The following is a 40,419-nucleotide window of genomic DNA, read 5'->3' on the forward strand; positions in this document are numbered from 1 at the left end:
ACTGCTTTGTCAACATTCTCTGCGGATTGATTGCCTACTGCCATCAACCGAAGAAGCCAGCGATTGCCATTGACCACAACTTGCTGCCTTCGGCTTAACCCGAACTGACGTTAATTACAGGGGTTGACTCCCGAAACTCGTCTTAGAAGCCCGAAGGAGCCTTGAAGATGGCTCTCCTTCACTCTATAGGGAAGGGGCTGGAGGTTGGGTCTGTATTGGACTCAACTGCAAACCGTTATCGTTGCTCAATCTTCGTCTTTCCTGTTCATCCTCCCATTCTTAACCATCCAAACACATCCCCTACTGTTAGCCGCAGTTCTGTTAACAAGTCTGGAACAGGTAGCACGTCGAATGCTTCCTGCAACAATCCCGGTTGCTGTCCGGGAGGATAAACTAGCACGGAGCGTTCGTCTGGATCGAGTAGCCAGCCTAATTTGCTACCGTGTTTGAGGCAGTGCAGGATATTTCCGGTTACTTTGGTTTGACTTTGTTCTGGAGAGAGAACTTCAATTGTCCAATCTGGAGCAGCCTGAAATACATTGGCAATATCTCCATTTTCATCAAGAGGGATTCTATCCCAAGCAAACACCGCCACATCTGGCACGATTGACCGTCCGCCGAAGGTACACCGCAATTCCGGAAAAGCTAGGGCAATTCGCTTAGCCTCGACCACCTCATTAATAACAGTGACTAGCTTTCCCTGTAACTTGCTGTGCTTCCCTTGCGGCATTGGCTTTTGGATGCTTTGACCCTTGATGTATTCGCTGGCTGGCTTAGTTTCTGGCAGCTTCAGAAACTCCTCTAGAGTCAAGGTTTTAGGAGGTGTATGTACCATAAGCGCTCGCATAAATGCCGCTACTATTACCCTACTCGTGCAGTTTCACTCCCCGAATTGACAAATCCAACAACTCTACCGGATGCATGATGGGAATTGCCTTTTCTTGCAGTTCTAAATGCTTGCTAATTTGGATCGTACAACCGGGATTTGCCGAAGCAATTAATTCAGCACCCGTATTCAGAAGATTTTCAACTTTTTGCTTACCCAATTCTCCAGCAACTTCAGGTTGCAGCATATTGTAAACCCCAGCACTGCCACAACATAACGCTGCATCCATCGGTTCTCGAAGTTGAACGCCTGGAATTTGGCGCAATAATTGGCGCGGTTGGACGCTAATTTTTTGCCCGTGCAATAAATGACAGGCATCTTGATAAACCAAAGTCAATGGTTGATCGGAAAGTGGGGAAAGTTTCGCCGTTATTCCGGCTTCGTATAGAAACTCTTGAGCGTCTTTTACTTTAGCAGCAAATTTTACGGCTTTCTCTTGATAATCGAGGTCATCTTGTAGCAGGTGTCCGTATTCTTTTAAAGTATGACCGCAACCAGCAGCATTGATGATGATGGCATCAACGTTTGTACCTTCAAAACTATCAATCATTTGGCGCGCGATCGCTTTTGCTTGTTCTTCCTGTCCTTGGTGATGTGGCAATGCAGCACAACACCCCTGAGCCTTTGGAATCACGACTTCACAGCCATTGGCAGTTAATACCCGCACCGTTGCTTCATTGACCTTTGAAAAGAATAGACGTTGCACGCAGCCCAAAATAACGCCCACTCGATAGCGTTTCTCACCCTCAGCCGAAATCACCTCTGGTAGGGTATCTACAAAGGTTCTGGGAGTAATTTCTTGCAGATTTGATTCCATCGCTGCTAAGCGGGGAGAAAGGCGTTGGAGTAATCCAGTCGAACGAACTAATTTTTGCAAGCCTAATTTCTGATAAACCATCAGAGGCGCTAGCAAAACTCGCAGCCGATTAGGATACGGAAATAAGGAAAAAATTAGTTTTCGATACAACTTGTCTGGCAAACTGCGCGAATAATTGCGTTCAATTTGGGGACGCATGGCAGTAATTAGCTTGTCATACTGCACGCCAGAAGGACAGGTTGTGACACAGGCAAGACATCCTAAACAAGAGTCAAAATGCTGTACTGTTGCAGTATTTAGAGAAATCTCACCTTTATTGATAGCATCCATGAGATAAATTCTGCCTCTAGGAGAATCCATCTCTTTGCCAATCACCCGATAGCTGGGACAAGTAGATAGACAAAAACCGCAGTGAACGCAGCTATCAATTAACTTGGGATTGGGGGGATGATCGTTATCAAATCCGTTAATTTTAATCGGGTTTGAGTCATCTAAATTTGTTAAAGAATTCTCTGATGTTTGCATGGATGAGTGTAATCTTCCCTACTGTTTAGACGGTGTTTTCTGCGATGAAAGCGCTTTGTTCACATTCCACCGATAAACCGACTTGGACTTAAAATATTTTCTGGATCAAATTGCGTTTTGATTTTCTGCATTAAATCCAGGGCGTTGCCGGTATAACCCCAGACATCTAGTTGCTGCTTTAAGGAAATCGGCGCTTCTAGAATTGTCAAAAACCCGCCGTGAGATTCGCAGAGCGCTCGCATCTGTTGTAAAAACGCGATCGCGGTTGTTTCAACAACGTCACCATTGCACCGCAATAGTCCCAACCCACTTCCAGCATGGATCAGACACATCACCGATGGGACATGGATTTGTAGATGAGTCAAAATGGTCGCGGCGGCAGTTGGTAATACTCCTATTTTGCAAGCGATCGCTGCCTCTGTGTGGGATGCCCACATTTGTTCTTGTAACTTCTGCCATAACTCAGCCTCATCGGCATCTGAATACAAGACACCCTGTAAACCGAGATGTTGCCCCACTTCCAACCATCGAGCGCACTGTTCCTTCACGCTCGGCGATACACTTTGAAAGCGAGCGATCGCACCAATGCCCTCCCCTAACCCTAAACTAGCCACAATTTGAGTGGATAGCAGGTCAACAGCCGTGGGCGTTAAGGCTGAAGCGAGCAACGTTTTGGTGGCTGCGGCAATTTTTTCGGCTGTACCAGTCAGCACTACGGTTGCAGATGCCTCCGGCAGAGGATAAACCCGAAACGTCACTTGACTGATAATCCCTAGGGTTCCAAAAGAGCCGGTAAATAGCTTCATCATGTCGTAACCGGCAACATTTTTTACCACCCGACCCCCGGCTTTGGCAATCTGACCATCGCTGCGGACGAAAGAAAGACCCAGTAGCATATCCCTCACCCCACCATAGCGTTGCCGGAAGGAACCGCCCCCAGCAGTCGCAACAATACCACCAACTGTGGCGTCTTTTGGATAGGCTGGATCGAGGGCGAAAAATTGACCTTGTTGCGCTAGAATCTTTTGCAGTTCGGCAAATTTCATGCCTGCTTCGACCGTAACGGTTAAATCGCCAACCGCATGAGCGATTAAGCGATTCAGACGTTCGGTACTGACAACCAAATTGACTCCATCTACCAATCCACCCCAACCTAGTTTGCTAGCGCTGCCACAGGGTAAGATGCCCCACCGATGCTGGTAGGCATAAGCCATAACCTGAGCGAGTTCTTCCTCGGTGCGGGGAGAAACAATGCAATCAAAGGTCGTTCCTGGTGCAATTGCTTGAGAGATTTGTGCTTTTCGAGTGGCTTCTATCTGTTCCCACGGCACAATCCCAGAGCTGGGGAGGAGACTTTCAAGTTTTTGGGCTACGCTATTCATTGCTTAAAAAAACATCTGTGCGATCGCACTCAGGTGGACATGAACACTAGCAAAACATAAGCACGGTACGCAAGTAACACTCAGTTCTCGACGTAACATCATTTAATTATTTAGTTATAAATTTATTTCTTTATATCTCAAGATAGATGCAGCACTTCATACTGGTATTTGTGGGGTCTATTTCTCTCTTTAGACAGGTTTAATTGAATGGTTCGACGAAAGAATATACCGGCATTACAGCAAGCAAGAAGGGCAGGGACAACCCGATCTTACGATAGGGAAAGCTTGCTAAATCGAATTACAACCCGAATTCGCCAATCTTTGGAGCTACAAGAGATTTTGGCGACAACAGCGCGGGAAATTCGCTCATTTTTAGACATGGATCGGGTCAAAATTTACCGATTTCACCCAGATGCCAGTGGAGAAGTAATTGCCGAATCTATAAATGGCGATTGTTTACCCTCTATGATGGGGCTGCGGTTTCCAGCGGAGGACATTCCGCCCAATGCTCGTGAGTTGTTTGTCAAAGTCCGCCAGCGAGTCATTGTCGATGTCATTTCTAGGCAGAAAACTCAAGAACAGTTAGATTGTCTATCAACCGGCAAAAATTTAGTAACTAGAGACATCCGCTATTCCCCAGTCGATCCTTGCCACGTCGAATATCTGACGACGATGGGGGTGAGTGCTTCTCTCGCCGTGCCAATCCTACATCAAAACAGCTTGTGGGGGTTGTTGGTGTGTCACCACGCATCCCGGCGCAAATTTAGCGAACAAGAATTACAAATTGTTCAACTGCTCGTGGATCAGGTGTCGATTGCGATCGCTCAGTCCAATCTTCTTCAAACCGCACGCGAACAAGCTCAGCATGAATCAACAATCAACCAAATTAGTAGTCTACTCCACTCTCCGCTAAAAATTTCAGAAATTCGGCAGACCGTTTTAGAAGAAACCGTTAGCGCCTTACACGGTGCTGCTGGCAGATTGTACATTACAGCAGATACAACAGGTCAGCCTGCTCAACTTTATACGACTGGCGAGCAGCCACTCCAAGCTTGGATTGAAGAAACTCCTTTTTGGCAACAAATTATCTCCGGGAAACCGAACAGCGTCGGTATCCCAGACAGTCCTTCTGAAAACAAATCCAAAGATAACCATCAAGATTTCAGTCATCAGAATCTCATTAATCACGCTTCTGACTCTTGGTTTTTACAGTCGGAATTTAATCCTCAAAATCATTTCCTTGAGTCTTCGCATAACAGCTACGGAGTAGCTAGGGAAATATCAAATTTTAAAAGTCAAAATTTTCTCTACACCATCCCCGATTTATATCAAGAACCACAACTAAAATATGCAGTCCCTGCTTTTGAGACAACGCCTATTCGCTCTATTCTGATCGTGCCTCTCAGTTATCATCAGCAATGCGTGGGGTGTCTCACCATCTTCCGGCATGAGATGAATACAGAAACCCTATGGGCAGGTCGTCAGAATCCCGACGAACGGAATGTCCGCCCCCGCCAGTCATTTGAAGCATGGCGAGAAATCACCCAAGGACAGGCTAAAGAGTGGACACAAGAAGAACTCAAGCTGGCTCAATCGGTGGGAATCCACCTCTACATGGCAGTAATGCAAAGGCGAGTAGAGGATACAATCCGACATCAGGCGTCTCATGACCTCTTAACGGGTTTGCCCAACCGGCTGTTATTCAATGACCGGCTCTCTCTAGCGCTGGCAAGCACTCATCTGAATTGCGGCGATATGCTGGCAGTGGTGTTTCTCGACCTGGATGGCTTCAAAACGATTAACGACACGCTCGGTCATGCCGTAGGCGATCTACTGCTGCAATGTGCGGCTCGACGCCTCACAGATTGCCTGCGAGAAACCGACATTGTTGCCCGTTGGGGTGGGGATGAATTCACCATTATGCTCTCCCCCATCACTTGTTTGGACGATGTTACCAAGATTGCGAAAAGAATTCTGGGTGCCCTAAACGTTCCTTTTCATTTTGAAGATGTAGAGACTTATCACGATACCTCTTTACACATCAAAGCGAGTTTGGGGATTGCTTTAGCTCCTTATGATGGGGAAGACGCAGAAACGCTGTTAAAAAACGCCGATGCTGCGATGTACAGAGCCAAGCAACAAGGGCGCAATAATTATCAGCTATATACACCAGCCCTAGGGGCAAAAGCACTGGAACGGCTGAAATTAGAAAACCGACTTTACAAAGCCTTAGAACGTGAGGAATTTCTGTTGCACTACCAGCCGCAGGTAGACTTAAAAACAGGTCAAATCGTGGGCATGGAAGCACTGATTCGCTGGCAATCTCCCGAACTAGGCTTAATTCCCCCTTATCAATTTATTCCTCTGGCAGAAGAAACGGGTTTGATCTCTCCGATTGGAGAATGGGTTTTGCGGACAGCTTGCAGGCAAAATCGTCTTTGGCAATCACTTGGAGTGCCGCCAATCCGGATTGCCGTGAATCTTTCAGGTCGTCAAGTTCAGCAACCCACTTTAGTAAAAGTTGTTGAGCAAATTCTAGCTGAAACTGAGTTGGAACCTCGTTATCTGGAACTCGAAATTACTGAGAGCATTGCAATGCAAGATGTGGAATGGACAATTTCTGTGTTGCAGAAGTTGCAGGAACTGGAAATTCACATTTCAATGGATGATTTTGGGACTGGTTATTCTTCACTGAGCTATCTAAAACACTTTCCGCTCAATACGCTAAAAATTGACCGCTCATTTATTCGCGATCTCATGACGAATACTCATGATGCTGCGATTATTAAGGCAGTTATGGCACTGGGTCACGGACTCAATTTAAAAGTGATTGCTGAGGGTGTTGAAACAGTAGAACAATTGGATTTTTTGTACTCAGTTCAGTGTGATGGTTTGCAGGGTTATCTGTTTAGTCCCCCGGTTCCGGCGGAAGCGGCAACAGAGATCCTTAAATCTAAAAGGTTAAAAAATCAAAGTTAGAGATTCTCAGTTTGTATGATGGGGCGAGGCTCTCAATGATTCTGGTGTACTTTAACGCGAAGAGCTGCGTCTAGCAGTATCCCTTGACGCGATCGCGTCCCTCTTTTTTCGCTTGATATAGCGCTTCATCGGCTGCTGCAATCAGCGCTGCCGGTGATGACGTTAAACTGGGAACTATGCTGGCGACACCCAGACTCAGCGTGACGTAGGGGCTAACTGGAGAGTGGACGTGGACAATCTCTAAGCTTTTCACCATTGAGCGGATCGACTCGGCGATGTAACTGGCACCCGCAGACGGAGTGTTGGGCAAAATTAAGGCAAACTCCTCGCCTCCATAACGGGCAACTAAATCGGTTGAGCGCTTCAGCATCAACCGAATCGCACCAGCAACCTGTCGCAAACAGCTATCTCCAGCTTGATGACCGTAGGTATCGTTGTAAATTTTAAAACAGTCGATATCGCAGAAAATTAGCGATATTGGCGCTTGTTCTCGTCCCAGCCGCCGCCACTCTTGGGCAAGATATTCGTCAAACCTGCGCCGATTTGCCACCTGAGTTAAGCCATCCAGAGAAGCGATACACTGCAACTCCCGGTTGGCTTCCTCCAGCTGTTTAAAGAGGGAAGACTGCTGAATTGCGATCGCTAACCCGACGGACAATTGTTGCAACAACTTAATTTCATAAGGCTCCCAGTGACGAGATCCAGAGCATTGATGGACGCAGAGTATCCCCCACAAATGAATTTTGGCGGCTGGATTGGATAAAGAGGGACGGAGTGGGGCGGGACTGTTGCTATTCGATTCATTATTCGCTTCTCGGTTGCCTCCCTGTTCCCGAATCAAGATTGGTACCATCAAATTTGCCCGAATTCCTGCCCCTGCGAGTAACTTCACGTAACTCGCAGGCAGATCCGCTTGGTAAATATCATCTACAGCTGACACATACCCAGTGGTTTGAAATTTTTGGATATATTCTGCCTCAAAGCAGGGGTCATACAGCGAGACATCCAGAATGGATTCACAACCGGGTGCGACAGATTCGACGACAAAGCAGGCACCGCGAGCATCGAGCCGATAGAGAGCAACTCGTTCGGCTGGCAGAAAGTTTCGCACCTCTGCAACCGCTGTGTTAAGGATTTCGTTTAAATGCAACGATTGGCGGATGCGCCCTTGTATTCTTCCCAGCAAGCGCTCTCGCTCAATAGAAGAGCGTAATGCCTCCTCAGTTCGCGTCCGTTCTGTAATGTCAAGAAAACTCCAAACCCTGCCAATGATTTGTTCGCCGAGTCGGTACGGTGTGGAGTAGCGCTCAAAGATTTTCCCGTTTTTTAATTCCAGAATGTCGTATGCCTTAGCTTCTGGTTGCCTGGAAAGTTCCCAAACCAGCTTTAGAAAAGCTTCTGGCTCTTTCAACTGGTCTTTAAGAAAGACGATTTGTTCGTTAGCGCGAGGCGAGCCGATTAGGTCTTCGGGAACCTCCCACATCTGAAGAAACTTCTGATTGTAGCTGACAATATCTCCTTCTAGGCTCACTGCAACGATGCCGTCAGCAGTTGATTCAAGCGTAGCGCGCAGCAGAGAAAGCGATTTCTCAACTTTTTCCTCGGCGGTTTTACGCTCTGTAATCTCAATGTAAGCGATCGCAACGCCATAATCTTTGAGAGGAATGGGAATCGCAGTGACGTTAAGCCAGGTGATTTCATCCTGGTCATTTACAATCCCGATTTCTCGATTTTCAATCACTTGATTTTCTTTTAACGCCCGAACGCTAGCAAATTCTTCCGGTGGCATCGAGCTGCCATCCGGTCGAGCGATTCGCCATTCTTTGCTGTCGCACCTTCTATTTTTATGGTTTTCAATAGATAACTTTAGAATTCTTTCTGAAGCTTGGTTGGCTTCAACAATATTGCCGTTATTATCGGTAATGGAAATGCCAATTGGGAAGCATTGAAAAAGAATTTTATATTTTTCTTGACTTTCTCTTAACTCAGCTTCTGCTTGCTGGCGTTGGCTAATATCGCACGAAACAGCGATAATTTCTTGCACTGCTCCTGTATCCGGATGGCGGATAGTTCGGAGCGTAGTTTTAAACCAAATGTAATAACCTTGCCGATGACGAATTCGGTAGCTAATTGTGTTGATTTCTTGAAAATTTAGTTGAGTTGGATGTTCTCTTAAAGCAACCGGATCATTCTGAGCAAATTGCTCTATCAGGACTAAATCTTGCGGATGGCAAAATTCAAGCACCGAGCGTCCCAGAAGTTCATCCGGCTTATATCCCAGTAAAATACTGCATACAGGTGAAACGTAGAGGTAAACACCTTCCGGAGTATGAGTGGAAATCATGTCGGTGCAGTCTGATGCCAGCAATCGGTCACGAGTTTCCCGCTTAGACAATTCTAAGTTTGAATAGCCGAACAAGTTTTCCGGTTTTGGGTTATGGCGATCGCTAACGACTGGCATCAGACTGGTTGGCGTCATGATTCCGACCAGTTGACCGGATTCATCCTCTACAATCAACAGATGGCGAATCTGATGGTGGTAAAATAGTCGGCTGATGGTTTGAATATCTTGTACTTGGGATTCGTTCAGGGTAATCAGCGGCTGGTTCATTAGTGCAGCGATCGCTACACCTTTAATGTCTCTACCTAAAGCCGTGACTCGAACCAAATCCCGTTCTGTAAAAATTCCGATGGGGGTTGGTTTCGCTAGTTGTGTTGGTTTTTCCGCTGTTACCTGCTCTTCTACCACGATGACACAGCTAGCCTGCGCCTGACTCATCAATGCGATCGCTTCTGTGGCTAGCGTGTCAGGAGTTACCGTCAGAGGGTTGCGATCAATTGCTTGATGGAGCGGTAAAGCGTAAGGGTGGAGCATAGAGAACACATCATTAGTTTCTTTAATAGAATTAACCATTCTTATTAATTATTTTAAATTTTAATTGAACGAAGCGGAACCGTTTGCTGGGTAATGTGGTAGGCAGTAAGCATAGATGTGGCGATTGAATCGCATCTGAGTAAACGACTATGGCTTTACAGATAGCTTTTTAAGCAATGAAACAATTGTATTTTGTAATAAAAAAACCAGCTAGCTAAAAATTCTCACCAAATAAAGGGCTGAAGGCATTAACATTCTTTATCAACTTTCCTGCCAAACCCGGACAAGACAGCAATTAACTTATAAAAAAAATCTGAAATCTGCTGCCAAGGGTGCCTTAAAACAGAATGGTATTTCCTCAAAGGTTAACCCGATCCGTCGCATTGCCAACGCTAGTTGTCAAAAATCTTCGCTCTATCACTGAAAAGCTAGCTATGTTCGTGCCTACGAACCCCTTTGGCTCATGTCTCTTAGAGAATGAATTCCAGCAGCCAGCACAAAAAATCAACCGATCTAGAACAATCCTATTTGAGTTGTGAGATGCTAGCGGTTCAAATCCCCAGCTTCTCCCTCAAACTCAGAAATCTCGCCTTTCTCGAATCCTTGAGGACTGCTTTAATTAAGTTTAGATATTTCTTTCTTGAAACAGGTCGAAAAGTATTCGCTGGCTTTTATCCTCAACAATCAAAAATTTTATCAAATCTCCCTTTTAACCTTATTTTTTTCGCCTTAGCATAATTTTCAAAAAACTTTGTATTTATTGGAACAAAATACTTGTAAGGCTAAACGTATACAACCTTTCACGAAGTAAACTATAAAAAGTTTTAATTAATAAAATTATTTTTTTAGTTTACTAAACTTATTAATATATTGTGGTTGTTGTCTTGTTTGAAAAAACGATCTAGTTTAAACAGAGGTACTCAGCCCTGGGCTTGGCAAATTAAACGAAGGCGCATTGCTGAATGCCAACAGCTAAACACATATCCAAATCTAGAAAATTTAAAAATCCTAAAATGTTTGACTTTCTTAATCCAATCCTAGGGCGTCATCCAGAACGTAACAAAGCCAACGTTGAAATCTATACTTGGCAAACTTGCCCCTTTTGCATCAGAGCCAAGATGTTGCTCTGGTGGAAGGGTGTCAACTTTACTGAGTATAAAATTGATGGTGATGAGGCAGCCAGAGCAAAGATGGCTGAACGTGCCAACGGGCGTCGAAGCGTGCCGCAGATTTTTATCAATGAGCAGCACATTGGTGGGAGCGATGACCTCTATCAACTGAATACAGGCGGACAATTAGACCCCTTACTGGCTCAACCCGCCGTTCCAGGCTAGAATCAGCCAACACAGGTGAATCTCGTTTGTATAGTCGGTACGGGCACAAGCGCATGGCTATTGAGATTCCGCCACCGGAAATTGAGGACTCTGCTTACCTAGTTCACCGACAATGGATGATTCGAGCGTTAGAACTTGCCGAGAAGGCGGGTGATGCTGGGGAAGTGCCAGTGGGAGCAGTAATTGTTAGTGCAGATGGTAACTTGATTGCAGAGGGTGAAAATCGCAAAGAACGTGACAAAGACCCGACTGCCCACGCCGAAATTTTAGCTCTCAGAGCTGCTGGGCAAGCAATGCAGAACTGGCACCTTAACGAATGCACGCTCTACGTCACCCTAGAACCTTGCCCCATGTGCGCTGGTGCGATCGCGCTAGCACGTCTGCGACTTCTCGTTTACAGTGTGGACGATCCAAAAACTGGCGCGATTCGTACCGTTGCCAATATTCCAGATAGCGCTTGCTCTAACCACCGCTTGCCGGTCATAAGTGGTATCTTAGAGTCTGCCTGCCGCCAACATCTGCAATCTTGGTTTGCCCAACGGCGCTTAAAAAGTCAAAAGTAAAAAGGCAAAAGGCAAAACAAAAAAATTGCTCTTATTTATGTTTACTTTTACTCTGCTAATGACAGCATGAGAACTGTCCTTCTACTACAAGACAGATGCCGTAATCATACATAAGCTGGAATTATGGATGCTGTGAGAAGTTTTATTCGTGATGACTCAGCCCGACCCCTCTGAACAAACGATAGAGACACCAAAACCTGTCAAGGTAGTTCCTATTACTTCCCGTGTTTTACCTTGGCTAGCTTCCTTAGGCTATAAGGTGACAAAATATCTTGTCATTCCCTTTTACTTTGGTAAAGCCGAAGTCACCGGACAAGAAAATATCCCCGCTACCGGGCCGGTAATCCTAGCTCCTACCCATCGCTCTCGCTGGGATGCGTTTGTCGTGCCTCATGCGGCTGGACAACCTGTGACGGGTCGTGACCTGCGGTTTATGGTGTCAGCGGATGAAATGAAAGGGTGGCAAGGCTGGTTTATCAGCCGCATGGGAGGGTTCCCAGTAGATACCCGAAATCCGGGAGTTGGCACTTTTCGTCATGGCGTCGAAGTTCTCCGCCAGGGAGAAGTGCTGGTCATCTTCCCGGAAGGCGGCATCTACCAGGATACGCAAGTTCACCCCCTCAAGACGGGTTTGGCGCGCATTGCCTTGCAAGTGGAATCCAGCCAACCAGAATTGGATGTCAAAATTGTGCCGATTAGCGTCCGTTACGGCAGCCCGGTGCCGCATTGGGGATGCGGTATCAAAGTTAACATTGGTGAGCCGATCTCAGTCGCGAATTATTGCAGCAATACGCCAAAACAAAGTGCGAAAAAACTAACCGCCGATTTAGAAGCGGCGCTTAAACAGATAGATGGATGCGAAGTAGAAGAGGCGGATACGCTCTCTACTGCTCCCCCTTTAAATGAAGTATCGGGCGCTCAGTCATCGTTTTAACCTTTCTATAGAAATTCTCATTCATTCGCAAACAAGAGCTTTTAGGGAATCAGTAATGGGAGACGGCTCATTACTCACGACCATTACCGCTATTTCTATCTATCCAGCAACATACTCTGATTGCCGATAAAAAACTGAGTAGGGGCACAGCAGTGCCCCTACTCAGATGCCCAAGGTTAATTCCCAGCTGTTCAAAGTTCCTGTATCCATCTGGGCATAATCCACGACCCACAACTGCCAGATGCCTGCTACGGGTTTGTTGAGAAGTTGCTGGAGTGCGGGTGTATTTTGCAGCGTGTAGGTGGCTTGCAATTGAGTTGTAGAACCCAGCGTGCGACCTTGCAACAGCACCGTAATTCCGTTAGGACTCCTCACGCTAACTTCGATATCCCCCAAAAACTGGTGTTGAATGTTGACGCTGACTTGGATATCTCGTAAAGGACTGGCGTAAGTTACGTTAATTGCGCTGGTAACGCCTTGGGAGTTGTAGTCGGGAATGGGGACGAGGTTGTCATTGCGTCCGTGCAAGGCTTGGGAGGCTTGGGAGGGTTGGACGCGCTGCTGCTGGGCAGCTTGAACAGCTTTAAAAGCGTTGACTTTGCCATAGCCGAACCACTGCGAGAAACCGTTTGCATCGTAACTGCCCAATCGAAAAGTCAATTGGGGGTCGGGGTCGGGGTCAACGACTTTGTCAGCGGTTTGTTGCAGAATTTGCCTAACTTCTGTTGCAGTTAAATCGGGATTAGCTGACAGAATGAGGGCAGCAACGCCTGCGACCACGGGACAAGCACTAGAGGTGCCGCCAAAGTCACTGGTGAAGTTGCTGCTGTCGTAGCCAGCGGCTCCGAGTCGGTCAGTGGTAAAGATGCCCAATCCAGGCAGCAATGCTCTGACTTCGGGGGCGGTACTGACATAGCCGGTTTGTTCAAACCACATTCCCGGCGGGGCATTGTTACTGGGGGCACAGACAGAGACGTTGGTTCCCCAGTTACTGTAGGCAGATTTTTTGTTGAGGCTGGTACAAGCAGAAACTGCGATCGCATCTGGATGAACGGTGAAACCACCTAGCCACTGGGTAGGACCTTTTAACAGGTTATTAGGCCATCCCTGCTCGTTAATCGTGCCACTGATGGGACGATTTGCATTCCCGGCAGCAAAGACGATGACACAGCCTTTACCGTCTCGTCCTTGGGTCGCGGCACGAGTTAGGGCGGCGCGTTGCCGCAGGGACAGGGGAAAGTAGACGGCTGCTGGCCCCCAGCTACAGGAAATGACCGCAGCACCGTTGTTGGTAGCCCAGTCAAAGAGTTGTTCGATGGTTTCGTCATCTAGATAGCCGGTGGTGCGGAGGGGCATCAGGGCACAGCCTGGGGCGACTCCTACAATGCCGGTGCCGGTTTCTTCTGCGACTGCAACCCCAGCACAGGCGGTTCCGTGGTTTTCATTGTCGTCTCCAGGTAGCGGCAAGAAGTCTTGTTCTTTGAAGTCTTTAGGAGCAACAATTTTGCCGGTTCCCTGAAAATCTGGGTGGTTGAGGTCAAAGCCATCATCTGCCACTGCGACAACGATGGAACGGATGCCTTTGGTGATATCCCAGGCTTTCTCAACCGAAATGTGAGAACCGGCTGCTATCTGAGATCCGCCAAGGTTGTTGAGATACCATTGCTTGGGATAGAGGGAATCTTTGGGCCGGTAGTGCTTTTCTTGTCGAACAACGATATTGGGTTCGGCGGTAAGTACCTCTTTTCGCCCCATTAAGCGGTTGGCAATTTTAATGGGATTTTCCCGTGCTTGCGGACTGACCTCGAAGACGAAGGTGTTGGGAATACCGCTAACGGGTCGCAGCAATTGTAAGCCAAATAAGGATGCGATCGCTCTTTGCGTTTCTTCATCCACCGATGGGGCAAATTGAATTGTCACCTGATCCGTTAGATAAACTAACGTCTGCGGATTCTCCTTAAGTTTATAGACATGACTGGCAAAGGCGACATCCTCAGATTCTCTTGCCGCCTGCATGGCTTCGTCTCGCTGGGATGGGTCAACAATGAATTCTTGTAGGGGAGGAGTCATCCCGCTTCTACCGGGGATTTCCTGGTGTGCTTGGGCGGGAATAGTTTGCGCCAACTCCTCAGATGCAGCGTCGGGGGTAGCGGGGCGGACCGTGAAGCGATCGCTCACTTTCTCCAATGCCAGTTCTTCACCCCCCCGCTGTAAAATACGACCGACGCTTTCTTCTGGCACACTACCCGCAGATTGGTCATTGCTCATTGGTAAACAGCTAAGTTTTAACTTTTTATTTTTATTCTCTATAGCAATTTTATTCTTTTTGTAACATCATAGTTTCTCTTGATTCTTCTTTTCCGTTTTATCAATATTATATTTTTAATCTCAATGGAATTTTTAGATTTCTTGACAATTATTGTAAATTACTTTACTACCTGCTAACAAGTTTTACTAAAATCAAAAAATCGGTAGCTCAACTAAAAAGCAGGTTATTTTGGATTTACTTTCCACTTTAATTGTTCCTCCTAAATAAGCTACCATCTTTTGAACCAGTGCCAGTCCTAGACCAGTTCCGCCATGCTTCCACGGGTCATTACTTGGAATGCGGTAGAACTTATCAAAAATTCGGGGAATTTCATCCGTGGGAATTTCAATCCCAGAATTAGTCACTTCGAGCTGAAGCTTTTCTGATTTAGCACGGACAGCTACCTTAATTTTTTCTCCTTGCGGAGTATATTTACAAGCATTATTCAGCAGCTCGGTGAGGATGCGTGCTAAACAGAATGGATCGGAGATTAGAATCGGCAGTTCTTCGGGAATCTCTACTTGTAAGATTTGCTTGTGTTTGTGGGTTCGCTGTTCAAAAGGTTCTACGATATGGGGAATCCAGTCTTGTAGATGAATCGCTGTTTTTTCTAAAGGATGCGCCTCTGCATTGAGTTGCTGTAAGTGAAGTAGATCGTTAATCAGATTAATCTCTCGGTCACACTCATTATTTAACAGCTCAAAATAGCAATAACCTGGGTGTCTCTCCGCACTTTTATTAGCGATTTCATCCCGCCAATTGCAGGTTTCTTCCATAATCACTTCCAACATCTGAATTGCCATTTTCATGTTGGACACGGGGGTGCGTAACTCATGAGAAACCGTACTCAAAAAATCATCTTTGAGAAAATTGAGTTTTTCTAATTCCTCAACTTGAGCCAGTGAAGCTTGGTAAAGTCGGGCTTGGCGAATTGCGATCGCGCATTGATTAGCAACCTGCTGTAATAAGCGAATCTCTAGTTCGTTAAAAATATATTCCCGATCGTTTAATAACCACAGATCGCCCAAAACCCCTTGGTCATCAAAAATCGGACAAGCTAAAACTGAAAATTCACCGGAAACCGGCTGAATTGGGTTAGGGCCTATTTTGCAAAATTGTAAATGCTTTCCTTGCAATAGTTGGGAGTAAATCGCCGGATTACTTGCCATTTGGATTTCGCTTCCCTCAGATGAAGGCATGGAAAGCGTGTACTCATAGCAAACCGTGGAAGTAGCCCCATTAATGTCATACAACGCCGTATCGCAGTATGTAACTCCCAGAACTTGTGCTAATTCTTGCACGGCTGTTTGCAAAATTTGGCTCTCATCAAGGCTGTCACGCACTTTATCGGTAATTCGTTTGAGCATCGCTTCAAATTTGAGAGCTTGCTGCAACTGGCTGGTGCGTTCCTGTACCTGGTGTTCGAGGTTTGTGTTGAGCCGCTGCACCTGTTGGTAAAGTTCAGATTGTTGAATCGCGATCGCTACCTGAATTGCCAACGAACTGAGAAAATCAATCTCCCACGGTTGCCAGTGCCGAGGTTGCGAACAGTGATGAGCAATCAACAGCCCCCACAACTGAGTGCTATCCGTGCTAGGGGCTATTTGGGAACTGAGCGAAGGTTCCTCCCGGCTCGCCGGTTCCCTTTCCTCAGCCCTGTTTTGCAAGATGGGCACTACCAAATTAGCTTTGACTTGAAACTGAGACACTAAATCGATGTAACACTGTTTCAAGCCAGCGTTGTAAATATCCTCCGTAGCTCGGATACGTCCGTGTTTGTAAGGCTTGACATAGTTTTCGGCAAAGCATGGATCTACAATGGTTTTCCCTAAGATAGGAGTCCAGCGCTCATCTACAGATTCCACCTCCACCATGCCACTCCAATCTGGATTGAAGCGATAAATTACCACTCTATCGGTCTGAAGAAATTGCCGCACCTCGCTGGCTGTAGTATTGAGAATTTCTTCTAGATTCAGAGATTGGCGGATGCGCTCCAGCACCGCTCCCATTAGCCGTTGTCGCTGATTTTGCTGCCGTAATTCTTCCGCTGCTCGACTCGCTTGGAGGAGACGACGCATCCGTTGGCGCAGCACTGCCCAGTGAACCGGCTTAGTCACGTAATCGGTAGCACCTGCCTCAAACGCCTGATTGACAGATTCTCGGTCATCAAGACTGGTAATGATTAAAACAGGTGTGCGATCGCCTTGAGGAAGTGATTTTAACTGGCGACAACAACTAAAGCCATCCAGAATCGGCATCAACGCATCTAGCAACACAATATCTGGATGTAGGCTGATGTAAGCAGCTAAGCCTTCCTCTCCATCACTTGCCTCTGCCACTGTGTAGCCTTCGTGTTCAATCATGGCGCGCAGCTGCATCCGCGTGAATTTGTCGTCGTCAACAATCAGAACAAGGTAGGAATCTGGTTCGGTGCAAGTAATATTCATTGCTGACTTGATTGTGCTTCCATCTGCAAAGCCGTTTTCACTTTTTCATACTCTGTTTCAATCTGTACAACAATTTTGGATGCACCCGCAATTTCTCCAGTCCGGCTCATCGCTTCTAGCTGTTTACACAAAGTAGCCAGTTGTACTGCCCCAAGAGCGGCACTGCTGGCTTTCAAAGTATGAGATGCTTGCCTGAGCGCGATCGCATCTTGGTTACTCGCTGCCGTCTCCATTGCTTGCAGCAGTTTGGGAGCATCTTCTAAATAGCAATGAATCAATTGAGTCAATAAATTTGAGGCTTTCCCTCCCACTGTTTTAGCAAATGCTTCCAGGATCTTCGCATCAATAGGAGTACTGAATGATAATGTTACATCGCTACCCTGTCCGCACTCAGTATTCAGTGAAGTAGTGGCTTCGCCCTCTCTTTTTTTGACTTCCCCAATCCCCGACTTCCCTGCACCTTTGTACCCCTGCACCTCAGTGCCCCTGTACCTCAGCAAAGCCTGAACTAACTCTTCCTTGCGGAGCGGCTTGCTGATATAGTCGTCCATGCCAGCTTCCAGACACGTTTCGCGATCGCCTTGCATGACATTCGCCGTCATGGCAATAATCCAAGGTTTTGCGCTCCCATCGGTTGCCAATTCTTTTTGGCAGATGTTACGACTCGTCTCTAAACCGTCCATTTCTGGCATCTGCACATCCAGCAGCAGCAGATCGTAGGGTTGACCCCGCAAAGATTCCAGCACTTCTAACCCATTGTTAACAACATCGGCTCGATACCCCAACTGTTGAAGTATGTGCAAAGCAACCTTCTGGTTCACCCGATTGTCTTCGGCGACAAGAATTCGGAGGGGAAGACTTTCGGCAAAGGGGAGCTGAAACTCAGGGAAAGTAAAGGGTGCGCGATGCACCTTGATCGGCTCTCGTACCAACAGATCGCTCAAGGTATTGTAAAGCTGAGATTGTTTAATCGGCTTATTCAGGAAGGTTGCAAATTTTACTCGATCTAACTGTTTCCCCCCCGGTTCCTTGCCATACGTTGTCAACATCACCACGGGTAATGCTTGAGCGTTCGGGAAGGAGCGAATTTCTGTCGCTAGGCTCAAGGCGTCCATCCCTAAAATTTGCCTATCGAGAATCACCATATCAAAACGCTCTCCTTGCCGAAGCCAGTTTAACGCCTGGGCACCCGATTCAGTTGCCTTCGGCATCATTCCCCAAGATTGCGTTTGCAAAATCAAAATCTGGCGGCTAGTAACGTTGGCATCCACAATTAATAGCCGTTTTCCAGCTAACTGCGGCTGGACAGCATCGAGTTCAACAAGTGGACAGCCAGGAAAATCTCGGACGACGATCGTGAAATAAAAGGTGGAGCCGCGTCCCACTTCGCTTTCAACCCACATCTGACCCGCCATCATTTCACTCAAGCGTTTGCTAATCACCAGTCCCAAGCCGGTTCCCCCATATTGACGGGCGGTAGAGGCATCAACCTGGCTAAACGACTTAAATAAACGATTGATTCGGTCTGAAGGAATCCCAATTCCGGTATCTTTGACGGAAAATTGGATTTCGTAATAGGTTTTAGGGAATGAATCAGGGGCAATGGATGATTGGTTTTCTTGCCGGTGACTAATTGCTGACTCCTGATTAACCATTACTTCTGTTGCTGTTACAGAAACCACGACTTCTCCAGCAGAAGTAAATTTAATTGCATTACTTAGCAAGTTCACCAGAATTTGGCGCAGTCTGATTTCATCTCCTAGCACGATGCTAGGTGTTCCTGTCTCAATTCGGTAAGCAAGTTCTAAGCCTTTTTCAAAAGCATGGGGAGCGAGTAAATCTAAGGCAGCTTCAATGCAATCTAACAAGTTTAAAGGTTGTTCTTCTAATTCCAGCTTGCCAGACTCGATTTTTGAAAAGTCGAGAATGTCATTAATAATTTTCAGTAAGGAATCGCCACTGCTACTGATAATCTCGACAAACTTTCGTTGCTGGAACGTTAGTTCTGTATCCAATAGCAAGCTTGCCATCCCAATGACTCCGTTCATCGGAGTGCGGATTTCATGGCTCATCATCGCCAGAAATTCGCTTTTAGATCGCGTTGCTTCCAGTGCTGCCATCCGTAGGGCAACTTCAGCTTGTACGGCTTTCTGAGCGGAGAGTCGCAGTTCCAATTCATCAATGACGATGGCGGCTAAGTCTTTGAGAGTTGCCTTTTCTGCTTCGGTCACTTGACGGGGTTGAGAGTCGATTACACAAATAGTGCCTAAGTTGAAACCATCGCGTGTCTGCAAGGGAGCCGCCGCGTAAAAGCGAAGTCCAAATTCCCCAGATACTAAGGAATTTGCTAATGTCCGGGGGTCTACTTCGGCATCCAGAACGGTGTAAACGTCTTCTTGCAAAATCGCACTGGCACACAGTCCGGGTTCGCGTCCAATTTGCTGAACTTCTAGCCCATGATGGGATTTAAACCAGATCCGGTCGTGGTCAACGATGCTAATAATGGAAATCGGGACATTAAAAAACCGGGCAGCTAGAGCTGTAATTCGGTCGAAGGCTCCATCTGGAGGTGTGTCAAGAATGTCGTAGCGACGCACGGCGGCGAGTCGGTCAGCTTCGTTATCGGGAATCATTGTTATATCAACTATCAATGGATTGTCTGGCTGACATACCTGGAGGTAGACACCACTTTCATCCTTCTCTACATTCTTGCGGTTATGTCAATTTATAATTTTTATTTTTAGAATTGCTCGGAAACTAGCAACCCAGCCCATGCTAATTCCTGTTTGAGGGCTTTGAGTTGCTGTTGATCCACAAGTAGCGCGTCTGAGCCTAGCGTTAAATTGCAGGGGGGTTGGAATGTTGCGCGAGTAGAGATCGCTTTAAAAACGACTACATTGGGACACCACAGTACAACTACTTTAGCAAGTTCCACGCTCGCTATTTTCCCCTTCTCTGCCCAGGGGAGTAAAGGATAAATAAAGTGTGTTTCCGGGTATACAACCGTCAGTAACAAAAGAGCGATCGCTCTTTACTTGTGCCAACTGAATCTGAAGCCAAGTTCGGCAATGCTTTGTTAAAGTTGGTTACAGATTGCCGAAATAGCCACTCGTTCTAAAAAACTACCCAATGACTATTAGCAAAAACTTCTACATTTCAAAAGAAGATTACCTAGAGGGAGAGCGAGTCAGCCCTATCAAACATGAGTATAGGCGAGGGCAAGTCTATGCAATGGTAGGGGCAAAGAAGCCTAATATTATTATTGCTAGCAACTTACTTACTTTGTTCAATAATCACCTTGAAGATAGCCCCTGCATTGTTCTTTCTTCAGATATCAAAGTCAGGCTTGAGTCAGCAGACTGCTATTACTATCCCGATGTTGCTATAACTTGCGATGAACGGGATACAAACTCTACAGATGACTTCATCCTCTATCCCATTTTGGTCATTGAAGTGCTATCTCCCTCAACAGCAGCTTTTGACAGAGGAGAGAAATTTGCTGACTATCAAACGTCGCCATCTTTACGAGAATATGCGTTAATTCATCAATCTCAGATGAGCGTCGAGTGTTTTCGCCTTTCCAACTCAGGCGATTGGGTTTCTCAAATCTACCGCCAAGGAGATGAAGTTTACTTTGCAAGTATCGATTTTCGCTGCGATATTGCTTCCATCTATCGAAAAGTCCCTGGACTTCAGAATGCTAATGCGTGAACATGAGAGCGATCGCTATCTTGTCCCAACCGATTTTGAAACCAAGTCGGTGGAAACAATTAAAGTAAAGACCATCGAACCTGCGCCCTCACCGACAACCTATTTAAACTCCATCTCCTAAATCGTCTAGGTCATCTACAGTTAATGGTGATTGAGCGCTATGGCGGACGTACAACACGTAAACTGTAGTCTCTCGAATAGTAAACAACACTCGATATATATTTTTGGCTTTCCCGTAAAGTAACTGTCGGACTTCTTCAGGAAAAATTTCGAGTTCAACTGCCAAAGCACAGCGCCGGGGCTTCTCTTGGAGTGTTGCGATCGCGTTCATCAACCCTCGAAACCAGCGATCGGCAAATTCGGGATTACGCTCTCGATACCATTGGTAGGCTTGCTCGATCTGAGCTTCAGCAATCGGGGTAATTTCAACCTGAAATGTCATACTTTTGCTGCATTTCTTGGATGAAATCTCCAATAGGGCGAGTTTGACCGCGCTCTAGTTCCTCAAAGCCTTGCTGAATACCTGCAATCGTTTCTAACTGATCGATTAGTTGGCGTACTTTGGTGGGATCGATTTTGCCAGGATCGAGAAAGGTAATCAGAACTTGGGTGCGATCGCTCACATCCTGTGGCAGTTCGGCGAGTTCAATTTGTCCGTTCTGATAAATGCCTTCGACAGTTTTTAGCATAAGTAGCAATAGGGTTGATAGTTCTCTCAATTGTACTGATTCTCGCCTGTGCTATCTGTTGTAATGTATGCTGGCAGGCGATCGCTCTTTGGTCGTGCCAACAGCATCGGAAAGTAAGTTCCGTAACGCTCTGATGAAGCTAGGTTACAGCTTGCCGAAATAGATGTGGGAGAAAAATGAATAAGTGGGTGATCTCATTCTTCAAAATCAAAACTCATTTTGATATCAACAGGTTCTATTTTAACTTCAGTAGGTGCATCCACTAATTCGACAAATTCAACTTCGACTTCGTTTGCATCAAGTGGATCATTTGCATCAAAGGCTATGTCTACTTTTGCTGTGACAATTCCGGTCTGCTGCTCTCCCACTTCTGTAATTGTATTTAGAAAAACCAATTCTCCGTCATCGGGATCTCGGTAACACATATCTAGATCAAGATAGCTACCGTCTGGGGTAAAAACTATTTCTGAACTTAATTCATACTTAAATTGACTATATTCATCATCAATATTATCAATTATAGATTTTTTTATAATTTTAACGGAATCTACTGTAACAGTTATCTCGTCAAAATCCACGAGTCTATCCATTTCTCGTGGGTGACGCCATCTTTCGGAAAATTCTAACTGTTCAAACTCTTCAGCCAGTCTTTCTTCTATTTCATTTAGGTTTTGTTCTAGCATTTCACCAGCTAGTTTTTGATAATATGCTTTAATTGCTAATAAGAAGGTTGCTTTTCGAGCATTTGCTTGCTCTGAAGCTGCTACCTTGTATTGTAAAAACTCTCGAATTAAGTGATGAATTTCATAGCAAGCTTCTCTTTCTTCAAGCCTCTGAATTAAATAAAGGCTATAGAGCTGCTGTTTAGCTAATTTAATATCTGTATTTGCCCAATTTAGTAATTGTGTATCACTAGAAAAAGTTACTAATTCCCAGGGAATTACGGTTGGCTTAAACAAGCTCAACAACTGTCCAACAAGCTGGCTAATTGGAGCAAGTTCTCGCCAGCTTAATTCAAATGCTGCTCTCACCCCACGAGCGGCTGTGCTAAAAGTTTGCTGCATTTGCTGTTCTGAAGGATCTAGCGCCTCATCTTGCAGTCGCTGGGCTTCCAGCCGTTCCAACATTTCTGCCAACGACAAGTCGGGGTCTTTTTTTAAATACCGCCCAACTAACTCCAAACCCAACGGTAGGCAACCCAGCCATTTACACAATTCTTCCGCTGTTTCAGGTTCCTGTTGCATCCGCCCTTCGCCCTCCAGGGTTGTCAACAGTTCAAAAGCCTCCTTCAGTGACAAAACATCTAAGGGTAGCTCAAAAACATTACTGTCCAAGTGTCGCTGCCGCGTTGTCACTAAAACGTGGAAGCGTTTAACAGTTGGCAGTATCTCTCGACAACTCCCCAAATCGGTGACATCATCCAACACGACCAATACCAGCCCTTCAGATGGTTCCCAGTGCTGCCAACACCACTCTACTTGTTTCTGAAGATTGAGTTCAGAGCGTATCTCTTTAAACTCCTTCAACACTTCCTGCTCCATGCGAAGCAGGAAAAACTGCACAATGCCATTCGCTAGATTGGATTCTCTTGCAGGTAACCAGCAAATTCCACCGGGGTAATCGGCTTCATGTTGTTGTGCATATTGAGTCGCTAGTTCAGTTTTGCCAACGCCGCCCATACCAGAAATGGAACACAACCGATTTCCTCTCCGCAACTCCCGATGCAGAGTTTCGAGTTCATCGGTTCGCCCAACAAAATTGGCGACTCCTCGGTAAGGAATGTTTTGTGGAGGATTTGACTTTACCCGTTCCCGTTCGGGCGACTTCAGTCAGAATTGGAAGGTCTGGTTCTGACTCTCGATATTGACCTTGCCTTGGTAGACGTTACCAATTTTCTCTACCTTATCCGCTATTTTTGTAATCTTCTGGATGCTTTGCGGTTGAGAATTTACAGCATCTGCTAAAGCTTGAACTGCTGCCGCAATTTCGGAGTCTGAGTTTGCCGCTGACTCCACCTTTTCCACCAAAACAGCTTCACCATAATCCTCTGGCTGCTGTTCAACTAACTCTGGATGTTGTGCTGCCACTTCTATGGCATTTGCTGTATCGGGAGACTTGCGCTTGAGCAATTGCATCAACTTGCCGCCTTGCTCCATTACCTTTTCTCCCAAGGTTTCGCCTGCCTTTTCAATGGCTTTCGTTAAAACCAAGGTTGCGATCGCGCCAGCAGTGAATGGTTCCATGTCTAGTTATATAGCTTTCTATTAAGCTACCTTAGCCTAGAGAGGTACTGAGCGTCCAAAGCGGAAGCAACACAGGAAGCGATCGCTCCTATGTTAGTTAGGGTAATTAGTCCTACAGCAATACTTAATCAACATATTCCTGCTGGTTTTATTGAGCAGTTGTTTTGATTAAGTTGAGGCTATAGTCATACAGGTATAGAAATAGTTTTGAGCATGACCACACAAACCTGTCCCATTTGTCATACTGCGGTGACTCCTTCTCTTAGATACCCGGAATACATTTGTAGTGACTGTCGCAGCAAAGCGACAGATATTAATGGCAGAAAACTACATTTTTACAATAGTTCCATGTCAGGTGGATACATTGCATATTATGCAGACAGCAACGACGAAGAAGAATACAAAAGCCACTTCTGCTATATAGATGGAATCAAATGCAGAGCTGACGAAGGAAGGGTTGGGGGTATAGTGATTGAAGTATATTCAGGCTAAGAACCTAATTACAAAAATCACTGTCTCATACCTTTTCTTTCGGTGGCGATGTGATGCCACGCTTAGTCAAATTTTCTTCGAGTTCCCTGATAAATTCAAAGTCTTCCTCCGGCAAAGGCTGACTTCCACCCCCTAAGAAACCCTCACCGATAGAAGACTTCTTCTTCAGGAAGGTGAACGCCCGCCGGAACTGATCGGGAGTTGCCTCAATCGGCGCATCAAAGTGGCAGGGAATAATTCGCTGGAAGTTCCAGCTTCCCACCTCGTCCGCCCAATCAAGGACTGCCTGAGGATCTTGGGTGAAAATGAACGATTGCAGAATTGGTGCCACGAACGGGCGACCGCTCCCTCGCAGCGCCTCAAAGGACTGCTGCCACTGAGCCTTCCATTTAAAGGGAAACCAACCGAAATACGCCTTCTTGGACCGATCCGGTGCTTTCAGGGCATCGCGCAAAGCCTGCCCCTGCTCGCTCATTTCCAAGGCACTGGGACGTAGATACAAAGCAAACAGCGTAATGCGCTGCCATCCCTTGCGACGATTCTCCTCAGTATCTTCAACCCGTTCCAAGGCGCTATCTCTGGCGTGGAACAGCAAGGGATATGGGTCAACTTGGACAATCTCTGGCGGAGACTCTGGCACCGAAAGTACCGAATCTGTCAGCAGCAGCGTGCGCGATCGCTTGTGCAATAAAGCCACTTCTTCAAAGGACCCTCGCCCCAAGTCGATGCTCAGCACTGCATAATTAAAGTCCTCAGCAAAGGGCGCATCCTTGCTATTCTCCGGAAGTACGTGAGTGCGTTTGCTAGGGAAACCAAGCCAACTCAACGGCAGATTCACCGGAAAGCTCCATTGGTTCTCAGTCACAAACACCTGTGCCAAAGGAAAGCGTCTGGCGAACGGACCCACGAAAACCTTGTGTTCTAAGCCAGAAGCGGTTGGCAGGATGATGTACTTAACATCGCCGTATTTCGCCTCCAACTCCTGAACCAGCCGGATACACTCTTTGGTCGCTGCAACTGGGGCATAGACGAGAAGACCTCCTTCTGAGAGCTTAACGACGGTCATGCGAATCGGTACGACAGTGTAGAGGATGCCCTGCATCTGGTCAAAAGTCCAGATCGTGTCCTTCACGACTTCTTTGCGGAGTGTCCGCCGCCGACTGTATGGGTAGAGTGGCACAGCCAGCCAAAAAGGCCATGACCAGTCTCCAGGTTTGATACTCAAACTATCTTGCCCCTGCCCAAACGATGCCTTCAATAGGTGTGTCTGGTGCGCTTTTTTTAGCGGTTCTATCCACTCCACGACCCCTTCCCCTTCTTCATGAATGCTGACGCCCGTGTTTGTCGAATTTCTAGCTGCTGGAGGAAAGCAAACTTTTGACTCAATAACTTATTTTTATCTAAAATCTAGACCCGCATGACAATTAGACTTTAAACAAACGCTCGTTTTCTACCCTATTAGGATCAATCCTTCCCAGATAAAGCAGACCTAACCCCCTCACAAGGGTAGGTTTTTTAGAGGATCAAGGAGTGGGAAAGTGGAGGAGTGGGAGAAAGCCGATTTTTCCGTTGATGATTCATCCCCTTGCCCCCTTTGCCCTTAAAAAAGGTTTACAGCAAATTACCCCGACTTTGCCACCGTGAGGACAACAACGCGGCTGTCTACATTGAGAACTTGGACTCCTGGGAATAACGTAGTCATCGGCACCTTCCAATGGGAGTGACCGCAAATGACTAACAACTCGTTCGCTGTGGCAAGTTCAGCGCGAATTGACTGATTTCCGATGAGTTTCGCGTCTGGATCGTTGGGACCTTCGTGCAAAATTAGGATATCTGGTAACTCCTTGAGCAGTTGGCGAATAGCTTGATGAAAATCCTTTTCTGAACGACGCCAAAGTTTAGTAGGCTTGCCGATAATCCCTGAGATGCCAGCGATGCGGAATCCATCAACCACAGCGATTTCACCATCTAAGTAGCGGATACCTCGCCCTTTTTTAAAGGTTTGAATTTCCTCTGGCGTGTTTCCCAAAATGTCATGGTTTCCTGCAACTCCAGCAACCCAACGAAAACGACGGCTGAAAGATTGCCAGACTTCGCGGACATCTCCCTCACCCCCACGCTTATCGCTTCGTGCGTAAAGATCGCCTGCCAAGATAATGCCTGTTTTCTGTGGGGATGGAATTCGTTCCAGGTTCGCTAAAGTTTCTAATTCTTCTGCGACACGATGACCGAGAAGGCGTCCATCTGTGGGATTGATACCCTGTAAATCACTAGCGATGATGATGGCGTCTAAGCCAGGTGGAAGTGAGTCAGCTTCTGCCGATAAAATCGGTAAAACTTGCTCAACCACCTGGAGATGACCTGCCGCAGCAGCGGTAATAAAGGGGATTTCATGAATGGGTTGGTCGGAAATAGAAGCAATCCGCATAGGGCTTAAGGGTAGCGTTTGCCTTGAAAAGACGTTGTCATCTTGACGCCAGTTCAACTGCGAAATTGCTGCTATTCCTGGCATTGACCGATTGGAAGCAAGATGTAGGTTTATATCAAACCTACATTATTTAAACGTTTTATAAAAGCAGGGCGTCTACTGTAATTGCTCGTGAATTTGGTTTAGGCGCGTCCGAAAAGCTAGCTTTTTGTTTTTATTGAGTGCTAAATCTTGGCAGCTTCAAAAGTAACTTCACTGCCTCATCATAAGCTTGCGCCTGGGAATTTTCTAGCGGCCGTTCGACATCTTTCCAAGCATCGGCGTCCCGTTTAGATAACGTCTCTAACGCTTTGATATGTCTCACCCCGGCTTCTTGCTTTTCCCTAATCGTTTCCTGTTTCTCTTGCTCTTCGGCCGCTTTAAATAACTGCTTGATAGTCTTTTGTGGCTGGCTTCCGAGTTGAGCCACAAGAATTAGTTCAGATAATTTATTTTTAATTTTAAGGGAAAGGTTCGCTTCTTCTTGAGCAAGCCGCAGCAAAAAGATAATAGAAGATGCGATCGCTATCGCTGCATCAACACGTTCAATATCCTGTTCGTGTACAAGATATTGAGTGAGGTGCTGGGAAATCGCTACAGATTGACGCCGATCGCGCGATCGCTCAATAACCTGCATTTAAACCAAAAATAGCGGATCGACCCTTAGCGGAACTCCTAGCGCCAGATGAACGGGGACGGTGGTTTCAACCAGCAGGGACAAGATGCAAGTTGACGGGACAAGGCTACAAATCCAATTGAAATCCTTGACTCCGCCCAAATTCGCAGTCCTTTATCAGATTAGATGGAATTGCTCTAGGGATATTTGAGCTTTTGCGCGTAAAATTTCCACCCTTATTTTTTATATTATTAAAGAATATTCGGAAACTTTTTTATAGTTTTGTCAATCTAAACAGGGCATGACTTTGGGAATTTATCAGCGGCTGGTCTTAAACTTGGTGAGTCCGACAATGTTAAGATACCCAAAGTTTGTCATCGTTCTGTTTTCAGCCCCCCAATAGGGTTATTTTATGGTATCTTCTGGAACTGCTCGACGCCTCGGTTTTACCTGCCTTGCTGGCCTACCTTTGACAGTGTCTTTGGCTCTGCTACAACCCGTGCAGGCTCAGAACCAAATGCCTGCTTTACCAGAAGACACCAGTCAAACACAACCAGACTTAACCGATCCCAACAATCTCCGCCCGATCGATCCGGACAGTGGCTTATTGAGTATGGCAGGAGGGAACCGTTTGCTGAGTGAGGCAGATAGTGCTGTATCTTCGCAAAACTATACTCTAGCCGCCAAGAAGCTCCAAGAGGCTCGTCAGGTTTTCAACCAGTTGTCCAATTTCTATCAACAACTGGGTTCTAGTTTTTCAGGAATTGATAATCGAGTTTACGAGAGCCAGCGCCGCAAGGCTGTAGAAGCTGCTCAACTTCGAGATCGGGCAACTTATCAGCTAGCGCTGGTACATCGCGCGCAAAATCAGCCGGATTTGGCAGTACCTTTGTTAATTCAGATTGTTCGCAGTCAGCAGCCGACACGGGATCTTGGCAAGAAAGCTTATCAGCAGCTGCTAGAAATTGGGTTCATCGATTCTCCTGATTCTGCACCGGCAAATTCTTCGAGCGATCGCTCCAATTCATCTTCCTCTGCACCTAAACGGTAGATTAGAATTAGCAACTTGAAGTGATACGGGAGTTTAAATGGTTAGCCCAGATCAGGTAGAGGCGATGATCAAAGCCAAAATGCCAGATGCCCAGATTCAAGTTCAGGATCTGACTGGCGGTGGCGACCATTACCAAGTGACAGTGGTTTCGTCGCAGTTTGAAGGCAAAAGGCTTGTACAACAGCACCAACTGGTTTACGGTGCAGTGCAGCAAGCGATGGCTACAGAAGCGATTCATGCTCTAGCACTGAAAACCTATACTCCCCAAGATTGGGAGGCTGCTACCAAGCGAGGTTGAACCTGAATAAAAATTGCGTTCTCGCGCACTGGCATTACACTAGAAAATAGAGGCATTCCAAGCAGAACTATGACGCCAGAACTAAAAGAGCGGATTGACAGCTTGCTCAAAGAGCATAAGATTGTGGTCTTTATGAAGGGCAATAAGCTGATGCCCCAGTGTGGTTTTTCTAACAATGTGGTACAAATTCTGAATACTTTGGGCGTACCCTACCACACGATTGATATTTTGGACGACTGGGAAATCCGGCAGGGAATTAAGGAATATTCTAATTGGCCTACCATTCCCCAAGTTTACGTTGATGGTCAGTTTGTTGGCGGCTCAGACATTCTGATTGAACTGTATCAAAAGGGCGAATTGCAGGAAATGGTTGAAGTTGCCTTAGCTTCCTAAAGCTTTGGGATACGAACTGAAAATTCCCTCCTAGTTCTTCAAATTAAGAATCTAGGAGGGAATTTTTACTGGGTTTAGGATAACTTGCGACTAAATTTAAAAGCTCATTCAAAAGCTGTGCAGCCTAAATCATCCTAAATAAAATTATTGACTGGACTAGGACGTAAACGATACTAAGGGCGATCGCTCTTTTTTCAAATTTTTCCTTATCGGCTGTATAAAAATTCCGAAGCTGCTGAACTTCAAAGATAAACAGCACCCGGAAGATCGCTGTTGTCTACCCAAACCCGATCCCTGTGGGCAATTTAACCACATTATCCACAGGCAACGATGGCAAGGCTGATGCTGATAGCCTCAGCTTGACCAAAGCAGCTAACCCGAACTAATAATAGTCCGATTTAGGTTGAGTCTGGGTCATGTCAAAGTTGGATGGATCGTAAATGTAACGGGTAACTTCTTCTTCTAAGCGGTGGATGAGAAAGGGTTCCAGAACGTTAGAATGACGCATAGCTGCGAGATAGCCATCTAAAAACAGCCGCAAATCATCGAAACGATAACCCCGATTCCACATTTCGACGAGGGCGTCGGTGAGTCTTTGGTAGTAGCGGATGGTTTGAGAGTCCTGTAGCATGGTCGGAAGTATCAGGTTTGAATTAGAAGTATAAGGGGTGAAGTCGCAAGAAGGAAACTTTCGCTCTAAGCGGTTAGCTTTGATTCTGGCAACTCATTAAGGGCGCTAGGCGCTAGGCGCTAGAAAACGCAAGCGTACTTCGGGTTTGCTTCAGTTAAGGCTAGTGTCTTAACCAGAACTACAGCGGTTTGGAGTTGCGGTGCGGAAACCGAAAACGAATGCACCCCAGTTTGGTGATGAAAGAACGCTTGGTTGTGTTCCTTGAAAATTAAGGGAATAACACCAAAACTCATCCCGCCGAGAGCAGCGAGTTGCGCGATCGCTCTCACTTTAGTTTCATCGTAGAAAACTTGATCCCCAACGTCATGCCCCTGTCGAGCGATTTGTGCCATCTTTTCCAGCAAGCACTGCCATTTAGTCGTTAGCTTGTTTAAACCGCCGGTTGACAAAGACTGTCCCTGTGGGAAGCATGATTTCAAGCTTTTGTCAATAAAATTCCGGTTTTTTAACCACATTTCCGATTACCAGGATAGATTTGCCTGTTGTCCCATGCCTGGTATATCCAAAACGCGATTTGTCTCATGCCTTGTGCCTCGCTCATGCCTTGTGCCTCGCTCAGTGGGTTTCTAGTAGGAAAGACATCCTGCTTGCTTTAGCTAGGTATACTAATTTGGTCATCGGAAGCTTTTGGCATGGCATTGTTCAGTAAACTTGACTAAACGTTACCCTTCGTTAACTTTCATTTTACTGACTGCTTGGTGAAATGGCAGCTTTGACTTCAGACTCGCCCTAAATCTGTAATATTTCTTTTAAAGTATTAAAAATATAAAACAAAAGTTTGAGTTTCAATAGATTTTTTTTAATTTCTCACTTTTAATTTTTAATTGTATAGCCTAGACCCCTCGTAGCCCTGGTTACAGAATCCTGACATAAGCTTTGTTAAGCTAAATCTCACCAGCTTGAAGGGAAGCATGCCACCGTGGGATCGATTTGCATTCAGATCATCGAGGGGAACCCGCACCTGCGATCGCTACTGGGCTGGCACTTACAGCAAGCAAGCTACTGGGTGTGTCAATCCGCTGGCGTTCATCAAGGTAGAGAAACGTTTTATACTCGCCAACCCGCACTCGTAATCCTTGATTCCGACCTGCCAGATGGCGATGGAATTGAATTTTGCCGATGGCTTCATCAACAGGGACAGGTACTCATCTTGATGCTGTCCGCCCGCAGTATGGAAGCCGATATTGTCGCTGGGTTAAAAGCGGGAGCCGACGATTATTTGACCAAGCCATTTGGGATGCAAGAATTTATGGCGCGGGTTGAGGCGCTAGTTCGCCGCGTTCGCGTCACAGCCGCACCGATATCCCTAGATTATGGCGACCTAAAAATAGACTTAGTGCAGCGCCGCGTCCGCTTCAAAGAAGAATTCATTGACCTGACGCCCCAAGAGTTCAGCCTGCTTTACGTTCTGGCACAGGCTGGAGGAGTAGCGCTGAGCCGTTCCGAACTACTGCGCCGCGCTTGGCCTGACGCTATCGATAATCCACGCACCATTGATACTCACGTCCTCTCCCTACGCAAGAAAATTGAAACCGATCCTCGACAACCCAGCATGATTCAAACTGTCCGCAACGTGGGCTATCGGTTCAATCCAGAGATTCTTAAGGGAGCAGAACCAGTTGCCTCAATAATTGAGAACGATTCCAAACCGCTCCCTGCTCATGCTACCCCTGCCATGCTAGGCGGACAGAACCGCCACCGCTAAGTATCAATTTTTAAGATAGAAGATAGATTTAAGATAAACTTTGCCACCCGCCTCAAATCCAAGGCACTTCAGTTGTCGGGTAGATTTTCGGGCGAGGTTCTGGGATTCCCTGACTCTGACGGATCGCTTCTTGACGACGAGCGATCGCCCACTGGCGCTGTCGCCACATCATAAAGCCAGTGATAAATAGAACGGTGGGGGTCAAGCCAACGAACACATACAAAATCCGCATTCCCAGCCCACCATAAATCCCAATGTGCAAAGTAAACAGCTCATTCATAATCCGGGTTCCTAAAGGTACTGTCAGCGCATTTTCCACCCGCAAGACCTTCCCGCTGTACTGGTCGAGATAGACACGGCTACGACCATCTGGGCGGATTTCCTGGGGCAATTTCTTCGTGACCCTGACGATTCCATCCGGTTTACTAGCAAGAGAAATGAAGGTGGTTTTGCCTTCTGGCAACGCCGCATCAGCTTTGGGCAAAATTTCTTTGAGTGTCAAAGGTGACTTGCCCACTTGAGGTGTGGACGTTAAGGGAGTAGGTTGTGGCGTCTGTGTTAGCCAGTAGACTGCTGGCTCTGTTTCCGCGTGAAAAATCATTGCGGCTCCTGTGGAAGCAATCAGGAGCAGAAACACAGCAGACACGATACCCCCGACCTTATGGAGGTCATAGTTGACCAGCTGCCAGGGAGCTTGCCACCTGATCTGGAAGCCGGAAAGGAGCCTTCTCCAACCAGACCATAAAATCATCCCAGAGACGCTCAGCAGCAACAGCAACAAGCCACAAATCCCAACGACTTTCTCGCCAACCTTGCCAGCGAGGAGAGAGAAGTGGATGTCATACACGAAAGTCATCAACGTGCGTCCCCACTGTTGTGTGCCGAGGATGGCTCCAGTGTAGGGGTTGACATAAGCGTAGATAAACTCATCCTTCTTTGATTCCATCCCCACCGTGTATACCGAGTCTGGCTTTCGCGGCAGATCGATATAAGACAGCGTCAAGTCTGGATAGGCTGAGCGGACGATCTGTAACGCTGAATCTGGGGATATGCGATCGCGCAGGCTCTCAGAAGCCGATTCGCCTTGCAGAGCAACCTGATGTAAATGAGAATTGAGAGCGCGCTCGATCTCTTCGTGAAAGACTAAAGCGCTTCCCGTCAATCCGATTACAAGTATCAGAAGACCGAATATTACACCCACATAGCGGTGCAGTATCAATGCAAGTTTGCGTAATTTCATCAGCAAGACTTCCTTTGAATTTTGTCTTCTGGCTTCCTCAGGGCGGGTTTAATCTAATACTTTTCAGTAAGGCTAGTTCCTCTCAAATAGAGCTGAACAAATAGAGAAACATAGTCCCCCTCAAAAAAGGGGGTTGGGAGGATCTCTGAACGATGAAACTTACTCATCGAAAAGTATTGAGCTTTAACCAGAATGGCGTTGAGGATACCAGATTAACCGCTTAGCCAGAGCCTAAAACATCAAAATTCCACCCCAAATGTCCCCAACAAAGTTAAAGGCGCTCCGGGGTAAACTAAGAAGCCCTGAGAATCGTAATATTTGATATCAAAGAGATTCTTGATATTCAGAGCAGCGCGGTAATTGTTCCGCCGATAGAAGATAGCGGCATCAGTTCTCAAATACGAAGGGATTTCGATGGTATTTGGAAGCTCCGCTTCCCGCGCACCCACGAAATATACTCCAGCTCCAAAACCTAACCCTTGCAAAGCACCTCTTTGGAATTCATAAGTCATCCACAAGCTAGCGCTATTATTTGGCGCGTTAACCAATTCGTCCCCTTCAGGAATGCTCTCATCTTTGCTAACAAAAGCATCCATGTGGGCATAAGATGCAATAACATTCCAACCGGGTCTAATTTCTCCCCTCACGTCCAATTCGATGCCTCGGCTCTTAACTTCTCCCGCTGCAATTGAGAAATCACTATCATTGGGATCTGCCGTGGCAACGTTTGTTTTCGTTATCTGGTAAGCTGCCAGCGTCGTGGACAATCTGCCATCTAAAAATTCGCCTTTAATTCCGGCTTCGTATTGGGTACCTCTTTCAGGCTCTATTAGCTGTCCGTTCGACGTAAAAGCAAAAATATTTGGTCGAAAAGAGCGGCTGTAACTGGCATAGAGTGAAATCGGTTCTATAGGCTGATAAACAATTCCAACACGGGGTGAAAAGGCTTCAAAGTAACGGCTGGATTTTTCAGCTTCGCTTCCATTCAAAGCGTCTGAAACATCTTCGATGTCAAGATCGACCGAATCAAATCGACCGCCAATCAGTAATTTCAGATTTGGCAACAATGTTATCTGGTCTTGTACATAGATACCTAACGTATTAGTGTTTTCTTCTCTGCCAAAGGCGTCACCGAAACTGTTTGGACGAGGAAACCCGTAAACTGGATTGTAAATATCAATTGAAGGGAAATTTGCTCTGCGTAATGTGTAGCCATTTCTAATTTTACTTAACTCAAGCCCAATGAGAAGTTGATGATTAATCGAGCCAGTATTAAATTTGCCTACCAAGTCTGTTTGCAGAGAATAATCTTCTCTGTTTTCATCAGAGTCATTATATCTTCGCCGTAAGGTGCGTCCATCTCCCTCTAATTGGAAGGTACGTGCTTGGACATTTTTACGCTCTGTATCAACGATTTGAGCTGAAAAAGCATTCCGGAGCCGCCAATTTTCGCTAAAACGGTGATCCAGAACATAACTAGCTTTATGGCTTCTATGGTTGTAACTGTCGTTGGATTCTCCTAAATAACGACTAATGGGAAGATCAAACATCGCAGTTAGCGGTGGAAAGGCTCGGTCGAAAGTTCGATCGAGATCCAGGTACTCATACTCCAGGGTTAAGGTAGTTTTATCGGTAATCTTGAAGCTTAAGACAGGTGCAACCACGAAAAGCTCGCTGTCTACGAAATCTCTAAAACTACCCGAATTCTCATAGGCAACATTCAATCGATACAATACATTTTTGTCAGGATCGAGGGGGCCAGAAATATCTATCGATGGGCGATAGAAGTCGTAACTTCCAGCCGTAAATGAAGCGGCATAATAAGGTTCGCTCAGCGGTTGCTTGGTGATGTAATTCACGACACCACCCGGTTCAATCTGACCATAAAGCACCGAAGCTGGCCCTTTGAGAACTTCGACTCGTTCGATGTTGGCGACATCCGTTAATGAGTAAAAACCGCCATCGCTGAAACCATTTCTCAAGTTACTGGAGATGGCAAATCCCCGGATGGTGTAGTTATCAGTAGCGCCTCCATAGCCCTCGCTCCGCACAACGCCGCTAACGTTGCGTGCGGCTTCTGTGATTCTTACGACTTGTTGATCTTCAATCACCTGCTGAGGGACAACCTGAATGGACTGGGGAACGTCGCGCAATGGTGTATCGGTTCGCGTGGCGGTTGTGGCGTCGATGACTCTATATCCGCCTTCTTGCTGACCCGTGACCACCAGTTCAATTTCTTCTGGCTCTTCAACTGAAGCATCTGCATCTGGTTGGGTTTCGTCAGCAGGCTCAGCCTCTGAGGGGGTCTGGGGGGACTCAGAAGGCTCAAAGTCAGCCGTCTCTGGCGTTTGGCTAGGAGGGGAAGCCTCAGCTGTCTCAGAGGCGGTTGTTAAGCTGAGTACCACTCCTTGCGGACTCGGCACGACTTCTGCGACTGGCAGTTCTGCGACGCCTTTGATCGTTACCCGAACACTGTTGCCATACAAGCGGTTTACGGTTAAAGAAGTTATGCCGAAAGCTGGGTTGTCCTGAGTAAACGTATCCCCTTCTGGAAGGCTTAGCTGGGCGTTAAGCAGGTCAATGAGCAGGGTTTGGTCATAGCTGGATGTGACCATTTGGGGCGCTGCTCCATTTGTCGTCTGCAAAATCACTTGCAAGCCGTCGGGCGTTGAGTTGAGTTGCACGCCTGTGACTACGACATCAGCTCGTACTGGCTGAGCCACTGTCATGACAACTGAGCCTGCGAGCAACAAGCCAGGAAGTAATTGCTGTAGTTTCATTCCGTTTCCACACACCTAATTTATGCACCCAGGTCTTGGTTAACAAGCCTGATTTTTATTGCAAGTAATTATCATTAGTGTGGTTAAGATAAAACGACGCCTGTGCAAAAGTCAAGTGGAAAAATTTAGAGGCATCGCCTAAGAGAAAGATTGACAAATGGCTATTTTTGGGCACTTGTTCTTCAGTAATTGGCTCAAGCTTAACTTCTTTAAACATTGGTTAAAGAAGTTAAGCAAGCGAATAATTGACAAAACCTGATAAAAGTGTTTTCTCTAATTAAGAAAGTTATTCAAGAAAGGCGAATTTAATCCACCAGCAGGCTGGTTTAGAGTGGAGAACGATTGCTTTTCGCCTTGTTAATAGATCCGATGGCTACAAAATATTGAGTCTTAGAGAAATCACGAGGGCGATCGCAGCCAATCTCTACACGCACCGACTCTACACGCGCCAACTCTACACGCGAAACTAGAGTGTCTGAAAAATCAGCGAAAAAACCCGAACACACTTAGTGACTCCTGAAGCGGCGGCGCGGGTCAAAAATCTATCACATCAAATTCAAAAAAACGCTGAGAGGCTGAGCGTCGCTCAGCCTCTCGATTTAGGCTATGGCTGAAGTTTTTTGATCAGCGCCAGTGCTTCTTTGGATTCATCTGGCTTGCCTTGCGTAGCGAAGAGTTCAGAGGCTTTCTGAAGGTCTTCAATCGCTTTATTATCTTCCTCTAGCTGAGCATAAGCGATTCCTCGCTGATAGTAAGCTTCTGCTTGATCGGGCTTTAGTTTGATAACTTCGCTGTAATCAGCGATCGCTCCGGCGTCGTCTTCTAACTCAGTCCGAGCTAGTCCTCGATTCAAATAAGCTTCATCATCCTTGGGATCGAGTTGCAGCACTTTGCTGTAGTCAGCGATCGCTTTCTCGTAGTCCTCTAGCTCAACAAGAGCTACGGCTCGGTTATAGTAAGCTTCCGTATCATTGGGATTTACTTCTAGCACCTTCGACAACAGATCGACAGCTGCCTTGTAGTCTCCCGCATCAAGTTTGTCCAAACCCTGTTGGAGCAGCGCCTCAGGATTCCCTTGGAGGCGGGGACTGCTGGGAGCAGGTGGTTTAATTTGAGGACTGGTAGACGCAGGCGGTTTAATTTGAGGACTGGTAGGAGCAGACGGTTTAATTTGGGGACTAGTAGGAGCGGGGGATGGTTTAATTTGAGGACTGGTAGGAGTGGGGGATGGTTTAGTTTGGGCACGAACTACAGGGTTCACTCCACCCACTCCGATAACAACTCCTAGAATTGCGATCGCTGTCTTGATGTTCATAAATCTACTTAGTGACGAGTGATTGGGTATTCAACAATCAGTTCAAGAGTCTATACCCACTCTGGTTGAGAGGCAATTATTCATTGTTCGTAGTAGCTGAACCCGATGATTCTGCCGAGGAAGGTGCAGCTCTCCGCCGCCGCGCCCGTGGAGCTTGTTGTGCCTGACTTGCTGAACCGGCTTCCAGACGCCGCTGCCGCCGCGCCCGTGGGGCTTGCCGTGACGGTCTAGAGGTCGAACTAGAGGCAGATTCGACCCGCCGCCGCCGTGCCCGTGGGGCTTGCTGGGACGGACTGGCAGCCGCAGATTCGACCCGCCGCCGAGAACGACGCGGCGTTTCTGAGGCACTCCTGGAAGAAGATGCTGTTTCCAGACGCCGCCGCCGACTAATCCGGCGTGTTTCCGAAGCACTCGTGGAAGAAGATGCTGTTTCCAGACGCCGCCGCCGACTAATCCGGCGTGTTTCCGAGGCACTTGTGGAAGAAGATGCTGTTTCCAGACGCCGCCGCCGACTAATCCGGCGTGTTTCCGAAGCACTCGTGGAAGAAGATGCTGTTTCCAAACGCCGCCGCCGACTAATCCGGCGTGTTTCCGAAGCACTCGTGGAAGAAGATGCTGTTTCCAAACGCCGCCGCCGCCGGGGAGTCGATGACTCCGAGCTACGGCTGGAAGATGCCGATTCTGTGCGACGACGTTCGCGAGAACGACGCGATCGCTCCGATCCTTCTAGCTGAAAATCAACTGAAGCCACAACCCCCTGTCGTCTACCAGAGGAAGAACTGAACTTCCAATTTCTTGCCGCTCTCACGGCAGCTTCATCAAGTTCGCTGCTACCGCTGGAACGCGAAAGCCGAACATTAGTGACATTTCCTTTGTCGTCAACATCAACACTGACCTTGGATGCGCCTTCGACGCCTTGCCGTCTCGCATTGCTTGGATAGTCGGGCTTGTCACATTTAACGCAACCGATTCGGCTCGATCCCGATCTCCTCGAAGGACGTTCTTCATCCCTCTCTCTCGGCTCAGTTCTTGGCTCGGTTCTTGGCTCAGTTCTCGGTTTGAAATTTTCCGGAACTATCGCTACATCCCTTCCGCTTCCCGGTTCTTTGCTGGTGCCAGTGCCACTACCCGTACTAGCGCCCCTACCGCTTCCTTGTCCTGAGCCTGTACCAGTGCCACTAACCGTACCAGCGCCTCTACCGTTTCCTTGTCCTGAGCCTTCAGTGCTACTACCTGTACCAGTGCCCCTACCGCTTCCTTGTCCTGAGCCTTCAGTGCTACTACCTGTACCAGAACCACTTCCTAGCAGACTTCCCGTTCCGGCAGCCACAGTAGAGCCGCCGATGGCACTGCTTTTATCAGTTTGGCTAGCGCTATTTCCTGCACTTTCTTGAGTTTGTCTGGAGCCGGTAATTCCTCTAACTAAATCTCTAAATCTTTCAGACGTTTGTTGCTGGAAAGAAGGACTCGCCTGTGTTGGAGCTGCTGGTTTGTCACTCTGTGGAGACGGCGCAACGGCAACCGAGCTAGACTGGGGAATCGGTTTCGAGTTACTGGCTCGATTGGGTTCCTCAGTGCGTTCCAAAGACGTCTTTTCTACTGGTTTGGGCGGCACGCTTGCCACTTGATCGGGAGCGACTCGTTGCTCGACTCGTTTGGGCGTTTGAGCGGGTCTGAACGGAGGTAAATTTACTGCAAGCGGCTGTCGCACTGGCTGCGGTACCACTTCAGGGCGTGTAGGCGCGGGTTGCGACGCTACTAGTGGAGAGGGAGCGATCGCTTTTGGTTCCGTGCGAGGTTGAGATGCTGGCGCAGCTGTACTGGTATTGGGTGTACTGCTTTGACTCGAACTCTCTGCTGCAACTGAACCTTCTTCCGATTCCTGCCTAGAACCCGTAAGTATGCGAGAACCTCCGGCTGCAACTGAACTTGCTGCCGATGGCATCTGCTCTTGTTGATCTTCTTTTGGTGTATCTTCCTCTGGTTCCAAAGCTTCAAGGCTCTCAGGATCGAGAACCACAACTTCCATTGGCTCTTCTGCAATAATGTCAGATGTTTTCACCCAACGATTGCTCATCGCCAATACTCCGATATGGAGCGCTAGGGAACCGATGAGGCTATAGGCAATAAAAGACCTCAGAGCCTCTTCTTCTTTTTCTCGCTGCTGAACAGCAACAGTTGACAAGCCCATATATTATTGCAAGTTATTTGCACTTGTTTGGTCAAGGTAAGATGCACTGAAGTAAATGTCAAGAGGGAGAACCAGGAAAATGGGCTGTCATCACCTTAGCCAAACCCTCTCCAAACCTTTCCTTGATAGGCTTCTCAACCTTTTCAACAGTTCCGTTAAAATTACTTAATAAAAATCATTATTCCCCAAGTTGTGGAGAACTGCTTGACATAGATTCTCATTAGGTTTAATTTCTCTTGAGAACTTCTATCAGCTTTAAGACTCAAGTAAGCTGGTAGGCTAAGCCTTGTTGAGTGCCCTAGAGAAACTTAGATGGGAATTAGTAATCTTTTTGCGGCGGGCGGCGTGGTCATGTGGCCACTCCTAGCATTTTCTATATTAGCGATCGCCCTAGTAATAGAGCGTTCAAGATTTTGGTATGGCATTAACCGACGGCAAGGTCGGGTTGTCCGAGACGTGATGAAGCTTTATCAGCACGATCCCGAAGCTGCTGTGCATCGGCTCAAGCAGAATGCTGACTTGCCGATTGCGCGAATCTTTTTGGCAGCATTGGAACTGGAACAACCCAATCCAGAAGAATTTCGATTAGCGTTGGAAAGTGAAGCGCAAGCAGAGTTACCGGGATTGAAGCGATTCAATGTGGTGTTTGAAACGATCATCGCCCTGTCCCCTCTGCTTGGGTTGCTGGGAACGGTTTTAGGATTGATTAACTCCTTTGCCTCGCTGACGCTAGGGAGCGTCGGAGGTAGCCAGACGGTCGGTGTTACAGCAGGGATTAGCGAAGCGTTAGTTTCCACTGCTACCGGGTTAATTGTGGCGATTTTTGCCCTCGTGTTTTCAAATGCCTTTCGAGGGTTCTATCAGAGGCAGATGGCACACATTCAAGAATACGGCGGTCAGTTAGAACTGTTGTACCGCCGCCGTTATGAAAAAGGAGAGCCTTCTTATGCGACTACCCGATGAGCCGGATATCCCAGTGCAGATTAACATCGTGCCGATGATCGATGTAATCTTCGCCATTTTGACCTTTTTCATCATGTCCACACTGTTTTTGACCCGTTCAGAAGGACTATCGGTAAATTTGCCGAAAGCAGCGACCGGACAATCTCAAAAATCGACACCCGTAACGGTGTCAATTGACGAAGAGGGAGAAATCGCACTGAACCGCCAGCCCGTTGATTTAGAGGAACTGGAAACCGGAGTGCGATCGCTAATTCCGTCTGAGCAAGAAACCCTTGTCGTGCTGAATGCTGATGAAGGAGTTAATCACGGTCAAGTCGTGGCGGTGATGGATCAGCTGCGTAAAGTTAAAGGTGCAAAATTAGCGATCGCTACGAAGAAATAATCCGTCCATTCGGTAAAAGATTATTTGTTACGTCTAATGTGAATTAGACAAAGGAACGGGAGAGATTGAGAATCAAAGTACCACCCATGAAACTCATCTCTCCGATGACTAGCATAGACTTTCCTAACTTGATGATTGTCGT

General features: G+C 46.9%; 32 protein-coding genes. 11 read left to right on the forward strand and 21 right to left on the reverse strand.

Translation table 11 applies throughout. The features are described 5' to 3' along the window. Positions 1-265: 265 nt before the first annotated feature. From NC996_RS23990 to NC996_RS24000, 3 genes are read right to left on the reverse strand one after another with little or no spacing between them, the layout of a single operon-like run. A complete protein-coding gene (locus NC996_RS23990; RefSeq protein ID WP_190688807.1) occupies positions 266-835 on the reverse strand; it encodes a Uma2 family endonuclease in 570 nt (189 codons plus the stop codon). A 31-nt stretch (positions 836-866) separates the two neighbouring features. Next, on the reverse strand, positions 867-2,228 hold the full coding sequence (locus NC996_RS23995; protein ID WP_190688810.1) for a (Fe-S)-binding protein: 1,362 nt from the start codon (positions 2,226-2,228) through the stop codon (positions 867-869). Between the two features lie 59 nt (positions 2,229-2,287). Beyond that, positions 2,288-3,610, reverse strand: a complete 1,323-nt coding sequence (locus NC996_RS24000) for an FAD-binding oxidoreductase (protein WP_190688813.1) — start codon at positions 3,608-3,610, stop codon at positions 2,288-2,290. Between the two features lie 207 nt (positions 3,611-3,817). Here NC996_RS24000 and NC996_RS24005 point away from each other — a divergent pair, with 207 nt between their 5' ends. Then, positions 3,818-6,589, forward strand: a complete 2,772-nt coding sequence (locus tag NC996_RS24005; protein ID WP_190415541.1) for an EAL domain-containing protein — start codon at positions 3,818-3,820, stop codon at positions 6,587-6,589. Positions 6,590-6,659: 70 nt separating this feature from the next. Here NC996_RS24005 and NC996_RS24010 read toward each other — a convergent pair whose 3' ends face one another. Then, the gene (locus NC996_RS24010; protein ID WP_190688816.1) at positions 6,660-9,503 is read right to left on the reverse strand and encodes a diguanylate cyclase; all 2,844 of its coding nucleotides are present in this window, start codon (positions 9,501-9,503) and stop codon (positions 6,660-6,662) included. A 974-nt stretch (positions 9,504-10,477) separates the two neighbouring features. Here NC996_RS24010 and grxC point away from each other — a divergent pair. The 3 genes from grxC to NC996_RS24025 all read left to right on the forward strand — a co-directional run bounded on the left by grxC (position 10,478) and on the right by NC996_RS24025 (position 12,295). Beyond that, a complete protein-coding gene (grxC, locus tag NC996_RS24015) occupies positions 10,478-10,798 on the forward strand; it encodes a glutaredoxin 3 (protein ID WP_190688819.1) in 321 nt (106 codons plus the stop codon). A 53-nt stretch (positions 10,799-10,851) separates the two neighbouring features. Beyond that, on the forward strand, positions 10,852-11,361 hold the full coding sequence (gene tadA / locus NC996_RS24020) for a tRNA adenosine(34) deaminase TadA (RefSeq protein ID WP_190688822.1): 510 nt from the start codon (positions 10,852-10,854) through the stop codon (positions 11,359-11,361). 151 nt (positions 11,362-11,512) lie between these two features. Next, entirely contained in the window at positions 11,513-12,295 is a 783-nt protein-coding gene (locus tag NC996_RS24025; protein WP_190525763.1) for a 1-acyl-sn-glycerol-3-phosphate acyltransferase, read from the forward strand. A 162-nt stretch (positions 12,296-12,457) separates the two neighbouring features. On the opposite strand, the gene NC996_RS24030 is transcribed toward NC996_RS24025, so the two are convergent. The 4 genes from NC996_RS24030 to NC996_RS24045 form a co-directional block, all read right to left on the reverse strand. Further along, positions 12,458-14,563 carry a S8 family serine peptidase gene (locus NC996_RS24030; protein WP_190688825.1) on the reverse strand — a complete coding sequence of 702 codons (2,106 nt, stop codon included), beginning with the start codon at positions 14,561-14,563 and terminating at the stop codon, positions 12,458-12,460. 192 nt (positions 14,564-14,755) lie between these two features. Next, entirely contained in the window at positions 14,756-17,050 is a 2,295-nt protein-coding gene (locus NC996_RS24035; RefSeq protein WP_190688828.1) for a GAF domain-containing protein, read from the reverse strand. Then, positions 17,047-19,683, reverse strand: coding sequence for a response regulator (locus NC996_RS24040; RefSeq protein WP_190688831.1), 2,637 nt, complete (start codon positions 19,681-19,683; stop codon positions 17,047-17,049). Before NC996_RS24040 ends, NC996_RS24035 begins: the two co-directional genes overlap by 4 nt. A 107-nt stretch (positions 19,684-19,790) precedes the next feature. After that, the gene (locus NC996_RS24045) at positions 19,791-19,985 is read right to left on the reverse strand and encodes a hypothetical protein (RefSeq protein ID WP_190688833.1); all 195 of its coding nucleotides are present in this window, start codon (positions 19,983-19,985) and stop codon (positions 19,791-19,793) included. Positions 19,986-20,179: 194 nt separating this feature from the next. Here NC996_RS24045 and NC996_RS24050 point away from each other — a divergent pair, with 194 nt between their 5' ends. Then, entirely contained in the window at positions 20,180-20,761 is a 582-nt protein-coding gene (locus tag NC996_RS24050) for a Uma2 family endonuclease (RefSeq protein ID WP_190688836.1), read from the forward strand. A gap of 103 nt (positions 20,762-20,864) precedes the next feature. Here NC996_RS24050 and NC996_RS24055 read toward each other — a convergent pair whose 3' ends face one another. The 7 genes from NC996_RS24055 to NC996_RS24085 form a co-directional block, all read right to left on the reverse strand. Then, a complete protein-coding gene (locus tag NC996_RS24055) occupies positions 20,865-21,203 on the reverse strand; it encodes a type II toxin-antitoxin system RelE/ParE family toxin (RefSeq protein ID WP_190688839.1) in 339 nt (112 codons plus the stop codon). Beyond that, positions 21,187-21,450, reverse strand: a complete 264-nt coding sequence (locus NC996_RS24060; protein WP_190688842.1) for a hypothetical protein — start codon at positions 21,448-21,450, stop codon at positions 21,187-21,189. The genes NC996_RS24055 and NC996_RS24060 overlap by 17 nt, the downstream gene beginning before the upstream one ends. 194 nt (positions 21,451-21,644) lie before the next feature. Further along, complete coding sequence (locus tag NC996_RS24065) at positions 21,645-23,279, reverse strand: NB-ARC domain-containing protein (protein ID WP_339380461.1); 1,635 nt, start codon at positions 23,277-23,279, stop codon at positions 21,645-21,647. Further along, entirely contained in the window at positions 23,280-23,693 is a 414-nt protein-coding gene (locus NC996_RS24070; protein ID WP_190688848.1) for a hypothetical protein, read from the reverse strand. A gap of 517 nt (positions 23,694-24,210) precedes the next feature. Further along, positions 24,211-25,443: a DUF4336 domain-containing protein gene (locus NC996_RS24075; RefSeq protein ID WP_199303299.1), complete on the reverse strand. Its 1,233-nt coding sequence runs from the start codon at positions 25,441-25,443 to the stop codon at positions 24,211-24,213. Positions 25,444-25,806: 363 nt separating this feature from the next. After that, on the reverse strand, positions 25,807-26,697 hold the full coding sequence (locus NC996_RS24080) for a metallophosphoesterase (RefSeq protein ID WP_242037682.1): 891 nt from the start codon (positions 26,695-26,697) through the stop codon (positions 25,807-25,809). Positions 26,698-26,827: 130 nt separating this feature from the next. Next, complete coding sequence (locus NC996_RS24085; RefSeq protein ID WP_190688855.1) at positions 26,828-27,289, reverse strand: hypothetical protein; 462 nt, start codon at positions 27,287-27,289, stop codon at positions 26,828-26,830. A gap of 391 nt (positions 27,290-27,680) precedes the next feature. On the opposite strand from NC996_RS24085, the gene NC996_RS24090 reads away from it, so the two are divergent. The 3 genes from NC996_RS24090 (at position 27,681) to grxD (ending at position 29,010) form a co-directional block, all read left to right on the forward strand. After that, a complete protein-coding gene (locus NC996_RS24090) occupies positions 27,681-28,319 on the forward strand; it encodes a hypothetical protein (protein ID WP_199292123.1) in 639 nt (212 codons plus the stop codon). Positions 28,320-28,356: 37 nt separating this feature from the next. Next, the gene (locus NC996_RS24095; protein WP_190415578.1) at positions 28,357-28,617 is read left to right on the forward strand and encodes a BolA family transcriptional regulator; all 261 of its coding nucleotides are present in this window, start codon (positions 28,357-28,359) and stop codon (positions 28,615-28,617) included. Between the two features lie 69 nt (positions 28,618-28,686). Continuing rightward, positions 28,687-29,010, forward strand: a complete 324-nt coding sequence (gene grxD / locus NC996_RS24100) for a Grx4 family monothiol glutaredoxin (protein WP_190415580.1) — start codon at positions 28,687-28,689, stop codon at positions 29,008-29,010. 382 nt (positions 29,011-29,392) lie between these two features. Here the strand turns inward: grxD and NC996_RS24105 are convergent, their stop codons facing one another. After that, complete coding sequence (locus NC996_RS24105; protein WP_190415582.1) at positions 29,393-29,641, reverse strand: DUF6761 family protein; 249 nt, start codon at positions 29,639-29,641, stop codon at positions 29,393-29,395. Positions 29,642-29,760: 119 nt separating this feature from the next. Next, on the reverse strand, positions 29,761-30,156 hold the full coding sequence (locus tag NC996_RS24110; protein WP_348260030.1) for a hypothetical protein: 396 nt from the start codon (positions 30,154-30,156) through the stop codon (positions 29,761-29,763). 464 nt (positions 30,157-30,620) lie between these two features. Here NC996_RS24110 and NC996_RS24115 point away from each other — a divergent pair, with 464 nt between their 5' ends. Continuing rightward, positions 30,621-31,406 carry a winged helix-turn-helix domain-containing protein gene (locus tag NC996_RS24115; RefSeq protein ID WP_190428949.1) on the forward strand — a complete coding sequence of 262 codons (786 nt, stop codon included), beginning with the start codon at positions 30,621-30,623 and terminating at the stop codon, positions 31,404-31,406. A 52-nt stretch (positions 31,407-31,458) separates the two neighbouring features. Here the strand turns inward: NC996_RS24115 and NC996_RS24120 are convergent, their stop codons facing one another. The 4 genes from NC996_RS24120 to NC996_RS24135 form a co-directional block, all read right to left on the reverse strand. Then, positions 31,459-32,646 carry a PepSY-associated TM helix domain-containing protein gene (locus NC996_RS24120; RefSeq protein ID WP_190688860.1) on the reverse strand — a complete coding sequence of 396 codons (1,188 nt, stop codon included), beginning with the start codon at positions 32,644-32,646 and terminating at the stop codon, positions 31,459-31,461. 239 nt (positions 32,647-32,885) lie between these two features. Continuing rightward, positions 32,886-35,426, reverse strand: a complete 2,541-nt coding sequence (locus NC996_RS24125; RefSeq protein ID WP_190688862.1) for a TonB-dependent siderophore receptor — start codon at positions 35,424-35,426, stop codon at positions 32,886-32,888. Between the two features lie 604 nt (positions 35,427-36,030). Further along, positions 36,031-36,741, reverse strand: a complete 711-nt coding sequence (locus NC996_RS24130; RefSeq protein WP_190415592.1) for a tetratricopeptide repeat protein — start codon at positions 36,739-36,741, stop codon at positions 36,031-36,033. A gap of 76 nt (positions 36,742-36,817) precedes the next feature. Continuing rightward, positions 36,818-38,932, reverse strand: coding sequence for an energy transducer TonB (locus tag NC996_RS24135; RefSeq protein WP_190688863.1), 2,115 nt, complete (start codon positions 38,930-38,932; stop codon positions 36,818-36,820). A 312-nt stretch (positions 38,933-39,244) separates the two neighbouring features. On the opposite strand from NC996_RS24135, the gene NC996_RS24140 reads away from it, so the two are divergent. Continuing rightward, a complete protein-coding gene (locus NC996_RS24140; RefSeq protein ID WP_190428953.1) occupies positions 39,245-39,895 on the forward strand; it encodes a MotA/TolQ/ExbB proton channel family protein in 651 nt (216 codons plus the stop codon). Next, positions 39,879-40,277 carry a biopolymer transporter ExbD gene (locus NC996_RS24145; protein WP_190428954.1) on the forward strand — a complete coding sequence of 133 codons (399 nt, stop codon included), beginning with the start codon at positions 39,879-39,881 and terminating at the stop codon, positions 40,275-40,277. Before NC996_RS24140 ends, NC996_RS24145 begins: the two co-directional genes overlap by 17 nt. Positions 40,278-40,419 lie beyond the last annotated feature (142 nt).

Origin of the sequence: Trichocoleus sp. ST-U2 (assembly GCF_039961875.1) — a bacterium.
GTDB lineage: Bacteria > Cyanobacteriota > Cyanobacteriia > Cyanobacteriales > FACHB-T130 > FACHB-T130.

What these genes read in the sequence shown, in the direction of transcription:
- NC996_RS24105 (WP_190415582.1), bottom strand. Translation starts at nt 29,641, where the DNA reads ATGCTACAGGACTCTCAAACCATCCGCTACTACCAAAGACTCACCGAC.
- NC996_RS23990 (WP_190688807.1), bottom strand. Translation starts at nt 835, where the DNA reads ATGGTACATACACCTCCTAAAACCTTGACTCTAGAGGAGTTTCTGAAG.
- NC996_RS24110 (WP_348260030.1), bottom strand. Translation starts at nt 30,156, where the DNA reads ATGTGGTTAAAAAACCGGAATTTTATTGACAAAAGCTTGAAATCATGC.
- NC996_RS24145 (WP_190428954.1), top strand. Translation starts at nt 39,879, where the DNA reads ATGCGACTACCCGATGAGCCGGATATCCCAGTGCAGATTAACATCGTG.
- NC996_RS24130 (WP_190415592.1), bottom strand. Translation starts at nt 36,741, where the DNA reads ATGAACATCAAGACAGCGATCGCAATTCTAGGAGTTGTTATCGGAGTG.
- NC996_RS24035 (WP_190688828.1), bottom strand. Translation starts at nt 17,050, where the DNA reads ATGAATATTACTTGCACCGAACCAGATTCCTACCTTGTTCTGATTGTT.
- NC996_RS24095 (WP_190415578.1), top strand. Translation starts at nt 28,357, where the DNA reads ATGGTTAGCCCAGATCAGGTAGAGGCGATGATCAAAGCCAAAATGCCA.
- NC996_RS24025 (WP_190525763.1), top strand. Translation starts at nt 11,513, where the DNA reads ATGACTCAGCCCGACCCCTCTGAACAAACGATAGAGACACCAAAACCT.
- NC996_RS24050 (WP_190688836.1), top strand. Translation starts at nt 20,180, where the DNA reads ATGACTATTAGCAAAAACTTCTACATTTCAAAAGAAGATTACCTAGAG.
- NC996_RS24090 (WP_199292123.1), top strand. Translation starts at nt 27,681, where the DNA reads ATGGTATCTTCTGGAACTGCTCGACGCCTCGGTTTTACCTGCCTTGCT.
- NC996_RS24055 (WP_190688839.1), bottom strand. Translation starts at nt 21,203, where the DNA reads ATGACATTTCAGGTTGAAATTACCCCGATTGCTGAAGCTCAGATCGAG.
- NC996_RS24120 (WP_190688860.1), bottom strand. Translation starts at nt 32,646, where the DNA reads ATGAAATTACGCAAACTTGCATTGATACTGCACCGCTATGTGGGTGTA.
- tadA (WP_190688822.1), top strand. Translation starts at nt 10,852, where the DNA reads ATGGCTATTGAGATTCCGCCACCGGAAATTGAGGACTCTGCTTACCTA.
- NC996_RS24070 (WP_190688848.1), bottom strand. Translation starts at nt 23,693, where the DNA reads ATGGAACCATTCACTGCTGGCGCGATCGCAACCTTGGTTTTAACGAAA.
- NC996_RS24030 (WP_190688825.1), bottom strand. Translation starts at nt 14,563, where the DNA reads ATGAGCAATGACCAATCTGCGGGTAGTGTGCCAGAAGAAAGCGTCGGT.
- NC996_RS24060 (WP_190688842.1), bottom strand. Translation starts at nt 21,450, where the DNA reads ATGCTAAAAACTGTCGAAGGCATTTATCAGAACGGACAAATTGAACTC.
- grxD (WP_190415580.1), top strand. Translation starts at nt 28,687, where the DNA reads ATGACGCCAGAACTAAAAGAGCGGATTGACAGCTTGCTCAAAGAGCAT.
- NC996_RS24135 (WP_190688863.1), bottom strand. Translation starts at nt 38,932, where the DNA reads ATGGGCTTGTCAACTGTTGCTGTTCAGCAGCGAGAAAAAGAAGAAGAG.
- NC996_RS23995 (WP_190688810.1), bottom strand. Translation starts at nt 2,228, where the DNA reads ATGCAAACATCAGAGAATTCTTTAACAAATTTAGATGACTCAAACCCG.
- NC996_RS24125 (WP_190688862.1), bottom strand. Translation starts at nt 35,426, where the DNA reads ATGAAACTACAGCAATTACTTCCTGGCTTGTTGCTCGCAGGCTCAGTT.
- NC996_RS24000 (WP_190688813.1), bottom strand. Translation starts at nt 3,610, where the DNA reads ATGAATAGCGTAGCCCAAAAACTTGAAAGTCTCCTCCCCAGCTCTGGG.
- NC996_RS24040 (WP_190688831.1), bottom strand. Translation starts at nt 19,683, where the DNA reads ATGATTCCCGATAACGAAGCTGACCGACTCGCCGCCGTGCGTCGCTAC.
- NC996_RS24080 (WP_242037682.1), bottom strand. Translation starts at nt 26,697, where the DNA reads ATGCCAGGAATAGCAGCAATTTCGCAGTTGAACTGGCGTCAAGATGAC.
- grxC (WP_190688819.1), top strand. Translation starts at nt 10,478, where the DNA reads ATGTTTGACTTTCTTAATCCAATCCTAGGGCGTCATCCAGAACGTAAC.
- NC996_RS24085 (WP_190688855.1), bottom strand. Translation starts at nt 27,289, where the DNA reads ATGCAGGTTATTGAGCGATCGCGCGATCGGCGTCAATCTGTAGCGATT.
- NC996_RS24140 (WP_190428953.1), top strand. Translation starts at nt 39,245, where the DNA reads ATGGGAATTAGTAATCTTTTTGCGGCGGGCGGCGTGGTCATGTGGCCA.
- NC996_RS24005 (WP_190415541.1), top strand. Translation starts at nt 3,818, where the DNA reads ATGGTTCGACGAAAGAATATACCGGCATTACAGCAAGCAAGAAGGGCA.
- NC996_RS24010 (WP_190688816.1), bottom strand. Translation starts at nt 9,503, where the DNA reads ATGGTTAATTCTATTAAAGAAACTAATGATGTGTTCTCTATGCTCCAC.